Consider the following 57224-nt stretch of genomic DNA (forward strand, 5'->3'; position numbering starts at 1 on the left):
GACTTCTTCTCCTTCTCCTCCCTTGCCCTTCCCGGCAAAATCTCCACCTGGAGCGCTTGCAGACGAAGCAGCGTTGTTTCATACTCCTCCTCTTCCATAGTAAAAGCAATATGCGTATATGTTCTATTCGAGGTGCTCCTGTCGACATCTTCTTCATTTAAAGCAATCCACAGTCCGTTCAGATCAAAATATGCCAGCTTTCTCCCTTTAACCAGAAGTTTGGCTTCAAATACGTCCCTATAAAAAGCGATGGACCGTTCCAATTCCGAAACAGAAAAACAGAGATGGTTAATGGCCTGCAGTTTCATTGTTGGGCGACTCCTTTTTAATAGAAGATTCGATAAGATCCAGCACTTGCAGCGGTTGATGGATCTTCTCATGCTCGCTCTCAATAAACGTGTTGTACCAATAGGCGTGATATGGCCTAAGACCGGCATTGCTGGCGCCTCTCAGCTCATCTGAACCGCCATCCCCGATAAACAGAGATTCCTGTGGTGTTACGCACAAGCGGTCACAAGCCAATCGATAGATTTCCGGGTTCGGTTTGGCTACCCCAACTTCATATGAGAAGATAACGTCATCGAAGTAAGGCGCCAATCCGCTCTGGCCAAAAGAAATTACCTCTTCTTCCGAGCAATTGCTGATCAAGCCCACCTTCAGACCCCTTTCACGCAAAAGATCCAGCATCCTGCAGATCTCATTCGATATCGTATTGAAAGGGATTATCTTCTCGCTGACTCTCGACTGGTAGAGAAACTCTACGTGTTCCTGATGATAAGGTAAACTCCGGGAATCAAGGATATCCCGGATCACCGCGTGATAGTTGGGAAAATGACCATTCATTCTTTGCTCAAACCGGATGCTCCACTCCCGTTTAAACTCCGCTTCGGATAGCCCGAGTCTATTCATATAATCATAGGACCTCTTGGACACCCGCTTGCCGTTTGCGAATTCCGTAATTAACGTCTCGAATAAATCGAAGAACACCGCCCTGACCATCATGAAACACCGCTCCCTTCGTTAATCAACGATCCCTGCCGCCTGAGGTGATTTCGCCGGATACCGCTTGATGGTTTCATCCAGAACAATCCCGGTCTTCTCGTCCCAAATCTCGCTTAATTCAAACGTACCTTCTTCAAAAAACAACGGAAACCGGCGTTTAAACCAATCCTGCATAGGCAGCTTTAATGCCTCATCCCGGTCCACCCATAACAGCTCTCCTTCAGGGGGATGCTCCAGCAATTCCCCTTCAAAGGAGGTGGCCAAATAATTAAACACCATGTACCGTAGACCTGTGTTCGGCTCACACGATTCCTCCAGGCCTTTATAGACGATGTCCTTTACAATCAAGCCGGTTTCTTCCCGCACCTCCCGAATGGCTCCGTTTACAATGCTTTCCGGAAAATCCACTTTGCCGCCGGGCGCAATATATCCGGGGAATCCTTTGGCATCCGGTCTGTTCATCAGCAGAACGCTGCTTCCGTCTTGTATCATGCACATGGTGTACAACTTCACTTCGGTCTGCAACCTAACCCCTCATTCCTAACGGTTCTACTTGGTTTATATTATACATCCGCCAAGCGCTGAATGACGATATGATGAACGGAGATTCGTGTCGTCTTTTTCATTGTTATGTTGCATCAAAAAAAAGGCCCGAGCAACCTCTGCTCCGGCCTTCCCGATAAATGTATGATCAACCTGCTCGAATCTTCGCTTTACGCGGCCATTCTCATGTCAGACGAATATCCGCCGTACATCATATAACTTGCGCTCGGTGTTTCAACCTGCATCGGAACCATGCAGCCGATGGCTGATGCTTCACTGCTATTCCATTGAATAAGTCTCACGACCGCTTCAACGTCCCCGGATTGGTATGCCTCTGCCAATGCCTGAAGATTCAGGGTCATCTCCTCGTCTTCCGGCATAGCCAATTCAAGTTCCTCTTCCTCCGGATCCAGTGATTGCAGCACTTTGTGAGCTCGATGAAGGGCCGCTTTCACCGCTCCCTCCGTCGTTTTCAGTTTCACCGCAGTTTCCGAAACAGAATATTCGTACACTTCACGGAGCACCAGCACCGTTCTCTGCAGGGGCGACAAGTGTTCCAGCAGCCATTGAAAAGCGAACTCGATGTTCAGTTTGCTGTCCTCGTTCGACGCTTCTTCCCTAGGCAAAACATGTTCCAGCTTCTCATCCAGAATTCGTCTATAGGTCTGATCCCGGCGAACCCGGTCAATCCATGTATTCTTGGCAATCCGCAGCAGCAGCGCTTCGGGGTTGACATGGCTCCGCTGCTTCAGATGCTCCAGTGCCTTGATCCAAGTGTCCTGCACCAGATCATCGGAATCCCATGAGGAGTTTGTGAGGGACAGACAATATCTGTGCAGGGTAGCATTCATTTCCTCAAAGCTTAGATCAGCCGGAGGGGTAACGCTCGGGCGAAATATCGTCATCGGAAGCCAACTCCTTTCCTAATCTCGATACAGATATCTTATATGTAAACGAATGAAGTTATCTTTTCGTTACTTTGATTTTCGAACAATTTATTTCGTGGTTTCTCCGTATCTTTTGCGGCTGCCTCTTCGTTTACTTGCTGAAACCTGAAAACCTAACGAATATGGAGGATGAAACCATGAATGTTGTTCCTTATGTTGTAGAACAAACCAACCGGGGCGAACGATCTTACGATATTTATTCCCGATTGCTGAAGGATCGGATCGTGTTTGTGGGTGCAGCCATCGATGACGCCATCGCTAACAGCATTATCGCACAGCTGTTGTTTCTGGCGGCTGAGGATCCTGAGAAGGATATCCACATGTATATCAATAGTCCGGGCGGCTCGGTATCCGCGGGCTTTGGCATTTACGATACCATGCAGATCATCAAACCTCAAGTCAACACCATCTGCACCGGTTTTGCCGCTTCTTACGGCGCGATCCTGCTGCTGGCCGGGGCCAAAGGCAAACGACTTGCGCTGCCGAACAGCGAGATCATGATCCATCAGCCGCTGGGTGGTGTGCAAGGGCAGGCTACCGATATTGCCATTACGGCAAAACGCATCCTGAGAACCCGTGAGAAGCTGGCACAGATTATATCCGAGCGGACAGGTCAATCCGTCGAACGCGTCGAAAAGGATATGGAGCGGGATTATTTTATGTCGGCGGAAGAAGCGAAGGAATACGGCATCATTGACGATATCGTCACGAAACTGTGACGCTAATCGTATATAATGGCCTGATCCGTTAGACCCGATACTCTATTTTATTCACAAGGAGTGGAACGTATATGCTGAAAAGTTTGCTCAATCAGGAAGTGAGCATTTATTTTACGGATGGAAGCTATGTGCGAAACGGCACGCTGGAGGAAGTAGGCGATCAATTTATCCGGTACCAGGACGAATATGAGATGCTGTATGTACCGTTAACCGCAATCCGCTACGTTTCCGTGAATACCAAGGAACGAGACAAACCTCGAGTGGGATTTGCACCAACCTCCCGATAAGTTAACAAGAACCGCATGGACTCCTTAAGCTCATGCGGTTCTGTTTGTATCGCGGTTGATTTTTTCTAATAGGAATGAGAGCATTCGCTGCTTGCAGACTTCGTTCTGCTCCTTTTTATGAAAGCCGATAAACTGCAGGGCATGAATAACAGAATAGAAATCAATTAGCGCCCGCTGTTCTTGCTCCATTCCCCAATGCCTGCATAACGCCTCCACGTATGGCATCCCCTGCTCTCCAATATCGGAGACCACCGCCGTCTTGGTGAGGGCAATCATGTACAGCGGATCCCCGTAGCATACCCAATCAAAATCAACGATACCCTGAAGCTTGCCTTGGGCCACAATTACATTCTTGATCGTAAGATCATCAAGGAAACAGATGGGCTCCACTTGGTCAAAATAAGGCGTGTAACGCTGCTTCATGTGTTGCAATTGGACGATAGTCTCCGGAGTAACATCATCGATTATGTGATCGATATGCTGGCGGATATCACGATCGATGATCTGAGTCCAGGATGAGAAGGGCCCCTGCTCTCCAATTGGAACCCATCCGAATCCGGTGCCTCGGGGAAGCTCTGACACGCTGCGTTGGTATGAAATGATCTGCTGGGCAAGTTCAGTCATTTGTTCATGCGTCATTCCCTCAAGCTCATATCGGAGGTCCCGTCCGGGGAAGTGCTCCAGTATCATATAAGCAAAGGGGACCAATTCCATGGACACATCCGTTCGGATCACACTCGGTACCGGCAAGCCTAATGAAGAAAGAATCGCAATATTGTCCGCTGTATGCTCCAGGACGCCGGGCTTGTCATTGGTTCTGAGAATGATTTGCTCATCGGATAATGTCACACTATATACCTGATTGGTATGGCCAAATGACATGGGTTCGATCTTCAGCGGCGGGCTGCCGTAAACCTCTTTTATAAGATCCTCCAGGCTCATCTCCAACACCTGCCTTAACGGTCACTTTATGTACACATCTTCAAAATGTTCAACGACGGGGAATGGATCATAAAAGTGATGCAGCAATTCTTTCCATTCCTGATATTCGGCGGATCCCCTAAAACCTATCGTGTGATCCTCCAGCGTCTCCCATTTCACCAATAGAACATATTTGTGCGAATCCTCCAGGCACCGCTTCAACTCATGGTGGATATACCCCTCCATCTTGGATATGATCCCTGAGGCGATTTGGAAATTGCGTTCAAAATCTGACGTAAGTCCTGGTTTCACTTGCAGCATGGCCACTTCGAGTATCATTGCGTTTCCTCCTTGGTTTCAAGTTAAAATTCATATCACGGTCTATCCACTATATTCAAGCTCGGCAGAAGGCTGAAACGCAAATACCCCCTCTTCATCCGGCTCAAAACGATACATCTTCTGGACGGCGTTCAGATTCAGCCCTCCATATATATGCGGGTACAACTGGTTCATCTCATATAAGTCCTCATACACAATCTCCACATCCACCTGATCTTCCTGGATACCCAGAACAAATAGATCCGTCCTTCCCGTGTAGAACGTATTGGCGACTCCGCTGACTTGCTCCTCTGTGGAGCAGTGGATGAATCCGTCCGTTTGTAAGCTCGGCGGCTCGTACAATCTATTCTCTCGTGCTATCATCCAGGCTTCCTTAGAAATTATATGATAGATCATGCCGTCCGTTCCCCCAGTCGCTTATTTTTTCGTACTATCTTGACACACTTGAGCTAAAAAAACCATGCTTTTCTTATTGTTGTCAGATGGCATTCTTCCTATTGGCATAAAAAAGAAAGAAAACACCCTTAGGATGTCCTCTTTATCATCGTATATTGATCCAGGTCATCATCCTCGAAGATGACTTCATGGACGGCTTCTCCCAAACTATAAGCCAGCTGCCCATTGATAAATACGGCACAGGCCTGCTCATCGATGCCGATCCCGCGCTTCACCTTCTTCGTTCTCATACCTTCCAGCAGATTGGACTGGTCGCTCCACTCCGTATAATGAACGCTGATCAAGACATTCGAAAGCAACCCTACCCCTTGCTTAAACAGCATTACGCTTTGTTCATTATCCAGTGGCGATATGAGGCAGGTTTCCGGAAGAATCAAGGCGCCTGCCGAATTTCCTGCAATGGGAACGCCGTTCTCGTAACCGTTGATCAGCAGCTCTTTAAAACGACCAGTCGCGTAATAGTGATGGTATTTCTCCGTGTTGCCCCCGCCAATAAATATCCCCGTGGCCTGTGTCAACACCTGTTCAGCCTGTTCCATGTCCAGCTTTCCGTCATCATCGGGAACGATCACCTTCACATCCTGAGCACCCGATTCTGCCCACATCTGCTGAAACAGGGGAACATACTCCTCCCAGCCCGGTCTGTTCATAATGCATAAAACAATTCTGGCGTTAGAACCGCCCGCTTGCTCTATAAATTGTCTATTTGCCTCTCTTTGAAAGGAATTTCCTCCAAGCAAAAATAAATATCGATCCCTCAAGGTAACGCCCCCTTATTTCTTCTTTTTCGGACCTCGTTTATAGACATAGAACAACAGCACGGATATAAAATATATCGGAAGCAGGATAATGCCAATCACAGCGCTCAGCAGGACGATGGAGAGCTGGCCGCGGTCTGCCATCGCATCGTAATTCACATACCCGAAGACAATCCATACCAGCCATACCAATGTAACCGCATATCCTATTTTATAAGGTAATCTCACAGCATGGTTCACATCCTAGAAGTTATGTACGTGACACATTCATAAACATTTCGAATACAACAATTCAACAAACTCGTGCTGCTTTCGTTCCATCCATTCTCTTCTGATCTGAAGTTGCTTCAACATCAGGTGAAAATAGGAGGCGATGTTCCTTCCGGCCAAATGCTGCCCGATATAGATGCTTAATAAAGAAACATAATATAACTGCATGATATAGGGAATCCACTGGATCTCTGCACGAGTTAACCTCATATATTTTCGATATTCATCTAAAAACAGCTCGACCTTTGTCAAGGTCTGGTCCTCATGCTGAAGAAGATGGTTCAGACAAATGGATAGTTCCCATATCCGTATGTCCATAGCAGCAAAATCAAAATCCAATACACCGCTCATCTCCCTGGACTGGGGATTGATCAAGAGATTAAAAACCAAAATATCATGATGGACCATTTGCTTAGGCAGTGCATTCAGCTCAACTGCATGGTTAATCACAGATTCATAGTATCCTTGCAATACAGCTATCTGTTCAGCATCAATATCAAAAGGAGGGCATGCCAAAAACTCATTAATTTTCGTCTGATTCGATAGAGAATGGAGGTTGTAAACATCATGGAACGCAATCGCAGGACAAACCACATCGACGGAATTCGATTTGAATTGCTGCAGAGCATATGATATTTCCCCTACTGTCCGTCCATAATTAAGCACATCAGACATATTGGATAGATCAGGGACCTCTCCTTCGATAAACCGTGTCAGGGACCCCGGGGAACCATCCGACAGAACCACGTACTTCGCCTCATCCTTACTGGAGACGAAACCTGGAATATCAAACGATAAGGAACAACGCTCCAAGTAAGCTGTTAGTTCAACCTCAAACCGCAGCCTCTCTTCATTCTTCGTATGACGATTGTATATTCTTGCGACGTATTTCTTTTGGTTCATTGCTACAATTCGGGATTCATTCGTCATGCCGAAAGGAACGGTCTCGATCGAATGCACAGGTCCATGAAAATAATGCTGCAACAGCTCCTGAAATACGTGTTCCACTGACTACACCTCTTTTCGGTTCAGCGCGTTCCCTCATGCAACTCATGGTTCATCGTTAGATAGTTGAATCGAACGGTCTTCTTGTCGTATGGCAAAAGCCAGCTTGTACAGATCTGCAATATCTTGCCTGCCCGTCTCCTCCAATCGCTTCACGGCTTCCTCCAAATCAACGGCCTCTACCGCGATGACCTGCTCCCCATCCTCTGGATTCAGCGGCTCCCCAACGATGCGCACATCCCCGTATCCAACCAATCTGACAAAATGAGGATGGGGAATATGCGGCCGATAAGGCGTCTTGCTGCTGGATTCGCAACGGAACTGGCCGAAGACCCGGAACGACTCGAGTTCTGCGCCAAGCTCCTCCCTAACCTCCCGTCTAAGTCCTTCCATATAGGACTCGCCGGGCTCCAGGGTTCCTCCGGGAAGCTCCCAGCTTCCGTCCGCTACCTGAAAAATAATGCAGCGATCCCCGGCAAACGGAAGAATCGTGACATTGCTGACCTTCGATTCTTCGATTTCATCTCCGATGGCAAACCTGGCTCGGACTACGCCCCATTGGATATCTTTCGCGAGAGCCGGGTACAGGCTCATATCCGTGTTTTTTCTCATGCACGCATTTCCTTTCGAACTTTACGAATTCACAACCTATGTAGCGCTGTATTCATGAACCATAAGCACCTGCTCCATCGAGCTCGTATATCCAAGCTCCTGCAGCACGTTCACCAGTTCCTTATGCGAAGCCCGGATGTTGAATGCGGACCGCTTGCAGGCATAACCGGGTTGTATCATCTCCAGTACCGCCGTCTTCATCACGGCTTCTGCATCCGGATGTCCTGGAGCAGCCTCACAACGAAACAGCGTGATTGCTGCCAAACTGCCTGACGCATCAAACACCCGCTTAAACAAACCAAAGCCCACCTGTTCTTCTCCTTCATACACAATGACGCATTCACCGTCCTTGATACTGGAAGCGTCTGTCTGCCAGACTTCACCGGATCGATAGAAGGCTACAGATACAGCCTCCGCTGCCAGGCCTCTGACCAGCGTATACGGTGAACGGGTATTCTTCGCATCTTGCTGCTCCGGGAGCTGTTCATTCGTCATGATGAGCAGCCGGTCGATGATATGATATCCAACGCTTTCGTAGAGACGAATCGCTGGCGCATTTGTGCTGATCGCCTCTAAATAGGCACGACGGACGCCTTGTTCTTCGTACAGCTCTTCGTTTTTCTCCATCATGTTTTTGCCGATTCCCTTCCCCCGGAAATCGGGAGCTATCGCTGTCCCGCCGTTACGTGCAATCTTAACGCCATCTTCTTCCCGAAAGCTGTTCATGACGATGCCGGCAGGTACGCCATCCATGTAACAAGCGAGTGATCTCTCCATGCACAAACCATCGCTTCCGATACGGGCAATGAAGCGGTCCAGCGGCATCGAGGCGTTCACCATGTATCCTTCAAATGAGTGATTCCACAACTCCGATACTTCCCGAATCGGAAGCTCGCTTAGCGGTTTATACGTAATCATAGTTATAATCCTCCTAATTTATGGGCAATAAGTGGGTTCTATGAAAGATGCTTTCTATTAAAAACATGCAGGAAGAACACCTGAGTCTTTACTCACTCATGTTCTCCTGCATGTCTTAGCCATGCTTATTTACGATTTAAAGAGCTGCATCGTCTACGCTGTCCAGCCAAGCTTCGATGCTGCCAATGACGGAAGTGACACAGCCATCCTCGAATGGGGAGATCAAACCTGCCACCTTCACCAGTTCGGTGAAGGACTTGCTTCCACCTTGACGGCACAGGTTCAGATAATCTGCCCATGCAGCGGACTTGTCCTCGTGCATCTTCTTCCAGAATTGGAATGCACAGATTTGAGCCAACGTATAGTCGATATAATAGAACGGCGTGCTAAAAATATGACCTTGTTTATGCCAGAAGCCGCCTTGCTCCAGATACGCATTGTCATCATAGTTCCGGTGCGGCAGATATTTGCGCTCAATTTCGCGCCATGCCTGTTTCCGTTCAGCCGGCGTAGCATCCGGATTCTCATAAACAAAGTGCTGGAATTCGTCAACCGTTACGCCGTAAGGGATGAAGATAAGTCCGCTTGCGAGATGGTCGAAGCGGTATTTATCGGCCTCATCCTCGAAGAAGCGGTCCATCCACGGCCATGTGAAGAATTCCATGCTCATGGAATGGATTTCGCACGCCTCATAGGTTGGGAACCCATACTCCGGTACCTCGAAACCTCTGCTCTCATATACTTGGAACGCATGACCGGCTTCGTGCGTCAGCACATCAATATCACCGGAAGTCCCGTTAAAGTTGGAGAAAATAAACGGTGCGCCATACTCGCTGATATAGGTACAGTATCCGCCGCTCTGCTTGCCTTTTTTGGCAACCAGATCCATAAGGCCGTTCTCCTGCATGAAGGTAAAGAACTCATGGGTTTCCGGAGATAATTCTTCATACATCTTCGCTCCATGGTTGACGATCCAATCCGGGTCACCCTTCGGTGTTGCGTTCCCCGATTTGAATGAGAAGTTCTCATCGTAGTACAGCAGTTGGTCCACATCGATTCGTTTCTGCTGACGTTCTTTCAGCTTGCTTGCAACCGGAACGATATGCTCCAGCACCTGGTTACGGAAGTTAGCCACCATCTCCGCGTTATAGTCCGTGCGGGCCATGCGGGCATAACCAAGCTCTACGTAATTGTTAAATCCTAGTTTCTTGGCAATCTTGGTTCTCACTTTAACCAGATCGTCATAGATACGGTCGAAGTTTGCTTCGTTCTCAGCCATGAAGCCGCTGGACGCCTCCATTGCACGTTTACGCATATTGCGGTCCGTCGATTGCTGGAAAGGAATCAATTGCGACAGGGTACGCTCTTCGCCTTCGAACTGAATTTTGGCCGAAGCGATCAGCTTCGAATATTCCGTCGTCAATTTATTTTCCTGCTGCAGGTCCTCGATGATCTCAGGACTGAAGGTTTTGAGGGAAAGCTCTGCCAATTGGAACAGCTGACGCCCCCATTTGCCCTCCAGCTGAGCTCTGAATTTCGAATCCACGAGGGCCCGATAATAATCCGTTATGTATTCCTGGATGACCGGTCCGTTCTCGTCAAAGAAATCCTGCTCTGCCTTATAGAACTCGTCGTTCGTATCAATCGAGTGCCGGATATATACCAGTTGACTCAGGGTATCCATCTCACTGCGTAGTTTGTTAATGCGGGTCATCGCCTCATCCTGTTCCTCATACGTGCTGGCGGAGGTGAAGGCGTTAAGCTGCTCTTTAAACTTTTGCTCAAAAGCTTTTACGTCGGGGCGTTCATAGCGATACTCGCTGAATTTCATAAGATACACCTGTCCTTTCCCATATAAAAAATGCATCCTGGCGTCTGATCGGATGGATTCAAAACACCAAACTATATCTAAATTCTATATGCGAATCAGAATATCCTTCACAGGTCTATGAAATTCTACACGCCCCTATGGGTTACGTTATAATCTTAAGGCCGATCGCTGAAGCCAGAATTAAAGCAATGAAAAATATCCGACGCGCTTCCTTAGGTTCTCCAAAAGCAAACATCCCCAGCAAGGTACTGCCGGCCGTCCCCATTCCTGTCCAAATCGCATAAGCGGTTCCCATGGAAATAAAGGCCATCGCGTACGTCAGCAGCAGGAAACTCGAACCGAGCGAACAGGCCAAAAAGATGTAGGATCCCACGCTGCGGGTCAGGCTCACCCTTCTTAACGCAATCACACCCAACACTTCACATAACCCTGCGCCGATCAGAGCGATCCATTCCATTACGCACCACTCTCCTTCGCCTGGTTATCCGTATCCTTCGTGACCAGTTTGAGTCCGAGCACCCCTGCAGCCAACATACCAATCAGCAGCAGCTTGACGGGATTCGCCTGCTCGCCAAACAGGAGGATCTCAACTAGCACCGTACCGGCTGTCCCCAGTCCGGTGAAGATCACATAGACCGTACCGATGGGAAGTTTAGCAGCAGAGTCCAAAAAAACTTTGAAGCTGAATATAATCGAAGCGATGGTAATGATCCACTGCCACCAGGTATCGGAATGCTTCAAACCGGATACCCATACAACCTCCAGTGCCCCCGCTATTAGTAAGAGCCACCATGCCTTTTTCATCTCCAACATCCTTCCACTCTGTATTTGTATGAACATATTCATGGTGTAGTTGTGATTGTAATCTAAAAATGGCATACCGTATAATGATAAATAATAATGATGTCATCATTTTTAGTGATGACTGAAGGAGAGAAAGGAGGGTTTAGATGGAGCTTACCGATCTGAAGGTTTTTCTAAAGATTGCAGAGGAAGGGAATATCACCCGCGCTGCGGAGCAGCTTGGATATGTGCAGTCCAATGTTACGGCCCGTGTCAAAAAGCTTGAGAATGAACTGGGAGTCCCCTTATTGAACCGACACTCCAGTGGAGTGACCTTAACAGAAAAAGGGCACACATTCCGGGACTATGCGTGTACCATTCTCAATCTGTCTGAAGAAGCGGTGCGTGCTGTACAGGAAACGCCTTATCCAAGCGGTTCTTTAACCATTGGCGTCGTGGATACGGTGCATTGCGGACATTTCATTAAATCCTTGTCGGACTATCAAACCATGTACCCGGACGTCACGCTATCGCTCTTGACCGGCAGCTCTTCGGAGCTGATTACCCAAGTATTAAACTATCAGCTGGACGGGGCATTTGTGACGGGAAACATTCCGCCAAAGCTGGTTGCCGATTATATCGAAGAGGATGAGGTCAAACTGCTGACCAAGTCGAAGGAGCAGCCCTTTCCCGATCTGGCGGTGACCAAATGGGCCGTTGCTCCGGCGGGGTGCCCGTTTCGAAGCATCCTCGAAAGATGGCTGTTAAGCGAAGGGATTCCGATGACCAATATGATCGAAGTCTCATCATTAGAGACCCAATTAGGCATCGTACAATCTGGTCTTGCCGCTACACTGCTACCCACTTCCGTCTTGAGTGGAGAATTTGCGAATATGGGCAGCTTCTCGATCCCGGAAGCCTTCCGGCATACCTCGACAAGCCTGATCCGGCGCAACGACCGGTTCAGGAACAAGGCATTTTCCGCTTTTACCGAGCTGGTTAAAGTTAATTTCGATAAAAGTGCGAACTCTAAGTAATGGGTGTAACGTGATGTAACGTCATCATTGTCCTCCCAGAGTGGATATAAAGGTATTCACTCCTGACAGTTCCATCTGTTGCCGGATATAATGGGCGACGCCATCAAGTTCATTCGAGTCAATAATATGGTCAGCCAGCTGCCGTATCCTTTCATGCGCGTTACGTACCGCGATCCGGGTGCCTCCGGCTTCAAACAGCCCCACATCATTGATGTGGTCGCCGAAGACAACCGTGTTCTCCAGATCAATCCCCATATGGGAAGACCATAATTGGAGCCCGTCACGTTTGTTTGCTTTGGCATGACTGATTTCCAGGAAAAAATGGTTATGGATGTAGTAATCCGGCATCATATGAGCATGAATCACATCACCGTATAATTCCATGACCTCGCACCGTATCGGCTCCAATTCCTCGTAAAGTCCAATGTATGTAAGAGCCAGCGTCCGGTAATCCGGTGGGCAGTTCAGGCTCTGCACTTCCATAAATCGCGGATCCTGGGGCCGGCTCTGATAAAAAGCCTTCTCTCCCTCTCGCCGCAGCGACTCATGCAAAACACGCTCACGATGATCCGCATCCAATGAAAAATAATAAGGAGTAATACCAAACTTCCTTCCCACGCCGATAATCTCATTCGAGATGTCCCGTTCAAGCCAGTAACCATCGATTACCGTTCGATTTATCCCGTCATATATCAAAGCGCCGTTATATAGAATCAAAGGGTACTTCCAGGGGATCTCCGAGACAACGCTTTGAGCACTAATATAGCCGCGGGCAGTGGCATACGTGATAACCACGTCCTGCTCCAACAGATGCGCGATAACGTTCGTTGTATAAGGTGACAGTGTCTGATCTGATCGCAGCAGCGTGCCGTCCAGATCGGTAATATACGCTTTTTTCTTCATCAAGAAGCCATGCCTCCTTCGCCGTCCAGTATGTGACAAAACCCAGCCTTAGAGTAGCTCTATCTAAGACTGGGTCCTTATTATGAATTTGGCGTCTTCCATGATTATACAACGTCTAAGATGGAGATGGTAAAGGTAAATTGCTTATTTCGCTTCAATCCACATTTATTTTAGATCCTTTGCCTGATCGGATCATGTCAACGCTGCCCCAAAACATCATCATCGCAATGACGGGATGGAATGCAGATAGAAAACCGATCCGGGATGCAAATACCGCTGTTAAGAACATCCCGATTACCATTCCGAATAAACCTATGCTCTTCCAAAGCACCTGCCTTGAAAGTCCTGCCATCCATGCCATGATTGCCATGATGAGAGGAATAAAAGCAAAATATCTTGCGAAGCTAACATGGGCAGTCCAACTTCCTGAATTCACAAACAGTGCAATTCCGGCGATAAGAACTTGAAGCGTAACGCTAACACTGAAAATCAAAGCGAGCACGAAAAACAAAACACGGGAAAATTGAGCCACGTTTAACTTACGCATACCTCTCATCCTCCCAACTTATAGATCCCCATTCTTCCGGCTGCATATGAGAAATCACCTCTTTAATTGCTGCCAGCTCGGTTTGAGGAATGGCATATACTCTAGGCACAGTAGGAATACGAAAGGCAGTATGGTCGTGAAAGAAACGTGTGATTAAGGTACCTAATGCTCTTCCATTATCATAGTGAATCACGCTCCAAAATCGCCTCTCCCTCTCTTCCCATGGTCCCCAAAGCTCCTCGGATTGTGGAAAGGCACCCGGCATTACGGGTTTGGGGGTTAAGCCCGCACCATAGACCTCTGCTTCCAATGGACGAAAAAGCTTGGAACAAAAGAGACCATAAGCGTAGTCTCCTTTATTTTGAAAAATGCCCTCAAGCTCGTTCAGATTCTGTTCCCATACATTCAGCCACTGATCATTCATATATCCCTGGCAGTAATGAGCCAAAGCCTTCATCATGGACTCGTTTAAACACGCTGTTAAGACCATTGCCAATCCCCCCTTTACTTTTGCTTTAGTGAGCTATACTCGGTGATGATCCGCTCTCCATTTCTGGATGGCGAGCTTGATATCTTTAGATGATAGGTCCTCCTTAAGAGCCTTCTCACACAGCGTCAGAAACTCATCGTCCGATGCAAAACGAAGCGCAATGATTTGATTCATCGTTAAACTTGGATTAAGAAGCCTGCCTGTCATAACAAAATGTCTCAGATTCTCTTCTGCCCGAACTACCCGATCTTGCACCTTACATACGAACTGCCGGATAAGGAATAATGTCATGACCACCGAGAATGACATGAGTATGAAAAGTAATGATGTAAATAACGATATTCCACGCATACTCGACGCAAACAGATAAACGAATGCTGCGACGACCAAAACAAAGCTAAGCGGTACAAGGAAAAAATGAAACGCGGGTACATGTCTTTCATGGTTGCTGTAAGATTGATTCTTCATTGGAATACCTCCTTTCCCGGTTGTGAGTGAGTGCACACTCATTATTGAGCGTCATGTCTCCCACCTCATTCAAGCTGTGAAGTCTTGACAATGAGTGAGTGCACACTCATAATAAAGTGGAACCATAACAAAGTCAACAGAGTGAGGGATGATTTTGGATTTAAAAAGTAAAATAGCCGATGCAGCGGAACTCGTCATTCGTACACATGGACTGGCCAAAGCAACAACCAAAGAAATCGCCAAAACCGCCGGGTGCTCAGAAGGCTCACTATATAATCATTTTAAGAGCAAAGACGATCTGTACCTTCACATTCTACGCGGACAATTAAAAAATGTTATGCAGGCGCTCATGTCCCTGAGGGAACTGATCGGCAAAGAAACCGTGCGAAGTAATCTGGAAAAAGTGGCTCGAGCGGGCGTATCGGATTACTATCAATCCATGCCTCTGATCAGCTCCATCTTCTCAGAACCAGGACTGTTAGCGCAGCACCGGGAAGGCTTCACAGCTCGGAATGAAGGACCCCACCGGGCAAATGAAGTAGTTGAGTCCTATTTGCTTGAAGAACAGAAACTTGGGAGATTATCGGAACATGTTAATCCGAGATCCGCTGCGGACATGCTGCTAGGAAGCTGCTTTCAATATGCATTTCAATTGAACTTCTTAGGCCGGCCCTTGTCCGATGAAGAACAGAATGCGTTTGTGCATCGGGTGTTGGATACTTTGTTTCTAGGCATTGGGAACGAATAATAGGAGGGCAGGCATGACTTGTCCTCTGGTACCTCAGACACCGAGGATCAGGTATCCCAGTGTCATGTACAGAAAAAGGAATAGCAGCAGCACGGAATGGCCTACAATGGCTGTGATATGGATTCGCGTGAGTTTGCCTCGATTTCTGCTGACGAGCGCTAACAGGATACCCACTGGCGACAACAGGAGAATCGCAGCAAACCACAATCCCTGAAAAGGACTTCCTGCCTCTGGCCGAAACATGAAACTGTATAGTGTGAACAGAGTGACGCAGACAAACAGATTTAGTGACAAGTGGGACAAATACCACTTCATTCCGCTTCCTCGGCCAACCTGCCCGACAAAATGCCGGCTCTGCGAATGACCTCAATCCGTTCCTCGCGGCCTTCAATCGCCTTTATCATTTCGATGGCCGTATCAAAATTCATCCTAACATATCCGGTTTTTTCATACCCCTCTGGTCTTTCTACGAATCGTCTCACGCCTACTAGATAAAATAGGCGATATGCGTCGAATTCCTTCCAATGCCATGCCGCAAACAGGGTCCGCTCATCACTGATTTGGATACCTGCTTCCTCCAAGGCTTCACGGATCAAGCCTTCCATAATTGACTCACCGGGTTCCAGCCGCCCTCCTATTGTTGTAAGTACCTTCTCGTCACGATCCCATACCATGACAACATCTCCATTATCAAGCACGGGAACACAGTGTACACTGCCAATCTTTATACCCTCCGGAATCTCCGTAATAAAACTTAGCATCGAGGTGGCACCTCCGAGATTTATTTAGTGGTACGCGGCTGAAGATAACCTATGACATCTGGTATATGCTGAATCTCTGCAAATGGAAAAACATCCATGCTGTTCATTCTCGCGATGTCCCCGCGATAGGCCATAAATGGAATTCCGGCGCTCTCGGAGGCCTTGCCATCCACCCACGCATCTCCGACAGACAACCATTCCTTCGGGGATGTATGAGGGAAATGCTTCAGTACCTCCAAATATCCATCGGGTGCCGGCTTTAACAAGCCCATGGCCTCTCTGCCTATAATGAGATCAAAATAATGCACAATCTTATTCTCTTCCAGAGCAGCCATTGCTGCTTCCACCGAATTATTTGTCACAATGGCCAGATGCAGCTGCCCGTGCAATCGCTGAACAAGCTCTCTTGCACCCGCTTCAAGATCTGCACCAATCATCCCTCTCATCTCATGTTCCTTGGCAATATCCCACATCACGTGACGAAGTTCTTCCGACAGCAGCCCTGTATTCATGGCTTCAGCAATGATGGTTGAGGTAGTGTGGGTGTCCATGGACAGACCTTGGGGCAAGATTCTGTGATGGCACAGAAAGGCGTAGATGTCCCTCTTCATTGCTCCAAAATCAATGCTGGAACGCAGCAGCGTATTATCCATATCAAAGACAATTCCTTTTATCGTAAACGCGATATCTAATCAACTCCAATCATGGAAATGCCTTGAATTGCCGCTCCGACAGCAATCCAGATTTGGGTAACCCATTCATCTCCTAATCATACACAACTTCCGTACCCGCGATAAAATCGTGCAGGGAACGCTTATCCTCGCGCATCGCTACCATAAAGATGCTCACGATAAGTCCAATTCCAAACGTCAGTGCATACACGATTCCCGCTACAAGGTTGCGGAGAAGCATCGTTCCAATGCCCGGCGGCTCAAGAAAATCGAATTTGCGAATGCGAATGCCGCATATGCGCTTGCCGATGGTATAACCATTCCAATACACGGGCACCAAAAGAGCATACAGACTGTAAATCAAATTAGAAATCGGCTCATTCTCAAAATCTCCCGTGATAATCCCTGCAATGATCCATAACGGAAGGCTCACGATGATTCCATCCAAAAGATTGGCGCCTAGCCGGATCCAAAAGCCTGCAACTTGGTTTTCGCCCATGAGGATTCCTCCTTAAAATTCTAGATAACATTCTGTTATGGATTCTTATCGGCGTTGTCTGGCTGGTCCAGCTCTTCCCAGTTATCCTTGATCTGGTTCAGGTCTTCCACTAGCCATTTACGGATGATCGGGACGATGATGCATAAGATACCGAGAATCAAACTGATGATGCTGAATATCAACGGCCATTTTCCAATTTCTGATAACAAATCCGCAAACGTCCAGGGGGTATTTATCCCCGCAATCGCGGCCGTTAAGTACCGGATGCCGTACAAAAAAGCTGAGATACAGATAAAAATAATGCCCATCGTTTTATTGTTCATAGGGTGTGTAATCCTTCCTCTTATCGGTGGCTGCATCCTGAGTCAGCTTACTAATCACGGAATTCTTCATCGTAGATCCCACCTTTCCACACAACATTTTCCAGTACCTCATATCATTGTAAGCTTCGGTTCCTGATCGAACAATAGTTTTTTTCCACAATTCCCCATATCGCTGTTATCCAGCCCAAGTAGAGAATGTAACGTTAACACAACAAAATCAGCCACACATAAAAAAACAGAATGACTTCCCTACATCGTAGTTAAGCCATTCTGCTGCCTGTTATAAACTATTTTAGGTATGATCGAATTATGCAGCTACGGTTGTCTGCCCCTTGATTTCATGATGACCCCAATCAAACCATAGCCTAGGGTAACACCTACCGAGTTTAATATAAAATCATCCACATCCAGGCTTCCTCGCCGCGTGATCAGTTGCGTCATTTCGAGCACGAATAACCCGGTCAAAAAGTAGGCTAGCATCTTACGAAATCGAATTTGAAATGCAAGCGGAATGAGCACTCCAAAGGGTACAAATACAGCGATATTTCCAACGATATTGATCAATGAGCTCAAACTGCGAATGGGAAAATAGCTTGCCATCGTCGTGAATGGAACCAGATTATAACTGATTTCCGGCTGTGTGGTCCTCCCGAATCCCCAAATCATCCAGTAAGTTAACAACATGGTATAACCGATGAGGAGGATCAAGGCGATTATTTTGACATGCGATTTCATGAAAGTCTCCTGTTACGTTTAGTTCACACATATTTGTCCAATACGTAATCCTCGATCATGTCTATATTTCGTCGTTCCTGCGCGTACTGTTTAATGTGCTTCTTAATGTTCGGATACAAAATAATGTCGTCCAGCTGCTCGAGCGGAATCCACTTCACGTCGGTTTGATTCGGATCTGGAACAGCCGGAAGTTTGGGGGACGATCCTTCATGTGGATAACATTCAAATACTACGTATAACGTATGGATGCCCGATATGTTATCTCTGGATTGTTTATGCGGAGCATTCTCGTACACAAATGCAACAGGCCCAGTCTGCGCTTCCAGCGTGGTTTCCTCATACAATTCTCTCAAGGCTCCCTCTGCGATAGACTCTCCGGGCTCGGCCCCGCCCCCCGGCAAATTGTAATGCAATCCGTTCTCATCTACATACTCAACCAACAAAACATGCTCATTCTGAAAAACCAACGCTGTCGGTCTCACCCGAATATGATATGTCATCATAACCACCTCTCCACACGGCTAACGAATAGCTGCCGAACTTTCTTGATCTGTCTATCATACAATTAACGAGGCTAATATGGAAATATTATGTATAATTGCAGGTCAAAAAGGTTATCAGGTAAGGCGAGTCACATCGACCTCCCCGACAACCTCCGCCTTTCAGGGAATAACGCGCGTCTATTCCGTTATCATCCTGTTCGATCGATATCATCCAGTCTCACGGTTTCACCCGTTTCGCGGGAGACATTCGCCGACTCCAGAAAACGAATGATCTCCAGCGTCTCAGGTAAAGGAACGTCTGAGACATCTGTCGTGAACATCTTCATGATCTGCTCCAGCAAACTCGCATAATAGGGTTTCGGATGCGCCATGATGTCCACAAAGCTGCTGGCGTCCGTGCGATGGATGGTCATCCCAAAGCGATCATTGCCTGCACGGTTGCCTCGAATCGTCCCGATCCTCCCGTCATTCCAAACCGCTGTTAATACCTCATGCCATTCGGTCGCGGCGACATGTACGCTTACGCATCCGGGTCCCAGAACGCGGTAAAGCATCTCCGCTGCGTGGATTCCATACCAGAAAAATCCTGGCTGTGTCGGTTGAAGAGGGAGCGGTCCGGCGCAGTCCACGCCAATGATATCACCCACACCGCCACGAGCCAATTCATCCTGAAGTCCTTGCGCATATCGAAGAGACGAGCTGCTCATAACGGTAACCTGAAACTGCTCCGCCAGTTCGGCAATTTCCCTCGCGTCCTTGCTGCTCACAGCAAACGGCTTATCGATAAATACCATTTGGCAGTGAGGAGCAATCGCGCGAAACAAGAACAGATGCGATCTTCCGTCAACCGCTTCGAGCATGACGGCATCAACCTGTTTGGCGACGTCTTCCGGAGAATCCAATATTTCAGTTCCCCATGCTGCGAGTTCCTTCGTATACCCCTCCACCCGGCTTATGCTAAGCTCGAAGTCCGGAGATCCTCCGGGAAATGCCGCCGTAACCCGTCCGCCGGGAACATGATAGGGATGCGTCTTGTCATGCAGCATTTTCGAGAAAATGGAGACATGCGATGTATCCAACCCAATCATACCGATCTTCAAAGTCATAGGTTCATTCTCCTTTAACTTCAGCATTTTAGATGATTACGCTGGCTTTTCCATTCCACTGCGTTACTAAGGATATCCAGCAGCGGACATAGGCTGTTCTTTCAAATCATCATACCATCCTGAACGAGTAAAGGACGTGACTTTAATTCGTCTTTTAACCTGAACGTGGATCCAATACAAAAAGACCGCCTCCATCTGATTACCCGACGTTGGCAGTCTTTCTAACGGTCTTATAAATGCTTCGTGCAGTTGAATAAGGGGCAATTCCATATAGCTACGGCTGCATTCTCCATTTTATCACGATGAAGCGGTTGACCAGAGCCACAAGGGCAAAAACGATGGCAAACGTAATAAAGCCCGAGTAAATCTGGCATGCCACCGCGATTGCAAACATAAGAAATTCGATAAGCAGTACCACGGCCAGCGGCAGCTTGATCCTTGCCTTCGGAGAGATGGTCATTCCCCAGACGACGGCTGCAAGCAGCGGAAGCCCAATACCGAGTCCGACCTGTGCCATGAGCCCTGAACCGTAGTGGAAGCCCCAGTAACCTATCGAAAATAATAGGATCAATTCCAGAATAAATCGAATAGCAAGATTCCATAATTTGAACATATTGGAGCACCTTTCGTTTCCTGTTGTACACCCATTTCCAATGCAGTAATCACAGCTCGATTTGCTCCAGATGATGGATCATATGATCCACATAGTCGTTAAACAACCACTCCAGTGTGACCTCCGTTTTATCGGGCAGCACGCATTTTTTCTGAAAATCTGATGAATCGGCTTTGTGCATGACTCGCAGAATCATCCGGTTCAAATGCTGCCACAGTGACAACACTTCCGATTGATCATATTGATCCTGGTAATCGTTCACCCGGACCCAATCGTTCTGCGTGTACCCCGAAATGGCAATCGGATAATCGGATAGCAAGATTTTCACAAACCGGATATGGTTATTGACCGCCGAATCGCAAAGGTGACCCAGGATCTCCTTCTTGGACCATTTATCAGGCGCAAGCTTCAGATTGAACTCCACCTCATCAGTCGACGTTACAATCTCTGTCATTTCGGTAATCAATGATTCCAGCTTCATGATGGACTCCATACGCTATTCCTCCTTCAAACTCATGATTCTACTCGTCCAATCGGCATTTCCATGAAATCACTGTAATGCTTAGTAGCCTCCCGAAACGCCTCTGCTCGATCGCCCAACGGCGAGAACGGACATAACGTGATTTCGATGCCGCTGCGCTTGATTTCCCGCTTCCAGGTACCAACCACTTCCCCTCCTGCCACCATCATCGGTTGAAAAACCCCGTTGCGATGGGGAGCGATCTTCGCATCGTGCTCTGTCTCTATGATCGCGCTGCGGTCCTTGTAACCCAAGTAATATTCATCAAAACCTGGAAGCAGAACCACCGAATCCGTATCAGCGGACACGGCCGGCGCAGTAACAGAGCTCCAGTATTCCGTACCGTTGACAAAATCTAAACGAAGATTTGATTTGACCGCCTCAAAGCCTCGTTTAGCTTCCGTCAGCGTTAACCCGACCCACCACGCAAAATCCTGAATCGTTGCGGGTCCGTGACCGGTAAAATAACGAAGCGCCAGCTCCGCCAGCGATTCTTCGAGCGTCAGCTCCCTTGAATTCGGGACCCACTCATCAAGCAGCACGAAACTCTGCTGTTTGCCTTCATGCGGACCAAAACAGATCATGCCTGTCCGTCCCAAATATCCAAGAATATAATAACCGCGGCCGTTCTTGGTGCTGATCCCCGCTTCCTCCAGCAGTTCCATCAGTCTGGGACGGGATACGGGTGTGCAACCACTCAGCGCGTCGCCAATTATGGTTCGGCATCGATGGAGCGTACCTTCATCAAGCTCAAGTTCGGCCTGCTTCTTCTTGTCATTCGTTTGAAAGCGCGATTCCGTCAGCTTCACCATCCACTTCGCGTCCTCGGACGGTACGAAGAATATCGTCCCTCGCATCGGCCAGGTCAACACGATTTTGCGATCGTTCAGGGCCTGCTCCACATCGGATACCTTGGCGGACTGCGTACGGAGACCGATTCCCCAGACCGCTTGGTGATAATCCTGGGCTTGCACAGCACCGAGATTTCTGACGGCTTCCTCCGGAGTTTCATGCTTCATGCCTGTTATCCCTTGATTGAACAGCCTTCGATTCGCTATGATTCGATTTGGCACAATGATCACTCTCCTAGGCCATGAATATCTCGCGAGCTTTTAATGCGTTCATTATAAGTCCGGAATGGACATCCAGGCCCGATCATTCTGCCAGCTCACCTCGACCGGCGTCTCAAAAAACGAGGTCAAATTGTCGCTGGTCAGCATGTCCCGGGAACGCCCCTTCCCGAACACGGTGCCCCGGCGGATGAGCAAGGAGTGCGAGAAGATCGGCAGTATTTCTTCGATATGATGCGTAACGAACAGCAGGGTCGGCGCATCGGGCTTGGAAGCCAGTGCCGTAATGCTGGACAGCAGCGCTTCCCTCGACAGAAAATCGAGTCCATTACAGGCCTCGTCCAGTATCAACAGCCTCGGCGAAGCCATAAGTGCCCGGGCGATCAGCAGCTTCTGTTTCTCTCCTTGCGAACAGGTTTCATATGTACGACCCAGCAGATGAATACAATTGAAATCCTTCATAAGCTGCTCGGCCCGCTCCCGGTCTGCTTCATCCACCTTCTGATACAGGCCAATCGAAGCGTGTTTGCCGCTGATCACGACATCCAATGTAGACTCACTCGGTCGGATTCTTTCCTGCAGCGAGGAGCTGACCCAGCCTATCGATTTACGCAATTCTCTTAAATCCACCCTGCCAAAGAGATGCCCGAGCACCGAAACCGTACCGCTGGTTGGCCAGATGTATCCGTTAATCATATTCAAAATGGTTGTCTTTCCGGAGCCGTTCAGCCCAAGAACCGCCCAATGCTCTCCTTGCTGTACGGTCCAATCCACGCCTGTAAGAACGGTCTTCTGCTCCCGTTGCCAGGTTACGTTATTCAGTTCAATCGTCGTATTCATCACTGCTCCCTCTCCTTCTTCAATCTGCTGCGTCACTTCGTTTCTCTTTTCAAGGATTATACCAGCAATTACATATTCCTCAATAGCGAGATGAAATCCAGCCGTGTGAGCAGACTACGACTTGGAAACATGTTATGTATCCGGGCCGGACATTTCATATATTAACGAGGATCCTGGTCTAGGAATTATATATTGACAAATAATTATTTTTGTGTTATGATATAATATTTCGCTATTTACATGTTTGTGCTGATTTGATACTCTACTTCTGCTCAGTCTTCTCTGGAGGTTGAAATCGGGAGAAGAAATCCCCATATAGTGGAGGTATGTAACCATGTTAATCGATCAAGGCATTCATATGCTGAACATATCAGCGGCCATGATGGGACGAATCGAAACGATCCACCCGACATTCCTCTGGGATCATCAGAATCAGGTGCTTATCGATACCGGCTATCCCGGCCAGTTCCCGCTCATTCGGGAGCAGTTATCGCACATCGGGATTTCCGTTCAGGATATAAGCAAAATTATTATAACACACCAGGATTTGGATCATATCGGCAGTTTGCCGGCCTTGATCCAGCACAGCAACCACGCCCCTGAAGTGTTCGCCAGCGAAATAGAAAAGCCTTATATCGAAGGCGATACAAGGCTTGTCAAATTATCACCCGAGGCCATTACACAAGCGCTGGCTTCGATGCCGGATAACGTGCCGCCGGAGTGGAGGAACGCGTTTAAACACACGCTGGAGAACCCTCCAACAGCACCAGTGAACCGCATGCTGCGCGACGGCGAGGAGCTGCCGTTTGGCGGCGGTATCATCGTGATCCATACGCCTGGCCACACCCCCGGCCATACCAGCTTATATCATATACCGAGCAAAACCCTGATTGCAGCGGATGCGCTGAACGTCAGAGAGGGGCAACTGATCGGGCCGGATCCGGCAACCACTTTTGATTTGGCTTTAGCCCAGCTCTCCTTGCAGAAGCTCACTCACTATGACGTCCGTAACGTGATCTGTTACCACGGCGGATTATTTACGGACAATCCCAACCAGCGCATTCGTGAATTGGCTTATGCTTAAGCATTTGTCGGTCCACTACCGGACGGTCAACCAGACTTCGCTACTTCTTGGATCCATCGATCCAGGATAACTCAAGCCACCACGAATACGTACCGCCGGCCGGTACTTCGGCTGCTACTTGACGATGCATCGCATACGACAGATCATCGAGCAGACCCGTCGCAGGCTCCAGCGCAAGATGGTACTGTCCCTGATAGCCGCCATAGTTCGCCCATATCGCTAGATAAGGCACCTGCTCTATAGGAAACATCATGCGGAGTCCTTCCCCCGCAACCGGATCGTAAATGGAGGCTGTCCCCTCCGGCAGCTCGTCAGCAAAATAAAACTTCTCCGCCGTTGCTTCAAGCCTGCTGGCGGTTCGATTCAAGCGAATATGGGGGTTTTCCTCCCATGGCTGCGGCCATGTCCGAATATCGCCGAATTCTCCCAATCGACCGTTCGCCGAGTACGATACGATGATCTCCCTCAGCTCGTTGGGAACGATAATCTCTGCGCCTTCATCAATTTGAAACAACGGATGCGCGGCCCACAGGAAAGAGAATGGGAACGGGCTCGGATTATGAACGGCATAATCGATCCGCAGGGTATCTTCACGGAGGAAGAAGTAGGTTTTGCGCAGCTGATAAGGAATTCGGATTCCCTGCACGCTGCAGTGAAGCCGTTCTTCCTCGCTATGCGCCTTCCATGGAATGGACCAGACCTCGCCATGATCCGGAAGCTCCGTTCCTTCCCATGGATACGCGGGATACCCGCAGACATTGATCGTAGGAAACATTTCGTCCCAGCCGCTGCCGTCCCGCTTTCCGAAGGAGCTAGCATACCCGTTCGAGTCCAGCTTTCCAGCTGGCTGCACCAGCCACTCCCGGCCTGTTCTGCGATTGCGAAGCGAGATGACCCTGCTTCCGAGTTCAGGCACCACGGCCATCTCCATCACCACCGTGCGCCCTGTCCAAACCTCATATCCATCCAGCATTCCTTTGCTCCAGATCATCATCGTCATCCTCCTCCGTTATATCAACGCATCACCCGGAATGCACAAATGCTCAAAGACCGTTCATAACGGCCCTTGAGCATGAAGTGTCAAACTCTTACATCAACGTCTTGCAAAGCTCCAAATGCAGCGCAGCTCCTTGATGGTGAGACTCCAGCTGCAGCACCTCGCGGAACAGGGTTTCCGCGGACTGCCGGTCACCAAGTCCTAGATGCCCAAGCCCCATCATGTAGCGGCAATGAATTTCGTTTCTTCGGTCCAGATCTTCATCAAACACCAGGAAGTCCGGCAGCGATACGGCAAAATAATCAATGCTCTGAGTCTCGAATATATGCTTCTCCCCGTAATCGATCAGCTTGTTAAACCGGCTGCGGGCTTCATTCTCCCGGCCCAGCCTCCGCAGCGCGGCCCCTTGATAAAATTTCATGTGCGGCGGCTGATCGTTGTAATACATCGCGCTGGTCGGCTCATCCAGCCCCTCCGAAGCTTTCAGGAAGCACGCCTCCGCCTCTTCGGACAAGCTCAGTCCCTCGTATGCGCAGCCCAGGTAATAATCGATGTTATTCTCCTGCGTTCCCGTGAGCTTCCCTTCATTGATGTTGAGCGGATATTGCTTGGCGGCAAGGAGCTGCTCTACGGCTTCCTCGTAGCGACGATCCTGAAGCAGCTGCTTCGCTAGCTCCACACGGGCCAATACATACTGGGCCGGCACCTTTCCCTCGCCACCTTCCCAAGGGTGAAAGTTGCGTTTCAGAATCAATGCCAGCGCCTCCTCATACCGATTCAGCGTATTGTTCAGCGTCAAATATTCCAGAAATAAATCGTCCCGCTGCTCAACCAGCTCCATGCGCTCTTCCATTGCTTTCAAGCGATCAGCCGGAGCATGACCGAGCTTTTTATACAATTGGTCCAGCTCGTAGAAGACCCTGGCGTCCGCCGGATTCAGCGAGAAGGCGGTTTGCAGGGATGCCAATGCCTTATCGTGGTCCTGTCTCTTGTTATAGTAAGCGAGGGCCAAATTCCGATGCGGCGTAGCGAAGCTGTCATCCAAAGCGACCGAAGCTTCCCAGCTGCTTATGGCTTCCTCGTAGCGCTTCTTGTCGTACAGCAAATTCCCTAAGTAGTACAACGCCTTCGCATCCTGCGGCTGTACGCCGAGCGCCTGCTTTAGCGTCACGTAGTCATGCAGGGAATTCGGGAAACAGTACGACGGATCGGCCTCCGAGGCCAATCGGTAGCAAGCGTATGCCTCTTCCGCCCGGTTCATCTTCATTAGAGCACTGCCCTGGTAGTAATAAACCATCGGATAGACGGCAGATGCCGTAAGGCGTTCGATGCGCTGCAGCACATCCAAAGCGTCGCCATATTGGCCTGCATCCGCATAGTCCTGAGCTACGGCGATATAATTATGCGGATTATGGTGCAGAAGCTGGACAAGCGATTCGTAAGCATGCCGACTCTTGTCCTCTTGCTTCAGTTCTTGATATACGGCTGCCAGCTCGTTCATCGCGCCCGCATCCATGGGATCCAGCTTAAGCGTTTCCTCAAGCCATGATGCCGCTTCTGTCAAGCGCCCCTGCCTTCTTAAAATGATGCTCTTGAGATGCCGCGCTTTATAATTACGGTACTGGGCTGCCAGGGACCGTTCGATCAGCTCGAACGCTTCCTCATATTCCTGCTTCTCGCAGGCAATCTGGGCTAAAGCCAGATATCCCGCCCCTTGCCAAGCCCCCGACCAGACCGATTTGTACAGATAAGCGTACGCTTCATCCAAACGGCCCTGCCACTTCAAGGCTTTGCCCAAATGATAGAACGGTTCGCTGTCAAAGGGCCGGGCGTTGTGGCGGGTCAAGGTTTCGATGGCTTTATTAAAATAAACCTCACTCTGCGTAAAGCACCCTCTGCGCAGCAGGAGCAAACCATAGGCATTGTTCAGCCTTGCGTCTCCCGCATCGCGCCGAAGACCTTCCACATAATAGGCTTCCGGTTCATAGGTTGCGTGACGGTACTGCTCCAGATGCTGCCCTGCCAAGAACAGCGCTTCGGTATTCTTCAGGTCCTCCGGCTTGCCAATCGCCGTGGCCGGGTCCGGCGTTCGCTCCAAGGTACGCGGCTTGGGCTGGTAAGCGACCAGCTCTTTGCCGTCCGCAGCGAATACCGCGACCCGCACATCCTCCTCCCTCATACCTGGGGAGAGTTCGATTTCGGCCTGGAAGGTATCGGCCGGCGACAGCTTGACCTTTCGATCCAAATAGGTACGTCCCGCTCCGGTCAACAGGATGCGAGCCTCTTCGATAACCGAGGTTGCATAAGCATGTACAACGGCCTTGCGACCGTGGACTTCGAGATTCACGGCGGCGTCAATGGACGCATTCTTCACGAGCCCAATGTCTTTATAGGGCATGAAGTACTGCTTGAAGCTTTTCTCCTCATACGGCGCCAGCCAGGTGAAATCGGGCTGGTTATCGGTATACACGCCGGTCATGAGCTCGATGTACGGGCCGTCTTCGTCGGTCAGATTGCGATCCCAGGCCTGGCCGAATTCGCCGTGCCCCCACGTCCACTGTTTTTTGCCGGGAGATATATGTTTATTGGCGACATGCAGAATCCCCGCTTTCAAGCCATGGTCATATCCGCCGACGAAATCGTAATCCGAATGATAAGCCATATAGGAGGTTGGAACGGGAATGTTGCGATACATGGAAATATCGACGCCCGCCGAATAGTCCTGCTTATAATACGTGCCGGTTGCGATCGGGAATTTGGACACGTCCCGCTTCCCATGGTCGAACACCGCATGAACGTCCGGCGGAAATACGGACTGGGTATGATCGTTGACCGCTACAGCCGGATTCGCCCACCACAGAAAGGTCTGCGGCTCCGAGGTCCGATTGTACATTTGCGCGTAAATTTCAAGATACGCCTTGCCCGGATACAGCGTGAAGCCGGTAGACACTTTCGTGCCGTACATCCGGTCGATCTCGCCGACCCATACCGTCTTGCTGCCATCCGGCTGATCCGTTAAGCTCCACTCCACCTCGCCATAGGTGTTCGGACGGTGATGCTGCGGCCAGTTGAACTCGATTCCCCCGGATATCCATGGACCCGCAAGGCCAACCAAAGCCGGCTTGATCACTTGATTGTGGTATACAAAATCATAGTTATTGGTTTTATCGATGGCCCGGTAGATGCGGCCTCCAATCTGCGGCATGATCTGAATCTGCACGTACTCATTTTCAAGGAAAATGATCCGGTAGGGCTTTAATACTTTTTCATCGTAAATTTTATCGATGACCGGCAGCGGATAGACACGCCCCGAGCTCCCCTGATACACCCGTTTCTCCAAAAACATCGGGTTCAGGTCCGGCTTCCCCACTTCATACGTGGGAATCTCCACGGTCTCTTCCCGTACGCTCACTTGCCGTTGTTTTGTCATGAGTCGTCATCCCTCCGTTAGCATCCGCGTAGGCTGCGATATGTCTCTATCTTATAAGCCCGCCTCCCGAAGAGCCATTGACGATATCATGTTGATGATGGATTATATTCTGATTATTAGTCGCTCAATCCGGTTGACAACAATTCCGTTCCGATTCATAGTAAAGCTATGGATACCATACGAAAACCAGACGGATTCGAATCCCAGAAAATCATGGTCCTCCCGGATCATATTATGAAAGAGGCTGCCCGCCATCCGCTTGTGCAACCGCTGCACGTCACCGACATCGGGTACTTTCCGCGTGCGCTGCATCACTACCGGGAACGCCCGGAGGGCAGCGGCGCGTACATCTTAATCTACTGCGTGGAGGGGGAAGGCTGGTACCGGTTAAACGGCGGCAAAACCTATTCTCTGCTCAAGGGGCAGGCGGTTGTCATCCCGCCGGAAACGGCGCATGAATATGGATCCTCGGAGTTTCATCCCTGGAGCATTTACTGGTGGCATATGAAGGGGACGCATGCAGGTTTATTGTTCGAGGGTTTTACCGACGCAGCCGAACCCGCCGTCGTTCCGGTCGAACAGTCAAGGAGCATCGTGGAGCTGTTTCAGGAAAGTTACGAGCTGCTGCAAAAAGGGTATACGCTGAACCATATCATCCATGTCTCGCAGCTCGCCGGCCACTTGGCAGCCATCATCCGCCTTGCCCGGCTTCAACCGCAGCGGGGGCAACACCAGCACAACAAACATGACATGGAGCGGACGCTTCGGTTCATGACCGAGCATCTGGAGGGGCATGTGAGCCTGAAGGAGCTGGCGGCCTACGCCAACCTGTCCATACCTCACTTCACCTTCCGGTTCAAGGAAGCGACGGGCTACTCCCCCATCGATTACTATCTGCGGCTCAAAATCCAGCGGGCCTGCCAGCATCTGGACCTGACCGGCCAGAGCGTCAAGGAGATCAGCCACCGTCTCGGCTTCCAGGATCCTTACTACTTCTCGCGGCTGTTCAAAAAAATCATGGGAAAATCCCCTTCCGAATACCGAGATACCCGGAAGGGGTAGGATTTCCTGGTCATTTCCTTATACTGAACCCAAGCTTTGGTTCGATTGACCACACACTTTTTTTGACTGGGAGGAAATCATGATTAACAAATTCATACCCTGTCTAGTCATGTTTGCCATTATTATTTGTGGATGCAGCAATAACAGCAAAGAAAAAGATGAGCCTGTGAATAAATATGTAGGGTACGTCGTTCAAAAAGAAGAGGGAAGGATCTTGATAACCCGTTATGATGAAAAGTCAGATTTGAACGACGCAATATGGACCCATTTCCTAAACTATAGAATCCGATATGGGTCATACTTATACGTTGAATAGTCAACCGTAAAAAGCGTCGTATCGCGAAAGGCAATACGACGCTTTTCTATTTCAATCTCATTCCTGTCTCTGAATCCGATACGCCAAGCTGTCAAAATCCCCACGCAGCGGCAGCTCGATCCCGATGTTCATGAGTGCCCTGCCGCTCCATGTGCCGGCCACCCCCTCAATGGCATACGACTGATCGGCTTGCAGTCCGGTCAGCTGCAATCTCGACAGCGGCTCGCCCAGCTTCTGGCTGTGCAGGAACGCAAACAGCACGTTGTCGCTGCCGTCTTCGCTGCCGTACTGCACGGCCGTTACGCCTTTATGCCGAAGCGAGGCGAGGCGATACTGGCTGCCGAACTGAACCAGATGGCGAATGGATTTATACTGTGCGACATATTCGGCCGATTCCGCAATCAGCTCATCGCTCCACTCATTCAGGTTGGAGCCGATGCCGAGCGTTCCCATCATGGCGCTGTGGAAGCGGTATTTCAGGGATACCTGTCTGCGATTCATCCCTGTCGGCGATTCCGTCACCCAGCAGGTCATCATCCGCGGAGCATACGTATACGAGAAGCCCTCCTGAATGCTGAGGCGGTCAAAGGCATCGGTGTTATCGCTCGGCCAGGATTGGTCGGCATACCGGAAGATGCCAAGATCGATGCGCGCTCCGCCGCCGGCGCAGGTTTCAAACGCCACATGCGGGAATCTGCGCCGCAGCTCCGCCCAAATCTCGTACAGGCTCTGAACATGGCGAATCCAGATCTCCTTCTGGCGGTGAAGCGGATGATCCTTCATGCCGGGTTCGGTTACGGTCCGGTTCATGTCCCATTTAATGAACTTGATGTCATGCTTCTCCAGCAGGTACGTCATAAACTGCAGAATGTAGGCCTTAACCTCCGGCTTCGAAATGTTCAGCAGCAGCTGATTGCGAAGCTCCGAGCGCTCCCGCTTCTCGAAATGGTACACCCAATCCGGGTGCTCCCGGTACAGGTCGCTGTCCGGATTGACGGCCTCCGGCTCGACCCAGATGCCGAAATCCATGCCGAGCTCATGCACCCTGTCAATCAGCTCGCCGAGACCGTTCGGGAACTTCTCCCGGTTCACGAACCAATCGCCTAGCCCGGCCCGATCATGGTTGCGCCCGCCGAACCACCCGTCGTCCACGACGAACAATTCCACGCCCAAACGCGCGGCTCTTTCGGCCAAAGCCATTTGATCCTTGGCATTGACATCGAAGTACGTCGCTTCCCAGGAGTTATACAAGACCGGTCTCGTTTCACGGCCCGGCAAGACATCCGAATACTGATAGCGGTGCAGCCGCCGGCTCATCCCGCCAAAGCCGCCGCTGCTGTATCCCCCGACGAAGCCGGGCGTATCGAAGACTTCTCCCGCTCCCAGCACCCACTCGCTGTCGAAATCATTGATGCCTCCGGTCACCCGAACATGATCGAACACCGTCCGCTCGGCCGTAATCTTCCAGTTCCCGCTCCAGGCCAGCGCCCCGAACCAGACCTGCCCCGCCGATTCCGTGGCATGTCCGTCATCCATCGCAAACCACGGGTTGGCATGGCTGTCCGTGAAACCCCTACGGGATTCCAGCACCTTCTTGCCTTCGGTGAGGAAAGTGCTGCGCAGTTGAAATTCGCCGGACCATTTTCCCGTCACGTGCGTGAGGCGGTAATCCGCCAGATAGGGGATGACCCAGGCCGCGGACTGCGCGTTCTCCAGCACGATATCCGCCTCGCCGCGGTTGACGATCCGGGCCGAACGTTCGATCAGGTCGCACTCGGGAATCGCCCGGTAGGACAGCTCCACTTCAAGCGGGTACGCTTCGTCCTTCATAACGATGATCAGCGTCTCTCTGCCTTCCGTCTGCAGCGTGCGATGCCCGGCATAACGAACCGCCAAGTCGCGCACACCATCCGGCATGCGGACCTTCAGGCTGGGCTCGCTGTATTTGACGCCGCCCCAGAAGCTGTATTCCTCCACCTCCGAATGGACTTCCGCGTCAAACGAGCTGTGCGATCTCGGCCGCAGCAGCGGCGCCGCATCTTCGATCGCGATGGACTCTCCCCAGTATAGATGCTGCAGATTGCCGCTGTCGTTGATGCCGAACAGATAGGAGCTGTTATCGGTTTGTATCGCAAACACGCGAAACTGTTCTTGGTATTGAATGGTCACAGAATATCATCCTTCCGATTCGTGTTGATATGGTTTTTGCCTGCGCAAGAAAAAAAGGAGAGCCAAAAGACGAAGCATCTTTTGACTCCCCTTGGCCAGATTATTTGCCCCACAGCTCTTGACGTTTGTTGAAGTTGTCCGTATAAATCTTCTCCAGCTTGGCCAGGCCAGCCGCCTCGATCTCGGCCATCATCTGGTTATAGGATTCCACCACTTGGTCCTCGGACGGCGACAGGGCCATCTTCAGGAAATATTTATTGATGGTGTCGTTCACCTTCGTTTCCATAATGGCTTCTGGCGTTCCGCCAGCCGGACCCAGATTGTCGTACGGTGCCGTATCAAACGACGTATCGGCCAGGTTCTTGATCGCCAGATCCGTGACCGGATCGGTCTGGTAACGGCCCATCAGGTCATACGGGGTTCCGTCCTCGCCGGGACCGTTCTTGATCATCCAGGTCCACTTGCGAATGCCCGTCGTACGGGAAGCTTCGTCCCAATTCTTCTTGAAAGCGTCCAGCACTTCTTGTCTTGGCACATGCTTGCCGTCCTTCATGTCCCAATGCTCGCCCTCTACTCCCCACATCAGCAGATACTGGCCTTCCTCGCTGGCAAGGAAATCCAGCAGCTTCATCGTCCGGACCGGATCCTTGTTGGAGCGGCTAATGGCGACTCCGTCCCAGCCCAGGGAGCTCTTCGGCCCGTAAGTGGCCTCTTCCGGCTTCACGCCCGGGGCCAGCACTTTATATTGGTAGAACTGACGCTCTTCCTCGGTGGCCTTATCGGCTGCTTCGGTTTTGAGCAGCGCATTCGCATTGCCTACATTCCAGAGCGCTTCCGCCGTGGCAAATACGTTGCCGTTGCCGAGCTTCTGCTCGAACTGCTTGGTCTTCATCGTTGCCCATTCTTTATCGAGCAGGCCTTTGCGGTAAAGGGAATTCAGATATTTGACCATTTCAAGATAGCGCGGATCGCGGACGTCCTTCTTCAGCTCTCCGTTCGTTTCATAATACGGCATCATGCCGTACATGCCCTTAAAGCTGCCGGTCACCGCTCCGACGTTCTCGCCGTTGAGCGTCATCGGAATGCTTTCTTTTCCATCGATGGTTGGATATTTCTCCTTGAACTTAACCAGCAGCTCCTCGAATTCCTCCGCGGTAAACGGCTCGCCGTTGTTCACCTTATCGCCGACGCCCAGCTCCTTCATGATGTCCATGCGCATCATGAATCCGAATACCGGGTACTGCTCCAAGCCGTACCAGTTGGAGAAATAATAATTGTTGCCGTCCTCGCTTCGCGTTTTGGCGAGCGTGTCGCCGTACATTTTTTGGATATTCGGTCCGTGCTCTTCAATCAGATCATTCAGCGGGATCACCGCGCCCGAGGTAATATACTTGTTCATGATATCGCTTCCACGACTCATCAAAATAACGTCCGGAAGATCGCCGCTGGCCAGCATCAGATTCAGCTTCTCAACCGGATTGCCCGTAGGCTGCTGGATCTCGACGGTCACGCCTGTTTTTTCCGTAATCACTTTAGCGACCGGATTGGTAAAGGCATCCCCCGTGTTTTGGTCAAACCAGGTTAACGTGATCGGCGCGCTGCTGTCCGCATTCGTACCGCTGTCTCCGCCCGATGCCGCCTTCTGGTTGCCGCCGCAAGCCGAAAGCGTTGTCATAACGAGCGCTGCTGCCAGCATCAATTTTAGTTTCTTCATTCCCTGAACCCCTTTCTAAGGTCGTCATATTCAAAAGCTCGAATATATCTATCATTGTAAAAATCGGGAGTTCATTGATCTATAACGCAATCTTACAATCCATGATGCAAAATGTCTTTCATTCAGGGTAACGCCTGCTGCGGGTCCCGTTCGTTTGCAGGATGCCTATCGGAGATTACAGGTATCCGAATGGTCACCGCGGTTCCGATGCCGAGCCGGCTGAAGATGCTGACGCCATATTCCTCTCCGTAGGTCAGTTTGATCCGGTCATTCACGTTTTTCACGCCATATCCAGACAGATTATCCGATTTGCTCAGCGCGCGATCGAGCTGTTCGGGGGTCATTCCGATGCCGTCGTCGATGACCTGGAGCAAGATGTCGTCTCCCTCCTGTCTGAGCTTCACGTTAATGTTGATTCCCGATTCGTCCCCAATGGCATGATTGATGCAGTTCTCGATGAACGGCTGCAGAATCAGCTTGATCGTTGTGTTCCCGAACAGCTGCTCATCCAGGTCGTAATGCATATGAAGCTTGTCCCGGAACCGGATCTTCTGGATCGCGACATAATTCTTCACCAGATTGATTTCCTGCTCCAGCAGAATGATGCGCTTTCCTTTATTCAGCGAAACTCGGTAATACTTGGCCAAATAATTGACCATCTGGTACACCTGCATAGCCCCTTCTTTGATCGCCAGGGAAGAGATCGAGGACAAGGTGTTGTACAGAAAATGGGGGTTGATCTGGGCCTGGAGCGTATTCAGCTCCGACTCCTTCCTTGCGATTTCCTTCACGTACACGTCATGGATCAGGGACTGTATCGTCGAGGCCATCTTATTGAACGCAAAAGACACCTGACCGATCTCGTCATGCCCCATCGGCTTAATCGACAGCCGGAAATCTCCGCGCTCCACCTTCCGGATCTGCTGCAGCAGCACCTCGATCCGCTTGGTCATGACCTTGGTCGTAAAATAGAGCAGCAGGATGGCAATGCCAATCGCCAGCACGGAGAACCAGATAACGTTCTTGGTCGCCTGATTCGCATTGGCCAGCAGCTCGTCGTAGGGCACGGTGATGACCGTGGACCAACCGTTGCTGAGCTTTTTATACGTGAAAAAACGCTCCTGGCCGTTAATCTTCATATCGAATGAGCCCGCATCCTGGGTCATCCGCTCCTGAATCGGAAACACGTCGAACAGCTGGTTCGATTGGAGGTTCTGATCCCCCGTGCTGATCACGCCGCCAAACTCGTCGATAATATAGACGCTTTTGTTGTCGTTCTCCATTTTGATCAGGGAGTAGAATTCGTTCGCGTTAATGTCCATGGTCAATATCCCGTACGGATGCTGCAGGCTGAAATAACTTAACGAACGGGCAATGGTGATATGTGCATCATCGGCCTTGAAATTCCCGGAATGGAAGTACACCGTATTGCCGGCGGCATCCAGCACCTGCTCCTCCATCGCCCGGGGCAGCTCTTCCGTATATTTGACGTATTGACCGTCGGAATAGAGGGTATGGTTCCCCGTATAAATCGTGATGCCCAGAATGTTGGCATTCAGGGTCATCAGGGACGGCAGCGTCCGGTTGATATATTGGAAGGCGTCCAGATAATAGTACGCCTGCTCATAATCAGTAGACAGATAATTGCGGAGCTGCGCATCCATGTAGAGGATGTTCGACAGCTGATTGTAATACTCCAGCCGCTTCTCCACGTTGGTGTTAATCTGTGCCAGCGATCCGCCCAAGGCCGTATAGGTATGCTCCGTAATCGTGCTGCGGGTCGAAGAATACGAATAATAGATCAGCAGCGAGAACGGAAGGATGATCACGATCAGAAAGATGAAAAAGAACTTGTGCCGGAGCCGCCAATTGGTGTATGCGCGTAAGTGCGCGAACGGGAAAGCCCCTGCCAGCCGGCTCCACGGGCCGGACGGGCTAGATGTTTTTGCGGTATTCATTCGGCGTAACTCCTTGACTTTTTAAGAATAAGGAAATGAAGTAGGATGTGCTCTCATAACCGACCCTTTGGGCGATGTCCTGCACCTTGAGCGAATCGTCGGCCAGCAGCTCCTTGGCTTTGTTCAGCCGGATTCTCGTTAGGTAATCATGGATCGTCATGCCGGTTTTCTCCTTAAAGATGGAACGCAGGTAGTTGGGAGACAGATACACCTGATCGGACAAGCTGTTGATCGTGATGGCCTGATGATAGGTCTGGTCGATCGTCGTGCGCACCTGGTGCACCAGCCTTGCATTTTTGTCCATGAACCGGTGTTCCAGCGTCCGAATCGCATGCCCGGCGAAATCCATGATGATCGCTTCGATTTCAATAATGGTACGGCACTGATAGATGGATTGGTAAAGCTCCGCCCGCTTGTGGCTCTCCGTGATCGGTTCGTGAATCCCCTCCAGCAGAGACTCCACCAGTCCGATGGCAAAGTCGCACACTTCGGTTTTTCGGATTCGCAGCATGACCAGCCGGTTGAAGTAATCCCGCAGCTTCTGCGCGGCTTGCTCGGACGCCAGCTGATGAATGTCCTCGAAATAGGCCGCTTCTTGGAAAGGAGGAATTTGCCGGCTCTCCAGCTGCCGCAGCACGTCCTTGGCATAGATGACTCTCCCGTTCCCGACGTAAAACATCTCCTCCAGCATCTGCCGCGTCTCCCGGTATACATCCTGGATGCGGGACAGCTCTTCCGGCTCCTCGTTCACGGCCGCGGTCATCGTAAACCCCAGCGTATGCTGCATCTGCTTCAGCAGATCCTCCCACGTAAAGCGGCTCAGATGGCCGGCGGCATCCATGAAGATGCCCAGCTCGCCTTCCCGGCAGATGACCAGATCCGCCTCGAGTTTCTTGTCCGAAAGCCACTCCTCCATAAACGTCTGCAGGCGCGCCATGCCATCCTCGAGGGACGGTCCCGGCTGTGCAGCGTGCGGAGCATCGATGCCGAGCAGCGTAAGCGTGTACGTCCTCGGCTCCGTATGGCGGGACAGCTTATGGTAGCTGGCAGCAAGGTTTCGGAATCGCTCCTCGTTCTGCTCGAATATCATCTCACGTACAATATTGGATTTGGTCACGCGAATGGAGCGGTTCTTCATCCGCACTTCCTCGCAGCGCCGCTTGACTTTATCGATAACGCTTACAATTTCGCTCAGATCCAGCGGCTTCAATAAATAGCCCACGGCTCCCACGTTTAAGGCCGACTTCACATAATTGAATTCATCGTGTCCGGTCAGGAAGATGAACTGAATCCAGTCGAATAACTCACTCACCCGCTTCGCCATATCAAGCCCGGTCATGACGGGCATCTGGACGTCCGTCAGTACGATATCGGGCTGAATCACCTCGATTTTCTCCAGGGCATCCCTGCCGTTCAGGGCTGTTCCGGCTACATATATCCCCATCTCTTCCCAACGAATATAATCTCGGATCATCTCAAGCTCCAGCTCTTCGTCATCTACGAGAAAAATGCTATACATGCTCATACCCCCTGTGTCGGCTTTATCCCTTAATATTATAGCGATTTCGTTTTTTTAACTATGGGAATTGACGATGTAAGTTATTTTCAAGCATCTTTCGTTACATTGTCATATCGACACTCATTTTTTCCGAGTCTTATAATTTGAGTTAACTTGAGATGCGAGGTGCCCCATATGAAACCTGCTACAACCTTACAGACGCGGAGTGACTTGAACTTGAGTCCTCATCGAAAAAGCCGCTGGGCCATGCTGAAGCAGCAGAAGTATCTATTCCTGATGATGCTGCCCGGACTGATCTGGGCCATTGTGTTTGCGTATACGCCCATGGTTGGCCTATACATGTCCTTCGTCAATTACCAGCCGACGCTCGGCGGCTTCTGGTCGACCCTGTTCACGAGCGAGTTCGTCGGCCTGGAATGGTTCCGTTACTTCTTCAACAACGGCGACTTCTGGATCGTCATGCGAAATACGCTGGCCTCCACGCTGATCACGCTGCTCTTCTCCTTCCCGATGCCGATCCTGATCGCCATCGCGATTAATGAGATCAAGAACGTGAAATTCAAAAAGACGGTGCAAACCGCCTCCTATCTTCCCTATTTCATATCCTGGGTTATCGCGGCCAACATCATCGTGACCCTGCTCTCCTCGGACGGCGCGATTAACGGCATATTGAAATTCCTACACATCACCGATGAAAGCGTTTTATTCCTGCAGAACGGCAAGTACTTCTGGTGGATCGTTGCGCTCGGCAATACGTGGAAGGATATGGGCTACAGTTCGATCATGTATTTGGCGGCCATCTCATCCATCAACCAGGAGCTTTATGAAGCGGCCAAGGTGGACGGCGCCAACCGTTTTAAACAGATCCGGTACATCACCCTGCCTCACCTGAAGCCAACCATTGTCATTTTGCTGATTCTGGCGCTTGGCGGCATCCTGAACGCGGGCTTCGACCAGCACTTCCTGCTCGGCAATGACCTGACGCGGGATTACTCCGACGTCCTGTCCACCTATTCGTTCCGCTATGGTATCCAGAACGGCATGTTCTCCTATGCGGCAGCCGTCGGCATGTTCAGCTCCGTGGTGGCGTTCATCATCGTGGTCATCGTCAACTATACGGCGAAGAAGCTGAACGGGCAGTCCCTATTCTAAACCATAAGGAGGTACATCCATGTTAAGCAAAATAACCGTGCCTGAGCGTATCTTCGATGCCTCTTTATACCTGTTCCTGACCGGCATCTTCCTCGTCACCTTCTATCCGTTCTGGAACATCCTGGTCATCTCCTTGAACGATGCAACCGATACGATGCGGGGCAACCTGTATTTCTGGCCGCGCGTGCCAACGATCGAGAGCTACCTGACCATCTTCCGGAATCCGGAGATCTGGAGCGCCATCAAGATCACCGTGCTGCGGACTGTTGTCGGGACGGCGGCATCCATCTTCTTCATCACGCTGCTCGCCTATCCGCTCAGCAAGCGCAAACTGCTCGGATGGAAATACTTCTCCTTCTTCTTTGTGTTCACGATGTATTTCGGCGGCGGTCTCATCCCGACGTATATGATCATCAAATCCCTGGGGCTGATCGACTCCTTCTGGGTCTATATCTTCCCTGGCCTGATCGGCGTCTTCCTGATGATTCTGGTGCGTACCTTCATGGAGCAGATCCCCGGCGAGATCGAGGAATCCTCCAAAATCGACGGCGCAAACGACCTGCAGACGTTCTTCCGAATCATCATGCCGCTGTGCGTGCCGGTGCTCGCCACGATTGGCCTGTTCCTGGCCATCGGCCATTGGAACTCCTGGTATGACTCCTATGTGTATACCTACAAGCCGGAGCTCAAGACCCTGCAGGCCGTCCTGGTCAAAATCCTCAACCAGTTCCAGACCGCCGGCATGATGTCCGATGCCCAGCAGCTGGCCCAGGGCTCCAAGCGAATCCCGGTCTCCAGCGAAAGCATCCGGATGGCGGTGACCATGGTCGCTACGCTGCCGATCATTATGGTGTATCCTTTTGTGCAACGGTATTTTGTGAAGGGGATTATGATGGGGGCTATTAAGAGTTAGATTGTGGGGAAATGAAGAGAGCCCTTACCCGGGAGGGGTAAGGGCGTGTGATTTTTAATTTTTAGAGCTAAAATTGTTTGCTTTTTAAATATGCAAGTATAATTTATAAGTTATCTTCTTTGACTTTTGCTTCGGAATGTTATCCCTTCTTGTTTTGCACATCAAATCTTGAGTAATTATAGTTTCTAATACTAAAGTAAACATCTCATCAATGACAGGTACGTGTAGGTCAATAAACGTTAGCTATACCCGATAGATAGGAGGACAGGTTTGTTCTCATGTTTAGCTTTGTCAAAAACTTCATCCGACCAAAGGAACCAGTTCTCCGAGTTATGTGCGTGTTGCAGAAGATAGGGTGATTTTTCTTTGACTAATCTATTGGGTATGTGATTCGTTGTCATGGGGCATCACCTCTTTTCGCTTGGAATTTGGGTAAAATAATGCTGAAGGCTGTTTTACCCAAATGAGCGAGAAAGTTGAACCTTGTCCAAAGGGTCTGTCAATAATTTTGTGTAAACTCTTTACCAAGGAATCCCCCGAGGGGGATTTTGGCGTTTTTAGCGTAAGTAGTTGCTCACTCGATCTGGAAAAAAGACGGACAATTGAAGTAGCATTTGCCCCCAGTTTTGCACACGTCCAACCAGATACAGCATTTTAAGCAAGGCTTCGTCCGTCGGGAAAATACTTTTTCCCTTGGTAACTTTGCGGAGCTGCCGGTGGTAACTCTCGATCATGTTAGTGGTATAGATTAGCTTACGGATTTCGGGTGGGTATTTGAAGAAGGTCGAGAGTTCCTCCCAGTTATTTCGCCAGGAGCGGACGATGAGTGGATATTTGACGTCCCAGACTTCCTCGAATCGGTCCAATTCGAGCAGTGCCCCTTCCTCTGTGGCCGCTTTGTAGATCGGCTTCAGATCGACAGTCACTTTCTTGAGGTCCTTGTAAGACACAAAACGAGTCGAATTTCGGATCTGGTGAATAATGCATTTCTGGATTTCGGTTTTTGGATAGCAGGCAGTGATCGCCTCAGAGAAGCCACTCAGGTTGTCTACACAGATGATGAGGATATCTTGGACCCCATGATTTCGGAGGTCATTCAGCACACTGAGCCAGAACTTGCTGGATTCATTTTCGCCAATCCACATGCCCAGCACATCTTTGTTCTCATCCAAATCAATGCCAATAACCATATAGGCGGCTTTGTTCACGATGGCTCCGTCCTGCTTCACTTTTAAGTGAATGTCATCCATGTACACGACGGCATATATGCCTTGAAGCGGCCGATTCTGCCATTCTTTTATGAGGGGTACGATTTTGTTGGTCACATTGGAGATGAGGGTAGACGACACTTCGATGCCATACAGTTTCTGCAAATGGTCCTGAATCTCCCGGGTACTGACACCTTTGGCATACAACGCGATAATCTGGTCCTCGATGCCGGTTACGTTCTTTTGATGTTTCTGGACCACGATCGGTTCAAACTCTCCCAGCCGATCCCGTGGAACCGTGATTTCCTGCTCCCCGTACTCGCTGATCACCGACTTCTTGCTTTTGCCATTACGGCTATTCGGTGTCATCTTGGCCTTAACCTCATGCTTCTCGTAGCCTGATCAGCCATCACTTACGTTAGAAATGCCATTTCCCCACCGGGGTATTTCTAAGAGTTTACTAAACTTTTGACAGCCCCCTCTTCATCTTTCAAAAAGAGTTCATAATATTCGCAAAGAACATCACAGAGTAGACTATTTATTTGTCTAAGATTTTCAACATCCTCACCCTTGCTTACTTTTTCATCAATCTTTGCTTTTAAAGCTAACCTTTTGTCGCGAAGGCGATCAATGTTATACAGGATAAAGTGCCTCTTAAGAAATAATTTCAATTCAAAATATATGTACTCTCCTAAAGGAGTGAGGAATATTATTCTACCTTCATCGTCCCTGCCAAGATGTTTGTAATACTCATCAGTACAAGGGTCAAGAAAACCTTTGTCTCCTACAACACACTCATCAGAAGTTTTGCCTACCCACTTATTAGACTTAGATATATTACAGTAGGGACAACTATAAAGTAGATTGTCATAAGTGAATTTTAAGTCTTCAAATTTCTCTTTTGGAGCAAAGTGTTCTACATGGTAAGCGTTATATCCACCGCTATACTTGTCTAAGTCATCGCAATACGCACATCTGTTATCAAAATCAGGAGCCAAATATTTCTTGTTGGTACTATTTGTGATCCATTTTATGCCTGTATGTGATCTAACGGGTTTCTTTATTTTGATCGGTTTCAAGAAGGCTACTCCCTTTCCAAAATCTCGTCAATTTTGGCGAGTAATTCTGATATTTTGTTGGAGGACAAATCCCTTTTCAATCCTTCAGGTAATGCATTACCACCACTTATCGATCTTTCCAACTTAGAATCAAGTTCTAAAACTCTAGTATCAATTTCATCTGACGTTCCTACTAACGGAAGTAAAGTACGCAATTCCCGTTCCCAGTATTCCTTTTGCTTTTCTGTCTTTAAGATTTGTTCAATCATTTTGAAATGCAACTCAACACGCTCTTGTTCCTCACTTAAGTATCTATCGAAATCAAAAACTTGGTATGCATTATAAATTTCATTAGTGAATAAATCATCATCATAAGATGTTAAAACAAATACAGGAAAATCATACAATTCTCTTTCTAAAGCTTTAGCAAGCTCTATACCTGTGTAGTCTACGTTTTGATATGATGAAAGTTTATAATCTACGAGAAGACAATCTAAACGAAACTCTAATATATCCGCTATTATTTGATTCAAGTCTTCTTCCAACTCAATCTCTATGGGGTCAAATTTGTAGGAAGAATATTTTTGCTTCTTCTCTGGGGAAGCTCCATCAAGTCCCTGCATAAGTCTTGTCATTATCTGAGTTATCTTACCACTATCATCATCAACAATACCGATTTTTAATATTTGCTCCATATTGATCACCTCATAAAGGAAATTTCAAGTCTAATCCAAAGCCGCTTTCTGATTCAGTAATTATGTACTGAGCATTGTACTCTCTTGCTGTTGAAGCAACAATGTACATTCCTAAACCAGTGCCTATTACCTCACCATCTTTATCATACTTGCTTGTTGAGCCAAATTTAAAAATATCATATGGATTTTTAAAAACACTATCCAACCCGGTTCCATTATCTTTATAATGAATTGTAAAGTCACCTTCTGTCTCCAAAACAATAGTAATTTTTCTCTCTGAAACTTTAGTCTTTTCAAAAGATTCTATTGAATTAATTATTAAGTTGTAGATAATACTCTCGAAATCAGAGACGAATATCATTTTGAAGACTTGTTTTTCATCTCCCTGTAAATCTACAGTGATTTTTTTTTGCTGTAGAATAGGTGCCATCACCTCAATTATTTCATCGATGGTCTGATACACATCTTTCTTTAATCTTTTACGCTTATCTTTCTTAATTTGATTAGTTATAACAGTTATCCATGATTTTAAAAAGATATCACTTTTGCGAAGATCGTTTAAATTCCGAGAAATCATGCCTTCATTTTGATTTTTAATAACAAACTCAAATGCATCTACTCGATTAACTAGTATTGCATTAATCCCCTTTAGATCATGGACAATTGATGTAGTGATTAAACCATTAGTTGCTAATGAGCGTAGTAGTTTAATCTCTGTTATTAGTTCTTCACGCTCTTCTTCGTAGAACTGGACTGCTTTAGCTAATTTTTTCACTTCCTCCGTAGAGGGAGGAGTTTCTTCTTTTTTTTCCTTTTCATCCAGAATCTTTATCGCTAGCTCATTGCCTTCTTGTTTGGTTTTTTCTCTTTCGTTAACGATATCAGCGTACTCTTTCATACCTCTACCAATATGAGCTCTATCATGCTCAAACACCGCAATAATATTTTTTATAACATTTTTAAATGTACTGAAATATTCATTTTCAATTATGCCTTCTCGACTCGACTTATCTAAAATACAAGAATTATTTACTCTTGAAATTAAAACAGTGCCTTGACCTTGTCTGTTTCTAACATGCCAATTACCCTGGGGATGCGATATACCAGCTGGATTATGTGCCTTTCTTGCATCTAAACCTAGCCAATCAAATGCATCTGAAGTAGGGTCTCCATATGGTCTTACCAAAAAGTGATCTCGGTATATCTTCACTCCTCCATGAGCATCCAACCATAATTTTCTTTTCTTGCTTATCTCCTTATAAAAAAATGTTTCTTTTGAATCATCTTGTAATGACATCTTCATAAATGTGTAATTAAACTTAAATTCGCCAATCTCTTTGACTGAATTAATAATTCCCTCTTCATCAGTTCTCATAAGCTGTGGAATAGAATATACAAATTCAAATTTCCTTCCTTTAAAATCTGTATATCGAAACGGAAATTCTTTGAATGCCTCTAGTTCAAATACTTCCGCAGGAATTTTGTTCAAGTCAAACTCATTTCTATCTAAAGTAATCGTGAAGCTTTCACCATCAAACTCAGCACTAAGCTTATAATCATATTCTTCAGAGATCTCATTTTCGATTATTAAATAAGAACTTTCCATTGATTTTTTTATGCAAATTATATAATCCTTTTGTTCCACTGGTGGAATTAAGAAGCCCATAGAGTTGGTTATATTACTAATTTCTTTTGTAGACCACCGATCTCTTAGTCCACTTATTTTTAATAGAGTTCCTGTTTCCAAGCTAACAAATTCTTCAATTACTTTTTTTGTATTTATTGAAGATACGTCATTAAAGATAGTTGCTGGTATAACATCAATAAACTTGTCATCTAGATAACCAAAATTCGCATCAATTTCATCCAAAGTTTTGCCTGTCTGTTCAAACTTCCTCCAATCCGTCTCCCAATAAATGAGTTTCGGACTTAATTTGCTTTTTGTATACATTTCACATCTACTACCTAATCTATCAAGAGCGAAACGCCCGATCCCCTTTTCCCCTGATTTAATACGATTTCTAGCTGATTCATATTCTTCTCTTTTGTTGTCTGTACCAATTAACATCCAATAATTTTCGATAGTTTCCTTTGTCATACCAATGCCATTATCCAGAATATAAATGCAGTCATGTTCAATATCAAAACATATAAAACAAATAAGTGAATCAGCATCATAAGTATTTTTAACAAGTTCAATAACTGCTCCGTCTACTTTAGAAACGCTTTCTCTCCCTAAAAGGATGGTTGCTCTGGATGAAATTTTGTATTTCATCTTTTCCAATTATTACGCCTCCCTTATTGGAAACACATAATTATTAATATCTTTTGCAGTAATTCTCAAAGAGGCACCATTTGCATTTATACCGATACTTCTTACATAATTAAAAAAGTCTTCACTTTCCAAAATATTTTTGGCATATTCTAAGTTTAATTTTCCTTTTCGAGTGATATAAATTCCTGAATAGGGAATGCACTCTTTTGAAAGTTCATACACCTTTACTTGTTTCGTCACCACAGTGGAAAGCAATAATTTTTCTTGATTTAGATGGGACAGCGCCTGTGTTCTTCCGTATTCAAACCACTTCACATTTTTATCAGAGTCACGTTTCGCTAATTTATCACTGAACAACTTCAGATAGTTTGTTGCTTTGGGAAATCTCCGTTCGAATTCATCTTCATTATATTTTTCAAGTTTGCCTTCTTTATAATTATAGGGAAATATAATTAATTCATTTTTGTTATAATTCATTGATCTGGGACTCGCAGCCAATTTGAGTAAATCCTTCTCAATTAAATAAGAACCTACTACAATGTATCGTCCTTCATCCTCTAGTTCTTTAAAATCACTTAAAACAAATGCTTTATTATAAAGTGTTGCTATTGTAATTGATGCGGTGAAAAAATCCCCGAATTTAGCAGTATCTTTTATATCCACAGCTTTTTTTTGCGTGAATTCCCACTTACTAAATAAATCTGTTTTATTAATAGTAATCGTATTTCCCTTATCTACATTATAGTAATCTATAAAATAACTTGGTCGTCCTTTATCACATACAATTATGGCTGATGATGTTAGTACATCAAATAATTTAATTGTTTGGTAATCATAAATTTGTTGGACAAATGGCATTAAAAAATCTCTTAATTTTTGAGCGAAAACATTTTTGAAAATACTGCTAGGTATTAAATAAGACATCTTTCCATTTTCATTTAAGATTTTTAAGCTCGCTTCGATAAAAGCGTAACAATAATCAAACTTTCCCGTCTTACAGACTTCATAATTTTCTCGTACAAACAACCTGGTTTCATTATCCAAATCTTTATATGTGATGTATGGAGGATTTCCAATAACGTAATCAAATCTAATCTTTAAGTCTTCTTTTAGAATATCAACATTAAGAATATTCCAATTGACCCCTATCACGCCGTACTTCTCTGCCACTGCATTCAAATTATCAATGCATTTTAAATAATGCTCTTTATCAATCTCAGCACCATAAATATCTTCTTGCAATCCCATTTTTATTTTTTTCGTAGTCAATCCATTATTTAAACAATCAGTTATGTATCGCTCCACAATAACCGTTAGAATATTTCCATCCCCACAAGCGTTTTCGATGATCTTTTTCCCAAATAAATTATTATTATAATCAACCTTATTTAAAAGCTCTATGACAATTTCATTTGGTGTAAATACCTGGCATTTCTTATTCATTTAATCAATCCTCTTAGTATACTTGAATAATTTTTATTTTTTATTAGTATGATTATCCCGATTCGCTTCGTATTCCCTGAATTTCTCGAATGTCATCAAAACAAACCTGGGCTTACTATTTTTCATTATTGTAAGTAATTCATGTTCATCAGTAAGCCTTGCAGCCTCAGAAAAGTTCTGATTAACTTTCGAAATTGCAATCATTTTTTCTAGATCAATTTTCATTTTTCAGTTCTCCTATCATTACCGTTCCTACTTATTGTCCTTCCAATTCAAATATGAGCTTTCACCATATTATAGCTTCTTAATTAGCTAAAATCTAACCTAACTTGATTTACACTTATAGCCGCTTTATTTCCATTTGTAAAATTTTTATTAGTTGCAGAGTGATAATATTATTTAGAATTCTTAAATTCAAAACGCGCTTCTCACGAAATGAAGTGACTCTCGTTACTATTTTTAAAAATAGCATTAAAAAATATCACTTTTCCACTAACACCCGCAACAGAATCCGATTTTGTCATTCAGTTAAAATATCAGCTTTAAGGAAGCCGTTGCCCTATTGTTCCATTAGAGGCACCCGTTCAAACTGAATAGGAAACACATACCACATCTCATGCATGAAAGATGTATGTAAAAAGGAGCTGAATATCAAATCAGCCCCGTCTTAGGATTTGCTCTAGATCTTCATCTATAACAAATCGTCAACTCCACCCGATTCCCTTCTCGATTATACACAATCCGCTTCAACATCTTTTTCAACGCCCTATTCTTCTATTCACTCGTCATCGCGGCGCTCCACAACTCCCTGAACTCACCTATACGATCATATATCTGCTCAACAGTAGGATAATTCACCTCATCTACTACGACCTTCCGCAAATTCTTCAACTCTTCCTCTAGCTTCTTTATCTGCCTTGACCGGATAGCTTTACGCTCCAAGAATACAAGCTTCGTTATCATGTCCTCTTCATACGATTCATGCAGCTTGTCTAATGCCCTCTTCTGCTTTTTCAATTCCTGCTCCTTAACCTCGATAGTCTGTGTATCATTGTAACGACTCCCATGTAATTCAATTTCCCATAATATGTTAGGGTCAACATGAATAATCCGATCATACAAAGCATTGAAAAAATCTACATCCATTACCTCTGCCACGCTGCTCACATTTACTGCCATCTTAATACTGGTGATAGCACAATGCACTCCAATACTGCCCTTGCTTCTTATTCTCACCTACTCTAAATCTCATCCGTGAACCGCACTTTTCTCATTACAACAAGCCTGACAACGGAAAAAATGCTCCTTATGAATTCCTAGGCTCTCCCTGTACTCCCCTGTCTCAACCATACCCCCACCCCCTCCCCCATAAAACACCCGCACACTCCCACTCTCATTCCCCTTCACCCTCGCCTCAACCAGCTTCCCATCTTCCCAGCTCATATCCACCTCAATATTCCCTTTCGCCTTCAGCCCTTTCACACTGCCTGTCGGCCATATCGCCGGCAGTGCAGGCAGGAGATGAATCTCGCCTTCGTGGCTCTGCAGCAGCATTTCCGCAATGGCGGCGGTGCCGCCGAAGTTGCCGTCGATGACAAAGATGTTGGCCTCAGCTCCGGCCACGCCGGGTTTGGAGTAGGTGAGCATGTTATCGAAGCACAGCTCCCCGATCAGGTGGGCGATATGCTGCACGGCTTGGTCCCCGTCATGCAATCGGGCGTAGAAGAGTCCGAACAGCGCCGCGGTAAATTCGATATCCTCCAGGTCGGCCCGGCTGTTCCGGTTCTCCAATGTCACTCGGGCCGCCGCAGCGAGTTCAGGCGTATGATGCGGCGTGATTTGGCTGCCGGGATACAGGGCATATAGATGCGATAGATGACGATGCTCCGGCTGCGCCTCCTCATAGTCCTCCAGCCATTCCTGCAGTTGCCCCTTCTTGCCGATCATTAGCGGAGGCAGTTGATCCAGTGCCCTCTGCCACTTCTGCTGAAGCTCCTCATCCACGCCCAGCGTCTGTGCTGCCTTCACGCAGAACGCCAGCAGATCCCGAACCAGGACCTGATCCATGGTCGGACCCATGGACAGCTGCTGATGCCCATCCTCCGGATGGCCGGTATAAAAGCTGTTCTCCGGCGAATTCGACGGACCTGTCACCAGCCAGCCATACTTCGGATGCACCGTCATGTAATCCATGAAAAAGGCTGCGGCCTCCTTCAGGACGGGATACGCCAGTTCCTCCAGAAAAGCCTGATCCCGGTTGTACGCGTAGTGCTCCATCATATGCGTCGCGATCCACAGTCCGCCCGTCACGTTCAGCCCCCAGGAGGTCCCCCACCCCGGTGACGCAAATCCCCAGGCATTGGAGAATACATGGGCCACCCAGCCTTCGGCATCATAATAATGGCGTGCCGCCGAGCGTCCGGCCACCGACAGCTGCTGGATATACCGCATGAGCGGCTCATGGCTCTCGCTCAGGTTCGCGGCCTCCGTCGGAAAATAATTCATCTGGGTGTTCACATCCAGGTGATAATCGCAGCTCCAGGCCATTTTGTTGGCTTCGCCGTCATTCCATATGCCTTGCAAATGCATGGGCAGGATGGAGTCTTGTCGTGACCCGCTAATCGTCAAGTACCGACCGTATTGATAAAACAACGCAAACAACGCCGGATCGTCCCAATTGCCCTGCTTAAACCTGCCGATCCGCTCGTCCGTAGGCAGACTGGCATGCTCAGAGCTTCCCAGCTCCAATCGTACGCGGGTATACAGCGGCTGATAATCCGCCAGATGCTTGGCTCTCAGCGCGTCATATCCCAGCAGCACAGCCTGATCCAGCTGCAACGCGCTTTTCTCCCGCCAGCTCTCACCTTCTTGACGGTAATCCGTATTCACCGCAAAATAAATCGCCGCCTCATCTGCCCCGGCCACGATTATGGTGTCATTCGTGCAGCTCACTTGCCCGCCTTCCGTTACGACGCGCAGCTGGCCTTGGCAGGACACCCCGCACTCCCCGTTGCTATGTACGCTTTCCAGCGCCTGTCCCTGGAATTCGATCGTATCCTTACTAGTAACGACAGCATGAAAAGGACCATTCTCGCCTCGAATCGAAATGCGGAATGACACGCCTGACGAACCCTGGCTGCTACGGATCCGGGAAACGATCACCTGATCGGCATGGGAAGCAAAGACCTCTCGCGTCATCTCCGCTCCATCGATCTCGTAAAAAGAACGTTCCACCGCCTCCTCCAGATCCAATTCCCGATGGAAGAGCGGCTCAGCTGCTGCATTTTGTCTCTCGCCCTCGGATGACTTCACGTGATGGTCAAACTCCAGAACGACTTGGCATAGTCCCAGATTGGTGCCAAAATTCAATTTTTCCGGCTCCAGGTGCTTCTTGGCCAGTAGATCGCCTTCGCGATAATCGCCCTGGAAGAAGTGCTTCCGCATCTGCTCCAAATCCGCTTTGCTGTTGCTTCGCCCTTGAGCCGGCTCCGGCTGGCCAGACCAATAGGTGGTTTCGGAGATATTCCATATTTCTCTGTCAGGAGTGGATACCACCACATTCCCTATTCGGCCATTGCCGATCGGCAGCCCTTGCGACCAGCCCTGGGCCGGTTTCGTATACCAAAGCTTCATTTCTGTCATGTTGTTTTCTCCTCTTCATTTCATTTTCCAATATCGGGACAAGCACTACCCTTACAGCAAAAGCAAGAAATCGCGATTCCCGGATGGAGCCGAGAACCGCGATGAACTTGCAGTTGTTCATGATGAATCTATGTCTACTAGTTATGGATTAGGGACGATTTTATAGAGCTTGGATTCGGCCGCCTTTAGCGTCACATCCAGCGAAGAGCCAGACACCGTCTGCGGTTGGCCGCTCCATACATCCGTCACCGTATAGGACGCCGCCCCGTCCGAAGCGATACCCGCCCTAACGAGATCCACGGTGTGCTGGGCCGCATTTTGCGTATAGTTAAACACGGCTGCATAGTAGGTTCCCTGATCGTCCAGCACGAATACGTTCGCTGCCTGCGTGCCCGTATTGCCTTCTACCGGCCGGAACGCCTTGCCCTTCATCGCCAGCCCGTTCACTTCCGGGTTGGTCAGCAGCGTTTCCATGTACTGCCGTGCCGTCGCATCCGTTACGTCATCCGAATTCAGGAAGACCGTGCCGGAGATTGCGGCCGCATTGACGCGAGACTGCGCGCCTTCCATCGATCCGCCTTTGGTTAAGTGCATATAGTCCGGATCGGTATAATGGTAGATCGTTCCGTTCTGCCACCAGCCGTACGTGAGATTGTTCAGCTGGTATTCCGTGCTGCCGATGCTGCCGTCGATATCGCAGGAAATACGGCGGCTGTGCGCATATTGGCTAGGGAACAACGGCGCGATGGAAGCGCTGATGAACATGGAGCCGTCCAGCACTTCATTCACGTAAGCCATCCCTTGGTTATAGGCCTGGATGCCGGTTTGAACGTTGGCATCATAGTGCTTGCCTTCCATTGCCCCATGGCTCAGAAAATCGATTTTGATATATTCAAAGCCCTTGCTCTTGAACTTATTCATGTAATAATCGATCCGCTGCTTCACGCCCGGATGCGTCGGATCCACTGCATAAGCGCCGTCCAGCGTCGGCAGGACGTTGCCGTCCAAATCGCGCAGCACGATATCGCCGTATTTATATTTGCCGCTCGTCCCTTCGACTTCCTGCTCCATATTGTTGCCCCAGTACACGAACGGCGAATAATAGATGCCGGCCTTCTGTCCATTGCTGTGAATGAGCTGAACCAGATCCGTCAGCTGCTGATCCGTCATGTTATCCCAATAGGAATCGAGATTGATATAGATACTGCCCTCATTGTTGAAGGAAAGGTTCTGAATATGGTCTTTAACATAATTCGAGACGGAAACCGCCTTGTCAAAGCTTAAATCGCTGGCATAAGCTCCCCAGCTGTTCCAACCGACCGGAACGCCTTCAGGAATGTCTTCGCCAAAGGCTAACGGAGGCTGAATCGCTGCATTCACCTGGCCAAACGCCTCCAGCCCGGTCCGGTAGTCCTCGAAAAAGCCGATCATGATTTTCGGCGAAGCAATTTGCTTCCCCGTTACCTTTCCATGCGGGATCGTGTCCCACGTGGAGGTGGATGACGTAAATCCGCCATATACACGCAGTTTGTTCAATTTGTCATTCGAGCCGCTCCAATAGATGCCGGTCTTCCACGTGTCATGCGTCACCGATCCGATGACGAGGCCGTTCCGGCTCGTATTGTCATAGATGGCCGTCAGCTCCGAGCTGACATACAGACCGTTGTTGAGGCCGGTATTCATCGACTTCGCTTGGTATCTGGACCAAGCATCATTGTCGAAAGGAACGACGAGGACCCGGTTATCGTCATAGCTGCCGATGTCGATGCCGCCTCTCGCTTCCATCGCGATGGGTGCGATGTTCCCCGTAGATATTGCGGAATGATGGGAAGCCACTGTTTCCGTAAGCAGATACGGCCCGTCTTCATAGACGTAATAGATTTGGCTGAGCGATGGCATTCCCCCATCCTCATTCAAGACCGTCACCTTGATGCCCTTGCCGGTGGCATCCTGGAATGGGACCACCTGATTTTTATAAAATTTATGATGTTTATAATCTGTACTTGCAACCATCCGGTCGAGCTGGATCTCGCTGTATAACCCCTTGGCAACCGCCTCACCGTTCCAATTGTATTGCGACAATCCGGTCGAGGTGTTGTACAGCAGCTCATACGTCGGATTGGATACCTTGAAGCCGTTGGCATATTCGGTTAAGGTAATGGAGCCATAGCTCGTGGCTTTCTTTTGCTTGCCCAAATCGCCAATGCTGCCATCTGGGCCTGATCCGTTTTCGCCGGCTGAATCAAAGGTCAGCTCAATCTTGTCAAAATCGGGTGAGTATCCGCCTGCATCATCGAACAGAATCGTGTTGCTGCCCTGATTCAAGTAAATTTGAATCTGATAGGTGCCGATCGTGTTCCAATCCGCTGTTTTCGGAAAACTGAAATTCTCCTTCTCCGCTCCGTTCACGGAGATCGAAGCCGCGCGGGAATCCCCGGAGATGTAGAACATGTTCATATTGTAGATACCGGCCTTATCGGCCTGAATCCCGTTGAACGTCAACGTGGAGCCGCCGTATAGATTGCCGGCTTTTTGCCCGCCGGAACAGAAGCCGCAATCGACCGCTCCTGCATTGCCGGTAAACGTGTTCTGAGATGCCTCGGCCTCGTAGGAAAGGATGCCTCCGGCCGTTTGACTCGGCTGCTGCGGTTCTGCCGAAGCCAAGGAGCTGCCTAGCACAGTCCCCGCTAACAGAATCGATAAGAAGAGCACGAATGATTTTTGGAAGAATTTGAACGGATGAATACGCACTGAACCTCTCCTCCTTCTACTCATTGATTTCGGCTTAATTTCAGGATTTTCGATTCGGCTGGCGCCAGCTCGACAGCGAGTGTACCGTCCGATTGACCTGCCGTGCCTTCCCACAAATCCAGGACCGTGTAAGAAGCGTGCGCCTCGAGGCCGCACCGTTCCAAGGAAACCGTCTTCTGCACGGACTCGGCCCCGTCATAGTTAAATACGGCAATATACGTGGTTCCCGCTTCGCTCGGATGGGTCAGCACAAACGTATCCGCAGCCTGTTTCCCGAGATTCCCTTCTACGGGCACAAAAGTTCTGCCCAGTCTCGCAATCTCGATGATCACCTCATTTCCCAGCCAGTTCTTGGCGCGCCATGCCGCTTCCTCATGCCGGAAGTCATCGCCCAGCAGCAGCACCGTTCCCGAGATCACGGACGCGGTCAGACGGCTTCGCCCTTCATGGCGGGTCGTCGAATCCTGGTTGAAGCTTTTATAGATCACGGCATGGTCCGGATCGTTAAAACGGTACAGCGTATCGTTCATCCACCACCCGTGCGTCAGCGAGTTCAGCAAATATTCCGTATCCTGGATCGTTCCGAACACATCGCAAGAAATTCTGCGGCTGTGCGCATAGGAATAAGGGAACAGCGGGGCAATCGACAGGTTGATGAAGAACGGTCTGCCGATCCGCTCCGGGGAGAGTTTATCCGTCAGATACGACAAGCCGTAATTGTATGCAGCGATCCCCGTCGTAATATCCGGGTTATAATGCTTGCCTTCCAGAGCCCCGTGAGCCATGAAATCCAGCTTGATATACTCAAATCCCTCGGAGACGAATTTATCCATGAACCAATCGATTCGCGCCAGGTTCCCGGGATGCGTGGGATCAATTGCAAGTCCGCCGTCAACATCCGGCAAAATCTCGCCATCCTGGTCGCGTAGCAGGATATCGCCATAGGTGTACTTCCCATCAGTACCCTCCACGGGGTTCCCGAACCCAGCCGGACTTCCCCAGAACGCAAACGGCGTCCAGTATGTACCGGGTTTATGCCCGTTCTCGCGGACTCTTTTCAAGGCATCCTCCATCTCGGCAGGCGTCAGGCGATCCCAGAACGCATCGAAATTCATGTACAGGGTATCCTCGTTATGAAAGCCCTGCGGCTGAACCTCCCGCTTCAGAAAATCGCTCGTCGCCACATAGAGGTCGTAATCCAGCGTGCTCATGGCGGCCGACCAACTGTTCCAGCCGACCGGGACGCCGCCGTCCCAGCTCAGAGCAGGCGCTACCTTCGCATTCGCTTCCCCATACGCTTCGAGTCCTGTCCGATAATCGTCGTAATCCCCTACCATTACCAGCGGAGATTCGACGCGAGTTCCTCTTACGTAGCCATGCGGCTGGGAATCTCGGGTCATGGTGTCGGCCGCGCCAGCGTACAGTTCCAGCTCATCCAGCTTGCCTGCGGTTTCCCCTTTGACGCGAATGCCGGTCTTCCACACGTCATGACTGATCGATCCCAGAATCAATCCATTGCGGCTATCCGGCTGGAACAAGGCCGTCACTTCGTAGCTTTCCGTCTCCAGCGGGGCCGTCTCCGTGAGATAGCGCACCCATTTGTCATTGTCATACGGCACGCGCAGCACATGCAGCGCTTCTCCCGGAACCGTCTCGCTCCCGCTCGATACGCTATCGGTTTTCACCACCGCGATGCGGTTTACCTTTAATTCCTCTTGGCCGACTATGATGACCCGCGTGATGAAAGATGAAGCCCCCTCATAGACATAAAAATGCTGTTCCAGGCCTGGGAGCAGATCGGATTCATGTTTAATCACGGCATGGATTCCTGTTCCGAACCGATCTTGGATCTTCTCCGGCTGCCCCATCATATAGTGGCGGTCGTAATGTCCCGTATGGTATTCCCGGCCCTGCCATCGAAAGCCGCTTCGTACTTCTTGCAGAGCGAATCCTCTGCTGCCTGCGTACGTGTAACCGCCTTTTTCCAAATCCACCTCAATGGCCACCAGACCATTCGCCAAGCGAATGTGAGTTTCGGCATTCACCCCCACGTTCACCGCCGTATCGCTGCTTCCTAACATCTGTGGATTGCCTCCTTCTGCGTGCATCTGTGCTGCATTCAGGACGCTTTCGCATCAAGCGCCTTTTACAGCTTGCTACCATTATAGAAGCGCGGGTAAAGCGCTTACTATACAACGATCTTCCGATCCATATCGGGATATAACGCATCTGGAGCGACCCATTTGTTAAAATGCAATATGGGCTGGACCGTGTTCATATGGAGTTGAAATATGTCATTGACACGACACCAAATGGTGTCCTAAAATCAAAGTATCACTAAATGGTGTCCAATTAGAAGTCAGGATGAAGATATAGCGATTGCCATACCGATAACGTTATAAGAGGGAGATGGGAAAATGAGTTTTTTTCAGGATATGTTCTCCATATTCAAGAAGAGAGAACTATCATTTATAGAAAGCCGCAAAGAATCAGAGGATGTCTATTCTTTTCTATTTGAAAGAGAGAAAGATTTAACCTGGAAGGCTGGGCAATACGGTTTGTTCAGCATTACTCATAAGACCATAAAAAAACCTACAAAACCATTCAGCTTGGCAGCTGCTCCTACAGAGAATATGGTTAAAATAACAACGCGCATCGGTGATGATCCTAGTGATTTTAAAAAAGCTCTATTAGAATTAAAACAGGGAATGAAAGTTAAAATGAGCGGCCCTGTCGGTTCTTTTTATATGCAAGATAACAGTCCTTCGCTTCTGATCGCAGGCGGAATTGGAATCACACCATTTCGGTCGATCCTTAAACAATTAGAGGCAGAAGGGAATCATGACGGGGGCAAAGAAAGCTGCTCTATTTGGATGGCAAAAAGTCTTATATCTTCAAGAATGAGCTAGATGAAATGGCTAACCATCCTTCATTAACTGTGACTTATCTTGATTCAAGAGATGACTTGCATCAGGAAATCGATACGTTTAACACCTTATATAAAAACAATGGAAAATACTTTATTGCGGGCCCGAAGTCATTGGTCGATTCTATTTCCAGCCATTTGCAGAGTAATCAGATTTCTAAGCGAAATATCAAAAAGGATGCCTTTTTTGGGTATTAGTTTAGAATGAACATTAGAGATTAACACTAACTCTCTAATCGAGTGATCGTCATTTCCAGGTATATCTGAAAATTTCACTTATAAAATCATGAAGCAGAGGTGGTGAAATTAACGGCGGTCCCTTCATCCATCATTAGATGACTAACAACAAAATTAGACTTTTAGGAGGGTTGTCGTGATTGAGAATAATCCGTCCCGCGATGTATTTGACGCGATTGCAGATCCCACTAGGCGTCAACTGATTCATCTGTTATCACAGGCAGAGGAGAAACCGCTTCATGAACTAAAGGCACAATTTTCAATGGGCCGTACAGCGGTATCCAAGCATTTGACTATCCTTAAAGAGGCCGGGCTGGTGCTCGACCGGAAAGTAGGCAGAGAAACGCGATTTAAGCTAAACCCCGATCCGCTTAGAGAAGTTCAAGATTGGGTGGCTTTCTACAGCAAATACTGGACTACAAATATGCTGCGCTTGAACCAGCTGTTCGAGGAGGAAGAAGAATGAGTTTAATCTTATCCATGGATTTTCAGTACACGACATCGATCGAGAAGGCTTGGGCTGCCTTAACCGATTCAAGTAAGTTAGCAAAGTGGATCACGGAAAATGATTTTAAGCCTATCGTTGGACATCGTTTTCAGTTTCGCCATGAGCCGTCCGAATATTGGGATGGAATCGTTGACGGCGAAGTACTTATCGTAGAACCGCCCAATCGGTTGTCCTATTCTTGGGCTACCGGAGACGAGCGGCATACCGTCACCTGGACGCTGCAAGATTTAGGCGACGGCAAGGTTAACCTTCATCTCGAACAAACGGGATTCTCCCATGTTCATGGACTCGAAGGCGCCAGGTATGGCTGGAGTGAGTGGTTCGGCAAGTTTGAAAACGCGTTGGATCAATAACAGGCGTTCAACCCTGCTTGACTCGAATCAAGATAAACCGGCTGCAAATTTGCAGCCGGTTTATCTTGATGTCTACTTCAGACCATCTGACAAGCTCTTGTCTTTTCGGGTCAAGAATGCAATGAACTTCCCTTGAATAATTTTGATGCTGTACGATACCTTAATTAAAAGTCATCCATGCCGTACTTCCTAGAATCTCGAAATTCTGCTTGAACCAGAAATTCCGTGATTTATCCAGGGTATAGACATACATTTTTTTGGTAGGATACTTTGCTTTGAGCCAGTTCACGAAGGAAGCCGCGTATCCTTTGTTTTCGAATTCTTTGAGTACATCCAAGGCTTGGATAAAGATAAAATCCTTCTTATTCTTGACATCAATATAGAAGTCCTTCTCCAAATACCGCTCATCGGCGCTAAAATAATCTTGTTCGGCCTTCTGGATGAGCTGCTTCCCGTTATCGTATTCCCACACGACTCCGTACCCCACCATCTTATCTTCCGCCTCAATGATATAGATTTCTTCCGGTAATTCCGCCAGGTCCATCGTGCTCAGTTCCCCCGCATGATAAGCCGATGTAATTTCACTTAG

General features: G+C 48.5%; 58 protein-coding genes and 2 pseudogenes (2 of these 60 running past the window's edge). 11 read left to right on the top strand and 49 right to left on the bottom strand.

Going from position 1 to position 57224, the window contains the following annotated elements:
• From fosB to MKY82_RS23090, 4 genes are all read right to left on the bottom strand, one after another.
• On the bottom strand, positions 1 to 308 hold the 5' portion of the coding sequence (gene fosB, locus MKY82_RS23075) for a metallothiol transferase FosB (RefSeq protein WP_339294437.1). 118 nt of this gene lie to the left of the window's left edge; 308 of the gene's 426 nt are visible here — the first part of the coding sequence; its start codon is at positions 306 to 308; its stop codon lies beyond the left edge, outside the window.
• Complete coding sequence (locus MKY82_RS23080) at positions 289 to 1002, bottom strand: HAD family hydrolase (RefSeq protein ID WP_220684505.1); 714 nt, start codon at positions 1000 to 1002, stop codon at positions 289 to 291. Before MKY82_RS23080 ends, fosB begins: the two co-directional genes overlap by 20 nt.
• A gap of 18 nt (positions 1003 to 1020) precedes the next feature.
• A complete protein-coding gene (locus MKY82_RS23085) occupies positions 1021 to 1500 on the bottom strand; it encodes an 8-oxo-dGTP diphosphatase (RefSeq protein ID WP_194544882.1) in 480 nt (159 codons plus the stop codon).
• Positions 1501 to 1715: 215 nt separating this feature from the next.
• Positions 1716 to 2450, bottom strand: coding sequence for a sigma-70 family RNA polymerase sigma factor (locus tag MKY82_RS23090; RefSeq protein ID WP_220684504.1), 735 nt, complete (start codon positions 2448 to 2450; stop codon positions 1716 to 1718).
• A gap of 179 nt (positions 2451 to 2629) precedes the next feature.
• Between MKY82_RS23090 and clpP the strand changes: the two genes are divergently transcribed.
• Positions 2630 to 3211, top strand: coding sequence for an ATP-dependent Clp endopeptidase proteolytic subunit ClpP (gene clpP, locus MKY82_RS23095; RefSeq protein ID WP_339218528.1), 582 nt, complete (start codon positions 2630 to 2632; stop codon positions 3209 to 3211).
• A gap of 71 nt (positions 3212 to 3282) precedes the next feature.
• Entirely contained in the window at positions 3283 to 3498 is a 216-nt protein-coding gene (locus MKY82_RS23100; RefSeq protein WP_071219928.1) for a hypothetical protein, read from the top strand.
• A gap of 30 nt (positions 3499 to 3528) precedes the next feature.
• Here the strand turns inward: MKY82_RS23100 and MKY82_RS23105 are convergent, their stop codons facing one another.
• From MKY82_RS23105 to MKY82_RS23155, 11 genes are all read right to left on the bottom strand, one after another.
• The gene (locus MKY82_RS23105) at positions 3529 to 4440 is read right to left on the bottom strand and encodes an aminoglycoside phosphotransferase family protein (RefSeq protein WP_339224547.1); all 912 of its coding nucleotides are present in this window, start codon (positions 4438 to 4440) and stop codon (positions 3529 to 3531) included.
• A 21-nt stretch (positions 4441 to 4461) separates the two neighbouring features.
• Positions 4462 to 4758 (bottom strand): antibiotic biosynthesis monooxygenase, encoded by a 297-nt coding sequence (locus MKY82_RS23110; RefSeq protein ID WP_071219926.1) that lies wholly within the window; start codon positions 4756 to 4758, stop codon positions 4462 to 4464.
• Between the two features lie 42 nt (positions 4759 to 4800).
• Complete coding sequence (locus tag MKY82_RS23115; protein ID WP_339294438.1) at positions 4801 to 5154, bottom strand: DUF952 domain-containing protein; 354 nt, start codon at positions 5152 to 5154, stop codon at positions 4801 to 4803.
• Positions 5155 to 5282: 128 nt separating this feature from the next.
• Positions 5283 to 5975: a cyanophycinase gene (locus MKY82_RS23120; protein ID WP_339218534.1), complete on the bottom strand. Its 693-nt coding sequence runs from the start codon at positions 5973 to 5975 to the stop codon at positions 5283 to 5285.
• 12 nt (positions 5976 to 5987) lie between these two features.
• The gene (locus tag MKY82_RS23125; RefSeq protein WP_194545159.1) at positions 5988 to 6200 is read right to left on the bottom strand and encodes a hypothetical protein; all 213 of its coding nucleotides are present in this window, start codon (positions 6198 to 6200) and stop codon (positions 5988 to 5990) included.
• A gap of 39 nt (positions 6201 to 6239) precedes the next feature.
• Positions 6240 to 7250 (bottom strand): phosphotransferase, encoded by a 1011-nt coding sequence (locus MKY82_RS23130; RefSeq protein WP_339294439.1) that lies wholly within the window; start codon positions 7248 to 7250, stop codon positions 6240 to 6242.
• Positions 7251 to 7292: 42 nt separating this feature from the next.
• Positions 7293 to 7859: an NUDIX hydrolase gene (locus tag MKY82_RS23135; RefSeq protein WP_339294440.1), complete on the bottom strand. Its 567-nt coding sequence runs from the start codon at positions 7857 to 7859 to the stop codon at positions 7293 to 7295.
• Between the two features lie 36 nt (positions 7860 to 7895).
• The gene (locus MKY82_RS23140; RefSeq protein WP_339294441.1) at positions 7896 to 8777 is read right to left on the bottom strand and encodes a GNAT family N-acetyltransferase; all 882 of its coding nucleotides are present in this window, start codon (positions 8775 to 8777) and stop codon (positions 7896 to 7898) included.
• A 136-nt stretch (positions 8778 to 8913) separates the two neighbouring features.
• Positions 8914 to 10608 carry a M3 family oligoendopeptidase gene (locus tag MKY82_RS23145; protein ID WP_339294442.1) on the bottom strand — a complete coding sequence of 565 codons (1695 nt, stop codon included), beginning with the start codon at positions 10606 to 10608 and terminating at the stop codon, positions 8914 to 8916.
• A 142-nt stretch (positions 10609 to 10750) separates the two neighbouring features.
• Complete coding sequence (locus MKY82_RS23150; RefSeq protein ID WP_194543702.1) at positions 10751 to 11065, bottom strand: multidrug efflux SMR transporter; 315 nt, start codon at positions 11063 to 11065, stop codon at positions 10751 to 10753.
• Positions 11065 to 11412 (bottom strand): SMR family transporter, encoded by a 348-nt coding sequence (locus tag MKY82_RS23155; RefSeq protein WP_194543703.1) that lies wholly within the window; start codon positions 11410 to 11412, stop codon positions 11065 to 11067. The genes MKY82_RS23150 and MKY82_RS23155 overlap by 1 nt, the downstream gene beginning before the upstream one ends.
• Positions 11413 to 11558: 146 nt before the next feature.
• Here MKY82_RS23155 and MKY82_RS23160 point away from each other — a divergent pair, with 146 nt between their 5' ends.
• Positions 11559 to 12428 carry a LysR family transcriptional regulator gene (locus tag MKY82_RS23160; protein WP_339294443.1) on the top strand — a complete coding sequence of 290 codons (870 nt, stop codon included), beginning with the start codon at positions 11559 to 11561 and terminating at the stop codon, positions 12426 to 12428.
• A gap of 24 nt (positions 12429 to 12452) precedes the next feature.
• Here the strand turns inward: MKY82_RS23160 and MKY82_RS23165 are convergent, their stop codons facing one another.
• The 4 genes from MKY82_RS23165 to MKY82_RS23180 all read right to left on the bottom strand — a co-directional run bounded on the left by MKY82_RS23165 (position 12453) and on the right by MKY82_RS23180 (position 14836).
• Complete coding sequence (locus MKY82_RS23165; protein WP_339296705.1) at positions 12453 to 13331, bottom strand: HAD family hydrolase; 879 nt, start codon at positions 13329 to 13331, stop codon at positions 12453 to 12455.
• A 154-nt stretch (positions 13332 to 13485) separates the two neighbouring features.
• Entirely contained in the window at positions 13486 to 13878 is a 393-nt protein-coding gene (locus MKY82_RS23170; protein WP_339294444.1) for a DUF6220 domain-containing protein, read from the bottom strand.
• Positions 13871 to 14368: a DUF6022 family protein gene (locus tag MKY82_RS23175; protein ID WP_339296706.1), complete on the bottom strand. Its 498-nt coding sequence runs from the start codon at positions 14366 to 14368 to the stop codon at positions 13871 to 13873. The genes MKY82_RS23170 and MKY82_RS23175 overlap by 8 nt, the downstream gene beginning before the upstream one ends.
• Positions 14369 to 14401: 33 nt before the next feature.
• Positions 14402 to 14836 carry a DUF6526 family protein gene (locus MKY82_RS23180; protein ID WP_194543707.1) on the bottom strand — a complete coding sequence of 145 codons (435 nt, stop codon included), beginning with the start codon at positions 14834 to 14836 and terminating at the stop codon, positions 14402 to 14404.
• Between the two features lie 154 nt (positions 14837 to 14990).
• Between MKY82_RS23180 and MKY82_RS23185 the strand changes: the two genes are divergently transcribed.
• Positions 14991 to 15584 (top strand): TetR/AcrR family transcriptional regulator, encoded by a 594-nt coding sequence (locus MKY82_RS23185; RefSeq protein ID WP_339294445.1) that lies wholly within the window; start codon positions 14991 to 14993, stop codon positions 15582 to 15584.
• A gap of 33 nt (positions 15585 to 15617) precedes the next feature.
• On the opposite strand, the gene MKY82_RS23190 is transcribed toward MKY82_RS23185, so the two are convergent.
• From MKY82_RS23190 to MKY82_RS23245, 12 genes are all read right to left on the bottom strand, one after another.
• Positions 15618 to 15899, bottom strand: a complete 282-nt coding sequence (locus tag MKY82_RS23190; RefSeq protein WP_194543708.1) for a hypothetical protein — start codon at positions 15897 to 15899, stop codon at positions 15618 to 15620.
• A complete protein-coding gene (locus MKY82_RS23195) occupies positions 15896 to 16345 on the bottom strand; it encodes an NUDIX hydrolase (RefSeq protein WP_339294446.1) in 450 nt (149 codons plus the stop codon). The genes MKY82_RS23190 and MKY82_RS23195 overlap by 4 nt, the downstream gene beginning before the upstream one ends.
• Before the next feature lie 20 nt (positions 16346 to 16365).
• Positions 16366 to 16998: an HAD-IA family hydrolase gene (locus tag MKY82_RS23200; protein ID WP_339294447.1), complete on the bottom strand. Its 633-nt coding sequence runs from the start codon at positions 16996 to 16998 to the stop codon at positions 16366 to 16368.
• Positions 16999 to 17110: 112 nt separating this feature from the next.
• Positions 17111 to 17515 (bottom strand): RDD family protein, encoded by a 405-nt coding sequence (locus MKY82_RS23205; RefSeq protein ID WP_071219906.1) that lies wholly within the window; start codon positions 17513 to 17515, stop codon positions 17111 to 17113.
• Positions 17516 to 17550: 35 nt separating this feature from the next.
• Positions 17551 to 17838 carry a hypothetical protein gene (locus tag MKY82_RS23210; protein WP_194543711.1) on the bottom strand — a complete coding sequence of 96 codons (288 nt, stop codon included), beginning with the start codon at positions 17836 to 17838 and terminating at the stop codon, positions 17551 to 17553.
• 315 nt (positions 17839 to 18153) lie between these two features.
• On the bottom strand, positions 18154 to 18573 hold the full coding sequence (locus MKY82_RS23215; protein ID WP_220684490.1) for a VanZ family protein: 420 nt from the start codon (positions 18571 to 18573) through the stop codon (positions 18154 to 18156).
• A gap of 23 nt (positions 18574 to 18596) precedes the next feature.
• Positions 18597 to 19073 carry an NUDIX domain-containing protein gene (locus MKY82_RS23220; RefSeq protein WP_194544886.1) on the bottom strand — a complete coding sequence of 159 codons (477 nt, stop codon included), beginning with the start codon at positions 19071 to 19073 and terminating at the stop codon, positions 18597 to 18599.
• 191 nt (positions 19074 to 19264) lie between these two features.
• A complete protein-coding gene (locus MKY82_RS23225) occupies positions 19265 to 20182 on the bottom strand; it encodes a gfo/Idh/MocA family oxidoreductase (RefSeq protein ID WP_339294448.1) in 918 nt (305 codons plus the stop codon).
• 274 nt (positions 20183 to 20456) lie between these two features.
• Complete coding sequence (locus MKY82_RS23230; protein ID WP_194543714.1) at positions 20457 to 20795, bottom strand: YrdB family protein; 339 nt, start codon at positions 20793 to 20795, stop codon at positions 20457 to 20459.
• A gap of 49 nt (positions 20796 to 20844) precedes the next feature.
• Positions 20845 to 21288 (bottom strand): DinB family protein, encoded by a 444-nt coding sequence (locus MKY82_RS23235; RefSeq protein ID WP_194543715.1) that lies wholly within the window; start codon positions 21286 to 21288, stop codon positions 20845 to 20847.
• A 20-nt stretch (positions 21289 to 21308) separates the two neighbouring features.
• Positions 21309 to 22388, bottom strand: coding sequence for a winged helix DNA-binding domain-containing protein (locus MKY82_RS23240; RefSeq protein WP_339294449.1), 1080 nt, complete (start codon positions 22386 to 22388; stop codon positions 21309 to 21311).
• Positions 22389 to 22439: 51 nt separating this feature from the next.
• On the bottom strand, positions 22440 to 23225 hold the full coding sequence (locus MKY82_RS23245) for an ABC transporter ATP-binding protein (RefSeq protein WP_339294450.1): 786 nt from the start codon (positions 23223 to 23225) through the stop codon (positions 22440 to 22442).
• 334 nt (positions 23226 to 23559) lie between these two features.
• Between MKY82_RS23245 and MKY82_RS23250 the strand changes: the two genes are divergently transcribed.
• Positions 23560 to 24309 carry an MBL fold metallo-hydrolase gene (locus MKY82_RS23250; RefSeq protein ID WP_339294451.1) on the top strand — a complete coding sequence of 250 codons (750 nt, stop codon included), beginning with the start codon at positions 23560 to 23562 and terminating at the stop codon, positions 24307 to 24309.
• Positions 24310 to 24349: 40 nt separating this feature from the next.
• Here the strand turns inward: MKY82_RS23250 and MKY82_RS23255 are convergent, their stop codons facing one another.
• A complete protein-coding gene (locus MKY82_RS23255; RefSeq protein ID WP_339296707.1) occupies positions 24350 to 25300 on the bottom strand; it encodes a hypothetical protein in 951 nt (316 codons plus the stop codon).
• Between the two features lie 97 nt (positions 25301 to 25397).
• On the bottom strand, positions 25398 to 28736 hold the full coding sequence (locus MKY82_RS23260; RefSeq protein ID WP_339294452.1) for a DUF5107 domain-containing protein: 3339 nt from the start codon (positions 28734 to 28736) through the stop codon (positions 25398 to 25400).
• A 168-nt stretch (positions 28737 to 28904) separates the two neighbouring features.
• Between MKY82_RS23260 and MKY82_RS23265 the strand changes: the two genes are divergently transcribed.
• Positions 28905 to 29798, top strand: a complete 894-nt coding sequence (locus tag MKY82_RS23265) for an AraC family transcriptional regulator (RefSeq protein WP_339294453.1) — start codon at positions 28905 to 28907, stop codon at positions 29796 to 29798.
• Positions 29799 to 30171: 373 nt separating this feature from the next.
• Here MKY82_RS23265 and MKY82_RS23270 read toward each other — a convergent pair whose 3' ends face one another.
• The 4 genes from MKY82_RS23270 to MKY82_RS23285 form a co-directional block, all read right to left on the bottom strand.
• A complete protein-coding gene (locus MKY82_RS23270) occupies positions 30172 to 32283 on the bottom strand; it encodes an alpha-galactosidase (RefSeq protein ID WP_339294454.1) in 2112 nt (703 codons plus the stop codon).
• A 100-nt stretch (positions 32284 to 32383) separates the two neighbouring features.
• Entirely contained in the window at positions 32384 to 33997 is a 1614-nt protein-coding gene (locus MKY82_RS23275) for an ABC transporter substrate-binding protein (protein WP_339294455.1), read from the bottom strand.
• 122 nt (positions 33998 to 34119) lie between these two features.
• On the bottom strand, positions 34120 to 35955 hold the full coding sequence (locus MKY82_RS23280) for a sensor histidine kinase (RefSeq protein WP_339294456.1): 1836 nt from the start codon (positions 35953 to 35955) through the stop codon (positions 34120 to 34122).
• Complete coding sequence (locus MKY82_RS23285; protein ID WP_339294457.1) at positions 35933 to 37474, bottom strand: response regulator; 1542 nt, start codon at positions 37472 to 37474, stop codon at positions 35933 to 35935. The genes MKY82_RS23280 and MKY82_RS23285 overlap by 23 nt, the downstream gene beginning before the upstream one ends.
• 174 nt (positions 37475 to 37648) lie before the next feature.
• Here MKY82_RS23285 and MKY82_RS23290 point away from each other — a divergent pair, with 174 nt between their 5' ends.
• Positions 37649 to 38626 carry an ABC transporter permease subunit gene (locus MKY82_RS23290; protein WP_076325175.1) on the top strand — a complete coding sequence of 326 codons (978 nt, stop codon included), beginning with the start codon at positions 37649 to 37651 and terminating at the stop codon, positions 38624 to 38626.
• Between the two features lie 19 nt (positions 38627 to 38645).
• Complete coding sequence (locus MKY82_RS23295; protein WP_339294458.1) at positions 38646 to 39539, top strand: carbohydrate ABC transporter permease; 894 nt, start codon at positions 38646 to 38648, stop codon at positions 39537 to 39539.
• A gap of 239 nt (positions 39540 to 39778) precedes the next feature.
• Here MKY82_RS23295 and MKY82_RS23300 read toward each other — a convergent pair whose 3' ends face one another.
• From MKY82_RS23300 to MKY82_RS23350, 11 genes and pseudogenes are all read right to left on the bottom strand, one after another.
• Positions 39779 to 39940 (bottom strand): DUF255 domain-containing protein, encoded by a 162-nt coding sequence (locus MKY82_RS23300; protein WP_339294459.1) that lies wholly within the window; start codon positions 39938 to 39940, stop codon positions 39779 to 39781.
• Between the two features lie 156 nt (positions 39941 to 40096).
• Positions 40097 to 41194, bottom strand: a pseudogene (locus tag MKY82_RS23305) (IS256 family transposase).
• Positions 41195 to 41196: 2 nt separating this feature from the next.
• Positions 41197 to 41826, bottom strand: a complete 630-nt coding sequence (locus MKY82_RS23310; protein WP_339294460.1) for an HNH endonuclease — start codon at positions 41824 to 41826, stop codon at positions 41197 to 41199.
• 5 nt (positions 41827 to 41831) lie between these two features.
• Positions 41832 to 42500, bottom strand: coding sequence for a hypothetical protein (locus MKY82_RS23315; protein ID WP_339294461.1), 669 nt, complete (start codon positions 42498 to 42500; stop codon positions 41832 to 41834).
• 10 nt (positions 42501 to 42510) lie between these two features.
• Positions 42511 to 44775, bottom strand: a complete 2265-nt coding sequence (locus tag MKY82_RS23320) for an ATP-binding protein (RefSeq protein WP_339296708.1) — start codon at positions 44773 to 44775, stop codon at positions 42511 to 42513.
• Positions 44776 to 44787: 12 nt separating this feature from the next.
• Positions 44788 to 46218, bottom strand: a complete 1431-nt coding sequence (locus tag MKY82_RS23325; protein ID WP_339294462.1) for an N-6 DNA methylase — start codon at positions 46216 to 46218, stop codon at positions 44788 to 44790.
• 33 nt (positions 46219 to 46251) lie between these two features.
• Complete coding sequence (locus tag MKY82_RS23330; RefSeq protein WP_339294463.1) at positions 46252 to 46443, bottom strand: type II toxin-antitoxin system Phd/YefM family antitoxin; 192 nt, start codon at positions 46441 to 46443, stop codon at positions 46252 to 46254.
• Between the two features lie 549 nt (positions 46444 to 46992).
• Positions 46993 to 47454 carry a hypothetical protein gene (locus tag MKY82_RS23335; protein ID WP_339294464.1) on the bottom strand — a complete coding sequence of 154 codons (462 nt, stop codon included), beginning with the start codon at positions 47452 to 47454 and terminating at the stop codon, positions 46993 to 46995.
• Positions 47455 to 47466: 12 nt separating this feature from the next.
• Positions 47467 to 49860: a glycoside hydrolase family 95 protein gene (locus MKY82_RS23340; protein ID WP_339294465.1), complete on the bottom strand. Its 2394-nt coding sequence runs from the start codon at positions 49858 to 49860 to the stop codon at positions 47467 to 47469.
• A gap of 141 nt (positions 49861 to 50001) precedes the next feature.
• Positions 50002 to 52611, bottom strand: a complete 2610-nt coding sequence (locus tag MKY82_RS23345) for a carbohydrate-binding protein (RefSeq protein ID WP_339294466.1) — start codon at positions 52609 to 52611, stop codon at positions 50002 to 50004.
• 20 nt (positions 52612 to 52631) lie between these two features.
• A complete protein-coding gene (locus MKY82_RS23350) occupies positions 52632 to 54692 on the bottom strand; it encodes an alpha-galactosidase (protein ID WP_339294467.1) in 2061 nt (686 codons plus the stop codon).
• A gap of 336 nt (positions 54693 to 55028) precedes the next feature.
• Between MKY82_RS23350 and MKY82_RS23355 the strand changes: the two are divergent.
• The 3 genes and pseudogenes from MKY82_RS23355 to MKY82_RS23365 all read left to right on the top strand — a co-directional run bounded on the left by MKY82_RS23355 (position 55029) and on the right by MKY82_RS23365 (position 56635).
• Positions 55029 to 55735 (top strand): annotated as a pseudogene (locus tag MKY82_RS23355) (FAD-dependent oxidoreductase).
• Positions 55736 to 55910: 175 nt separating this feature from the next.
• Positions 55911 to 56240 (top strand): metalloregulator ArsR/SmtB family transcription factor, encoded by a 330-nt coding sequence (locus MKY82_RS23360; protein ID WP_194543732.1) that lies wholly within the window; start codon positions 55911 to 55913, stop codon positions 56238 to 56240.
• A complete protein-coding gene (locus tag MKY82_RS23365; RefSeq protein WP_071219891.1) occupies positions 56237 to 56635 on the top strand; it encodes an SRPBCC domain-containing protein in 399 nt (132 codons plus the stop codon). The genes MKY82_RS23360 and MKY82_RS23365 overlap by 4 nt, the downstream gene beginning before the upstream one ends.
• Before the next feature lie 160 nt (positions 56636 to 56795).
• Here the strand turns inward: MKY82_RS23365 and MKY82_RS23370 are convergent, their stop codons facing one another.
• On the bottom strand, positions 56796 to 57224 hold the 3' portion of the coding sequence (locus MKY82_RS23370) for a GCN5 family acetyltransferase (RefSeq protein ID WP_339294468.1). It continues 48 nt past the right edge of the window; only the last 429 of its 477 coding nucleotides appear in the window; the start codon falls outside the window, past its right edge — the gene reads right to left on this strand; the stop codon is at positions 56796 to 56798.

The sequence above is a fragment of the Paenibacillus sp. FSL W7-1279 genome (assembly GCF_037969845.1).
Lineage (GTDB): Bacteria > Bacillota > Bacilli > Paenibacillales > Paenibacillaceae > Paenibacillus_AQ.

Excerpts from the sequence above, each read along its gene's own strand:
- MKY82_RS23155 (WP_194543703.1), bottom strand. The coding sequence starts at position 11,412 with ATGAAAAAGGCATGGTGGCTCTTACTAATAGCGGGGGCACTGGAGGTT.
- MKY82_RS23300 (WP_339294459.1), bottom strand. The coding sequence starts at position 39,940 with ATGACAACGAATCACATACCCAATAGATTAGTCAAAGAAAAATCACCC.
- MKY82_RS23170 (WP_339294444.1), bottom strand. The coding sequence starts at position 13,878 with ATGCGTAAGTTAAACGTGGCTCAATTTTCCCGTGTTTTGTTTTTCGTG.
- MKY82_RS23115 (WP_339294438.1), bottom strand. The coding sequence starts at position 5,154 with ATGATCTATCATATAATTTCTAAGGAAGCCTGGATGATAGCACGAGAG.
- MKY82_RS23295 (WP_339294458.1), top strand. The coding sequence starts at position 38,646 with ATGTTAAGCAAAATAACCGTGCCTGAGCGTATCTTCGATGCCTCTTTA.
- MKY82_RS23255 (WP_339296707.1), bottom strand. The coding sequence starts at position 25,300 with ATGATCTGGAGCAAAGGAATGCTGGATGGATATGAGGTTTGGACAGGG.
- MKY82_RS23085 (WP_194544882.1), bottom strand. The coding sequence starts at position 1,500 with ATGTGCATGATACAAGACGGAAGCAGCGTTCTGCTGATGAACAGACCG.
- MKY82_RS23150 (WP_194543702.1), bottom strand. The coding sequence starts at position 11,065 with ATGGAATGGATCGCTCTGATCGGCGCAGGGTTATGTGAAGTGTTGGGT.
- MKY82_RS23210 (WP_194543711.1), bottom strand. The coding sequence starts at position 17,838 with ATGAACAATAAAACGATGGGCATTATTTTTATCTGTATCTCAGCTTTT.
- MKY82_RS23205 (WP_071219906.1), bottom strand. The coding sequence starts at position 17,515 with ATGGGCGAAAACCAAGTTGCAGGCTTTTGGATCCGGCTAGGCGCCAAT.
- MKY82_RS23160 (WP_339294443.1), top strand. The coding sequence starts at position 11,559 with ATGGAGCTTACCGATCTGAAGGTTTTTCTAAAGATTGCAGAGGAAGGG.
- MKY82_RS23225 (WP_339294448.1), bottom strand. The coding sequence starts at position 20,182 with ATGACTTTGAAGATCGGTATGATTGGGTTGGATACATCGCATGTCTCC.
- MKY82_RS23110 (WP_071219926.1), bottom strand. The coding sequence starts at position 4,758 with ATGATACTCGAAGTGGCCATGCTGCAAGTGAAACCAGGACTTACGTCA.
- MKY82_RS23145 (WP_339294442.1), bottom strand. The coding sequence starts at position 10,608 with ATGAAATTCAGCGAGTATCGCTATGAACGCCCCGACGTAAAAGCTTTT.
- MKY82_RS23230 (WP_194543714.1), bottom strand. The coding sequence starts at position 20,795 with ATGTTCAAATTATGGAATCTTGCTATTCGATTTATTCTGGAATTGATC.
- MKY82_RS23135 (WP_339294440.1), bottom strand. The coding sequence starts at position 7,859 with ATGAGAAAAAACACGGATATGAGCCTGTACCCGGCTCTCGCGAAAGAT.
- MKY82_RS23265 (WP_339294453.1), top strand. The coding sequence starts at position 28,905 with ATGGATACCATACGAAAACCAGACGGATTCGAATCCCAGAAAATCATG.
- MKY82_RS23260 (WP_339294452.1), bottom strand. The coding sequence starts at position 28,736 with ATGACAAAACAACGGCAAGTGAGCGTACGGGAAGAGACCGTGGAGATT.
- MKY82_RS23200 (WP_339294447.1), bottom strand. The coding sequence starts at position 16,998 with ATGGATAATACGCTGCTGCGTTCCAGCATTGATTTTGGAGCAATGAAG.
- MKY82_RS23190 (WP_194543708.1), bottom strand. The coding sequence starts at position 15,899 with ATGAAGTGGTATTTGTCCCACTTGTCACTAAATCTGTTTGTCTGCGTC.
- MKY82_RS23220 (WP_194544886.1), bottom strand. The coding sequence starts at position 19,073 with ATGACATATCATATTCGGGTGAGACCGACAGCGTTGGTTTTTCAGAAT.
- MKY82_RS23245 (WP_339294450.1), bottom strand. The coding sequence starts at position 23,225 with ATGAATACGACGATTGAACTGAATAACGTAACCTGGCAACGGGAGCAG.
- MKY82_RS23280 (WP_339294456.1), bottom strand. The coding sequence starts at position 35,955 with ATGAATACCGCAAAAACATCTAGCCCGTCCGGCCCGTGGAGCCGGCTG.
- MKY82_RS23080 (WP_220684505.1), bottom strand. The coding sequence starts at position 1,002 with ATGATGGTCAGGGCGGTGTTCTTCGATTTATTCGAGACGTTAATTACG.
- MKY82_RS23250 (WP_339294451.1), top strand. The coding sequence starts at position 23,560 with ATGTTAATCGATCAAGGCATTCATATGCTGAACATATCAGCGGCCATG.
- MKY82_RS23285 (WP_339294457.1), bottom strand. The coding sequence starts at position 37,474 with ATGTATAGCATTTTTCTCGTAGATGACGAAGAGCTGGAGCTTGAGATG.
- MKY82_RS23090 (WP_220684504.1), bottom strand. The coding sequence starts at position 2,450 with ATGACGATATTTCGCCCGAGCGTTACCCCTCCGGCTGATCTAAGCTTT.
- MKY82_RS23165 (WP_339296705.1), bottom strand. The coding sequence starts at position 13,331 with ATGAAGAAAAAAGCGTATATTACCGATCTGGACGGCACGCTGCTGCGA.
- MKY82_RS23235 (WP_194543715.1), bottom strand. The coding sequence starts at position 21,288 with ATGGAGTCCATCATGAAGCTGGAATCATTGATTACCGAAATGACAGAG.
- MKY82_RS23365 (WP_071219891.1), top strand. The coding sequence starts at position 56,237 with ATGAGTTTAATCTTATCCATGGATTTTCAGTACACGACATCGATCGAG.
- MKY82_RS23340 (WP_339294465.1), bottom strand. The coding sequence starts at position 49,860 with ATGACAGAAATGAAGCTTTGGTATACGAAACCGGCCCAGGGCTGGTCG.
- MKY82_RS23275 (WP_339294455.1), bottom strand. The coding sequence starts at position 33,997 with ATGAAGAAACTAAAATTGATGCTGGCAGCAGCGCTCGTTATGACAACG.
- MKY82_RS23105 (WP_339224547.1), bottom strand. The coding sequence starts at position 4,440 with ATGAGCCTGGAGGATCTTATAAAAGAGGTTTACGGCAGCCCGCCGCTG.
- MKY82_RS23140 (WP_339294441.1), bottom strand. The coding sequence starts at position 8,777 with ATGATTACGTATAAACCGCTAAGCGAGCTTCCGATTCGGGAAGTATCG.
- MKY82_RS23175 (WP_339296706.1), bottom strand. The coding sequence starts at position 14,368 with ATGGTCTTAACAGCGTGTTTAAACGAGTCCATGATGAAGGCTTTGGCT.
- clpP (WP_339218528.1), top strand. The coding sequence starts at position 2,630 with ATGAATGTTGTTCCTTATGTTGTAGAACAAACCAACCGGGGCGAACGA.
- MKY82_RS23325 (WP_339294462.1), bottom strand. The coding sequence starts at position 46,218 with ATGAATAAGAAATGCCAGGTATTTACACCAAATGAAATTGTCATAGAG.
- MKY82_RS23100 (WP_071219928.1), top strand. The coding sequence starts at position 3,283 with ATGCTGAAAAGTTTGCTCAATCAGGAAGTGAGCATTTATTTTACGGAT.
- MKY82_RS23330 (WP_339294463.1), bottom strand. The coding sequence starts at position 46,443 with ATGAAAATTGATCTAGAAAAAATGATTGCAATTTCGAAAGTTAATCAG.
- MKY82_RS23195 (WP_339294446.1), bottom strand. The coding sequence starts at position 16,345 with ATGCTAAGTTTTATTACGGAGATTCCGGAGGGTATAAAGATTGGCAGT.
- MKY82_RS23290 (WP_076325175.1), top strand. The coding sequence starts at position 37,649 with ATGAAACCTGCTACAACCTTACAGACGCGGAGTGACTTGAACTTGAGT.
- MKY82_RS23215 (WP_220684490.1), bottom strand. The coding sequence starts at position 18,573 with ATGAAATCGCATGTCAAAATAATCGCCTTGATCCTCCTCATCGGTTAT.
- MKY82_RS23180 (WP_194543707.1), bottom strand. The coding sequence starts at position 14,836 with ATGAAGAATCAATCTTACAGCAACCATGAAAGACATGTACCCGCGTTT.
- MKY82_RS23350 (WP_339294467.1), bottom strand. The coding sequence starts at position 54,692 with ATGTTAGGAAGCAGCGATACGGCGGTGAACGTGGGGGTGAATGCCGAA.
- MKY82_RS23320 (WP_339296708.1), bottom strand. The coding sequence starts at position 44,775 with ATGAAATACAAAATTTCATCCAGAGCAACCATCCTTTTAGGGAGAGAA.
- MKY82_RS23315 (WP_339294461.1), bottom strand. The coding sequence starts at position 42,500 with ATGGAGCAAATATTAAAAATCGGTATTGTTGATGATGATAGTGGTAAG.